56 protein-coding genes (1 of these 56 running past the window's edge) are annotated in these 57,671 nt (G+C 42.3%); 46 read left to right on the forward strand and 10 right to left on the reverse strand.

Annotated features, from left to right (window positions below):
- Nucleotides 1-42: 42 nt before the first annotated feature.
- Nucleotides 43-363 carry a cupin domain-containing protein gene (locus ACHAL6_RS08135; RefSeq protein ID WP_395269945.1) on the forward strand — a complete coding sequence of 107 codons (321 nt, stop codon included), beginning with the start codon at nt 43-45 and terminating at the stop codon, nt 361-363.
- A 77-nt stretch (nt 364-440) separates the two neighbouring features.
- On the opposite strand, the gene ACHAL6_RS08140 is transcribed toward ACHAL6_RS08135, so the two are convergent.
- Complete coding sequence (locus tag ACHAL6_RS08140) at nt 441-1,058, reverse strand: hypothetical protein (protein ID WP_395269947.1); 618 nt, start codon at nt 1,056-1,058, stop codon at nt 441-443.
- A 222-nt stretch (nt 1,059-1,280) separates the two neighbouring features.
- On the opposite strand from ACHAL6_RS08140, the gene trmB reads away from it, so the two are divergent.
- Together trmB and ACHAL6_RS08150 are read left to right on the forward strand one after the other, a co-directional pair.
- Entirely contained in the window at nt 1,281-1,934 is a 654-nt protein-coding gene (gene trmB, locus ACHAL6_RS08145) for a tRNA (guanosine(46)-N7)-methyltransferase TrmB (RefSeq protein ID WP_395269948.1), read from the forward strand.
- Nucleotides 1,934-2,323: a hypothetical protein gene (locus ACHAL6_RS08150; RefSeq protein WP_395269950.1), complete on the forward strand. Its 390-nt coding sequence runs from the start codon at nt 1,934-1,936 to the stop codon at nt 2,321-2,323. Before trmB ends, ACHAL6_RS08150 begins: the two co-directional genes overlap by 1 nt.
- A 66-nt stretch (nt 2,324-2,389) precedes the next feature.
- On the opposite strand, the gene tpx is transcribed toward ACHAL6_RS08150, so the two are convergent.
- The 3 genes from tpx to ACHAL6_RS08165 are packed head-to-tail and all read right to left on the reverse strand — an operon-like array spanning nt 2,390 to nt 5,359.
- Nucleotides 2,390-2,896 carry a thiol peroxidase gene (tpx, locus tag ACHAL6_RS08155; RefSeq protein ID WP_395269952.1) on the reverse strand — a complete coding sequence of 169 codons (507 nt, stop codon included), beginning with the start codon at nt 2,894-2,896 and terminating at the stop codon, nt 2,390-2,392.
- Nucleotides 2,897-2,921: 25 nt separating this feature from the next.
- On the reverse strand, nt 2,922-3,797 hold the full coding sequence (locus ACHAL6_RS08160; protein ID WP_395269954.1) for a DUF2156 domain-containing protein: 876 nt from the start codon (nt 3,795-3,797) through the stop codon (nt 2,922-2,924).
- A 41-nt stretch (nt 3,798-3,838) separates the two neighbouring features.
- Nucleotides 3,839-5,359 carry a hypothetical protein gene (locus ACHAL6_RS08165; protein WP_395269956.1) on the reverse strand — a complete coding sequence of 507 codons (1,521 nt, stop codon included), beginning with the start codon at nt 5,357-5,359 and terminating at the stop codon, nt 3,839-3,841.
- 188 nt (nt 5,360-5,547) lie between these two features.
- On the opposite strand from ACHAL6_RS08165, the gene argS reads away from it, so the two are divergent.
- From argS to ACHAL6_RS08215, 10 genes are all read left to right on the forward strand, one after another.
- Entirely contained in the window at nt 5,548-7,233 is a 1,686-nt protein-coding gene (argS, locus tag ACHAL6_RS08170) for an arginine--tRNA ligase (protein ID WP_395269957.1), read from the forward strand.
- A gap of 120 nt (nt 7,234-7,353) precedes the next feature.
- Nucleotides 7,354-8,955: a gamma-glutamyltransferase family protein gene (locus tag ACHAL6_RS08175; RefSeq protein WP_395270082.1), complete on the forward strand. Its 1,602-nt coding sequence runs from the start codon at nt 7,354-7,356 to the stop codon at nt 8,953-8,955.
- 121 nt (nt 8,956-9,076) lie between these two features.
- Nucleotides 9,077-10,072, forward strand: a complete 996-nt coding sequence (locus ACHAL6_RS08180; RefSeq protein ID WP_395269958.1) for an ATP-binding cassette domain-containing protein — start codon at nt 9,077-9,079, stop codon at nt 10,070-10,072.
- Between the two features lie 3 nt (nt 10,073-10,075).
- Nucleotides 10,076-10,885 (forward strand): ABC transporter permease, encoded by an 810-nt coding sequence (locus tag ACHAL6_RS08185; protein WP_395269960.1) that lies wholly within the window; start codon nt 10,076-10,078, stop codon nt 10,883-10,885.
- A 1-nt stretch (nt 10,886) separates the two neighbouring features.
- Nucleotides 10,887-11,678, forward strand: coding sequence for an ABC transporter permease (locus ACHAL6_RS08190; RefSeq protein ID WP_395269961.1), 792 nt, complete (start codon nt 10,887-10,889; stop codon nt 11,676-11,678).
- Nucleotides 11,679-12,118: 440 nt separating this feature from the next.
- On the forward strand, nt 12,119-14,014 hold the full coding sequence (locus ACHAL6_RS08195) for a glutamine synthetase (protein WP_395269962.1): 1,896 nt from the start codon (nt 12,119-12,121) through the stop codon (nt 14,012-14,014).
- Between the two features lie 120 nt (nt 14,015-14,134).
- Complete coding sequence (locus ACHAL6_RS08200) at nt 14,135-14,548, forward strand: arsenate reductase ArsC (protein ID WP_395269965.1); 414 nt, start codon at nt 14,135-14,137, stop codon at nt 14,546-14,548.
- 210 nt (nt 14,549-14,758) lie between these two features.
- The gene (locus ACHAL6_RS08205) at nt 14,759-15,490 is read left to right on the forward strand and encodes a hypothetical protein (protein WP_395269966.1); all 732 of its coding nucleotides are present in this window, start codon (nt 14,759-14,761) and stop codon (nt 15,488-15,490) included.
- 119 nt (nt 15,491-15,609) lie between these two features.
- On the forward strand, nt 15,610-15,972 hold the full coding sequence (locus tag ACHAL6_RS08210) for a DUF5412 domain-containing protein (RefSeq protein WP_395269968.1): 363 nt from the start codon (nt 15,610-15,612) through the stop codon (nt 15,970-15,972).
- Nucleotides 15,973-16,008: 36 nt separating this feature from the next.
- Complete coding sequence (locus ACHAL6_RS08215) at nt 16,009-17,958, forward strand: amylo-alpha-1,6-glucosidase (RefSeq protein WP_395269970.1); 1,950 nt, start codon at nt 16,009-16,011, stop codon at nt 17,956-17,958.
- A 537-nt stretch (nt 17,959-18,495) separates the two neighbouring features.
- Here the strand turns inward: ACHAL6_RS08215 and hpt are convergent.
- From hpt to ACHAL6_RS08240, 5 genes are all read right to left on the reverse strand, one after another.
- Nucleotides 18,496-19,014 carry a hypoxanthine phosphoribosyltransferase gene (hpt, locus tag ACHAL6_RS08220; RefSeq protein WP_395269972.1) on the reverse strand — a complete coding sequence of 173 codons (519 nt, stop codon included), beginning with the start codon at nt 19,012-19,014 and terminating at the stop codon, nt 18,496-18,498.
- The gene (locus ACHAL6_RS08225) at nt 19,007-19,933 is read right to left on the reverse strand and encodes a cytidylate kinase family protein (RefSeq protein WP_395269973.1); all 927 of its coding nucleotides are present in this window, start codon (nt 19,931-19,933) and stop codon (nt 19,007-19,009) included. The genes hpt and ACHAL6_RS08225 overlap by 8 nt, the downstream gene beginning before the upstream one ends.
- A 176-nt stretch (nt 19,934-20,109) precedes the next feature.
- Complete coding sequence (locus ACHAL6_RS08230; protein ID WP_395269975.1) at nt 20,110-20,304, reverse strand: FeoB-associated Cys-rich membrane protein; 195 nt, start codon at nt 20,302-20,304, stop codon at nt 20,110-20,112.
- Between the two features lie 9 nt (nt 20,305-20,313).
- Entirely contained in the window at nt 20,314-22,065 is a 1,752-nt protein-coding gene (gene feoB, locus ACHAL6_RS08235; protein WP_395269977.1) for a ferrous iron transport protein B, read from the reverse strand.
- Nucleotides 22,065-22,292, reverse strand: a complete 228-nt coding sequence (locus ACHAL6_RS08240; protein WP_395269978.1) for a ferrous iron transport protein A — start codon at nt 22,290-22,292, stop codon at nt 22,065-22,067. Before ACHAL6_RS08240 ends, feoB begins: the two co-directional genes overlap by 1 nt.
- A gap of 240 nt (nt 22,293-22,532) precedes the next feature.
- Here ACHAL6_RS08240 and pgmB point away from each other — a divergent pair, with 240 nt between their 5' ends.
- The 24 genes from pgmB to ppdK all read left to right on the forward strand — a co-directional run bounded on the left by pgmB (nt 22,533) and on the right by ppdK (nt 46,409).
- On the forward strand, nt 22,533-23,177 hold the full coding sequence (gene pgmB, locus ACHAL6_RS08245) for a beta-phosphoglucomutase (RefSeq protein ID WP_395269979.1): 645 nt from the start codon (nt 22,533-22,535) through the stop codon (nt 23,175-23,177).
- A gap of 20 nt (nt 23,178-23,197) precedes the next feature.
- Nucleotides 23,198-23,923: an HAD-IB family hydrolase gene (locus ACHAL6_RS08250; RefSeq protein ID WP_395269981.1), complete on the forward strand. Its 726-nt coding sequence runs from the start codon at nt 23,198-23,200 to the stop codon at nt 23,921-23,923.
- A gap of 20 nt (nt 23,924-23,943) precedes the next feature.
- Nucleotides 23,944-24,717 (forward strand): ribonuclease H-like domain-containing protein, encoded by a 774-nt coding sequence (locus ACHAL6_RS08255; RefSeq protein ID WP_395269982.1) that lies wholly within the window; start codon nt 23,944-23,946, stop codon nt 24,715-24,717.
- A 224-nt stretch (nt 24,718-24,941) separates the two neighbouring features.
- On the forward strand, nt 24,942-26,015 hold the full coding sequence (locus ACHAL6_RS08260; protein WP_395269984.1) for a DUF4236 domain-containing protein: 1,074 nt from the start codon (nt 24,942-24,944) through the stop codon (nt 26,013-26,015).
- 359 nt (nt 26,016-26,374) lie between these two features.
- Nucleotides 26,375-27,427 carry a heat-inducible transcriptional repressor HrcA gene (gene hrcA / locus ACHAL6_RS08265; RefSeq protein WP_395269986.1) on the forward strand — a complete coding sequence of 351 codons (1,053 nt, stop codon included), beginning with the start codon at nt 26,375-26,377 and terminating at the stop codon, nt 27,425-27,427.
- Nucleotides 27,414-28,073 carry a nucleotide exchange factor GrpE gene (grpE, locus tag ACHAL6_RS08270; protein ID WP_395269988.1) on the forward strand — a complete coding sequence of 220 codons (660 nt, stop codon included), beginning with the start codon at nt 27,414-27,416 and terminating at the stop codon, nt 28,071-28,073. Before hrcA ends, grpE begins: the two co-directional genes overlap by 14 nt.
- A gap of 12 nt (nt 28,074-28,085) precedes the next feature.
- Nucleotides 28,086-29,924 carry a molecular chaperone DnaK gene (gene dnaK / locus ACHAL6_RS08275; protein WP_395269990.1) on the forward strand — a complete coding sequence of 613 codons (1,839 nt, stop codon included), beginning with the start codon at nt 28,086-28,088 and terminating at the stop codon, nt 29,922-29,924.
- A 116-nt stretch (nt 29,925-30,040) separates the two neighbouring features.
- Entirely contained in the window at nt 30,041-31,183 is a 1,143-nt protein-coding gene (dnaJ, locus tag ACHAL6_RS08280) for a molecular chaperone DnaJ (protein WP_395269992.1), read from the forward strand.
- 275 nt (nt 31,184-31,458) lie between these two features.
- Nucleotides 31,459-32,403: a 50S ribosomal protein L11 methyltransferase gene (gene prmA, locus ACHAL6_RS08285; protein WP_395269994.1), complete on the forward strand. Its 945-nt coding sequence runs from the start codon at nt 31,459-31,461 to the stop codon at nt 32,401-32,403.
- A complete protein-coding gene (locus ACHAL6_RS08290; protein WP_395269996.1) occupies nt 32,396-33,133 on the forward strand; it encodes a 16S rRNA (uracil(1498)-N(3))-methyltransferase in 738 nt (245 codons plus the stop codon). The genes prmA and ACHAL6_RS08290 overlap by 8 nt, the downstream gene beginning before the upstream one ends.
- Entirely contained in the window at nt 33,134-34,432 is a 1,299-nt protein-coding gene (mtaB, locus tag ACHAL6_RS08295; protein WP_395269998.1) for a tRNA (N(6)-L-threonylcarbamoyladenosine(37)-C(2))-methylthiotransferase MtaB, read from the forward strand.
- A gap of 82 nt (nt 34,433-34,514) precedes the next feature.
- Nucleotides 34,515-34,856: a histidine triad nucleotide-binding protein gene (locus ACHAL6_RS08300; RefSeq protein WP_395270000.1), complete on the forward strand. Its 342-nt coding sequence runs from the start codon at nt 34,515-34,517 to the stop codon at nt 34,854-34,856.
- A gap of 100 nt (nt 34,857-34,956) precedes the next feature.
- A complete protein-coding gene (rpsU, locus tag ACHAL6_RS08305) occupies nt 34,957-35,133 on the forward strand; it encodes a 30S ribosomal protein S21 (RefSeq protein WP_031573182.1) in 177 nt (58 codons plus the stop codon).
- 23 nt (nt 35,134-35,156) lie between these two features.
- Nucleotides 35,157-35,603, forward strand: a complete 447-nt coding sequence (locus tag ACHAL6_RS08310) for a GatB/YqeY domain-containing protein (protein WP_395270001.1) — start codon at nt 35,157-35,159, stop codon at nt 35,601-35,603.
- 316 nt (nt 35,604-35,919) lie between these two features.
- Nucleotides 35,920-36,423, forward strand: coding sequence for a hypothetical protein (locus tag ACHAL6_RS08315; protein WP_395270003.1), 504 nt, complete (start codon nt 35,920-35,922; stop codon nt 36,421-36,423).
- 102 nt (nt 36,424-36,525) lie between these two features.
- Nucleotides 36,526-37,503, forward strand: a complete 978-nt coding sequence (locus tag ACHAL6_RS08320; RefSeq protein WP_395270004.1) for an acryloyl-CoA reductase — start codon at nt 36,526-36,528, stop codon at nt 37,501-37,503.
- A 129-nt stretch (nt 37,504-37,632) separates the two neighbouring features.
- The gene (locus tag ACHAL6_RS08325) at nt 37,633-39,690 is read left to right on the forward strand and encodes an HD family phosphohydrolase (RefSeq protein ID WP_395270006.1); all 2,058 of its coding nucleotides are present in this window, start codon (nt 37,633-37,635) and stop codon (nt 39,688-39,690) included.
- Between the two features lies 1 nt (nt 39,691).
- On the forward strand, nt 39,692-40,195 hold the full coding sequence (ybeY, locus tag ACHAL6_RS08330) for an rRNA maturation RNase YbeY (RefSeq protein WP_395270008.1): 504 nt from the start codon (nt 39,692-39,694) through the stop codon (nt 40,193-40,195).
- Nucleotides 40,196-40,207: 12 nt separating this feature from the next.
- Nucleotides 40,208-40,909 (forward strand): diacylglycerol kinase, encoded by a 702-nt coding sequence (locus tag ACHAL6_RS08335; protein ID WP_395270010.1) that lies wholly within the window; start codon nt 40,208-40,210, stop codon nt 40,907-40,909.
- Between the two features lie 45 nt (nt 40,910-40,954).
- Nucleotides 40,955-41,374: a cytidine deaminase gene (locus tag ACHAL6_RS08340; RefSeq protein WP_395270011.1), complete on the forward strand. Its 420-nt coding sequence runs from the start codon at nt 40,955-40,957 to the stop codon at nt 41,372-41,374.
- Nucleotides 41,367-42,254 (forward strand): GTPase Era, encoded by an 888-nt coding sequence (era, locus tag ACHAL6_RS08345; protein ID WP_395270012.1) that lies wholly within the window; start codon nt 41,367-41,369, stop codon nt 42,252-42,254. The genes ACHAL6_RS08340 and era overlap by 8 nt, the downstream gene beginning before the upstream one ends.
- Nucleotides 42,254-42,898, forward strand: coding sequence for a DNA repair protein RecO (gene recO / locus ACHAL6_RS08350; protein ID WP_395270014.1), 645 nt, complete (start codon nt 42,254-42,256; stop codon nt 42,896-42,898). Before era ends, recO begins: the two co-directional genes overlap by 1 nt.
- 36 nt (nt 42,899-42,934) lie before the next feature.
- Nucleotides 42,935-43,483: a hypothetical protein gene (locus ACHAL6_RS08355; protein WP_395270015.1), complete on the forward strand. Its 549-nt coding sequence runs from the start codon at nt 42,935-42,937 to the stop codon at nt 43,481-43,483.
- 292 nt (nt 43,484-43,775) lie between these two features.
- Nucleotides 43,776-46,409 carry a pyruvate, phosphate dikinase gene (gene ppdK, locus ACHAL6_RS08360; protein ID WP_395270016.1) on the forward strand — a complete coding sequence of 878 codons (2,634 nt, stop codon included), beginning with the start codon at nt 43,776-43,778 and terminating at the stop codon, nt 46,407-46,409.
- Nucleotides 46,410-46,913: 504 nt separating this feature from the next.
- On the opposite strand, the gene ACHAL6_RS08365 is transcribed toward ppdK, so the two are convergent.
- A complete protein-coding gene (locus ACHAL6_RS08365) occupies nt 46,914-47,195 on the reverse strand; it encodes a DUF1294 domain-containing protein (protein WP_395270018.1) in 282 nt (93 codons plus the stop codon).
- Between the two features lie 696 nt (nt 47,196-47,891).
- Here ACHAL6_RS08365 and ACHAL6_RS08370 point away from each other — a divergent pair.
- From ACHAL6_RS08370 to rpoD, 9 genes are all read left to right on the forward strand, one after another.
- The gene (locus tag ACHAL6_RS08370; protein WP_395270019.1) at nt 47,892-49,652 is read left to right on the forward strand and encodes an ABC transporter substrate-binding protein; all 1,761 of its coding nucleotides are present in this window, start codon (nt 47,892-47,894) and stop codon (nt 49,650-49,652) included.
- A gap of 90 nt (nt 49,653-49,742) precedes the next feature.
- On the forward strand, nt 49,743-50,720 hold the full coding sequence (locus ACHAL6_RS08375) for an ABC transporter permease (protein ID WP_395270020.1): 978 nt from the start codon (nt 49,743-49,745) through the stop codon (nt 50,718-50,720).
- 11 nt (nt 50,721-50,731) lie between these two features.
- Entirely contained in the window at nt 50,732-51,640 is a 909-nt protein-coding gene (gene opp4C, locus ACHAL6_RS08380) for an oligopeptide ABC transporter permease (RefSeq protein WP_395270022.1), read from the forward strand.
- An 8-nt stretch (nt 51,641-51,648) separates the two neighbouring features.
- Nucleotides 51,649-52,632, forward strand: coding sequence for an ABC transporter ATP-binding protein (locus ACHAL6_RS08385; RefSeq protein WP_395270023.1), 984 nt, complete (start codon nt 51,649-51,651; stop codon nt 52,630-52,632).
- A 9-nt stretch (nt 52,633-52,641) separates the two neighbouring features.
- Nucleotides 52,642-53,649 carry an ABC transporter ATP-binding protein gene (locus ACHAL6_RS08390; RefSeq protein WP_395270024.1) on the forward strand — a complete coding sequence of 336 codons (1,008 nt, stop codon included), beginning with the start codon at nt 52,642-52,644 and terminating at the stop codon, nt 53,647-53,649.
- A 40-nt stretch (nt 53,650-53,689) separates the two neighbouring features.
- The gene (locus ACHAL6_RS08395) at nt 53,690-53,869 is read left to right on the forward strand and encodes a hypothetical protein (RefSeq protein ID WP_395270026.1); all 180 of its coding nucleotides are present in this window, start codon (nt 53,690-53,692) and stop codon (nt 53,867-53,869) included.
- A 205-nt stretch (nt 53,870-54,074) separates the two neighbouring features.
- A complete protein-coding gene (locus ACHAL6_RS08400) occupies nt 54,075-55,100 on the forward strand; it encodes a deoxyguanosinetriphosphate triphosphohydrolase (RefSeq protein ID WP_395270027.1) in 1,026 nt (341 codons plus the stop codon).
- A gap of 51 nt (nt 55,101-55,151) precedes the next feature.
- Entirely contained in the window at nt 55,152-56,888 is a 1,737-nt protein-coding gene (gene dnaG / locus ACHAL6_RS08405) for a DNA primase (protein WP_395270028.1), read from the forward strand.
- Nucleotides 56,889-57,138: 250 nt separating this feature from the next.
- Nucleotides 57,139-57,671, forward strand: the start of a protein-coding gene (rpoD, locus tag ACHAL6_RS08410) for an RNA polymerase sigma factor RpoD (RefSeq protein ID WP_395270083.1). The gene runs 577 nt beyond the window's last position; only the first 533 of its 1,110 coding nucleotides appear in the window; its start codon is at nt 57,139-57,141; its stop codon lies beyond the right edge, outside the window.

The following is a 57,671-nucleotide window of genomic DNA, read 5'->3' on the forward strand; positions in this document are numbered from 1 at the left end:
AGATACGAAGTTAATTAATCTTAAGAATCTGGAGGAAAAGAGATGTTTGTATTTAATCAAGATAGTCAGAGCGTCAACTGCGATCCTGGGGTGCATCGTAAAGTACTGGCTCAGAACAAGGATATGATGATGTGTGAAATCAGGTTCAGTAAGGGTGCTGTAGGGGCAATGCATGCACATCCGCATCTTCAGACCACCTATGTGGTCAGTGGGTCCTTCGAGTTCACCATCGGTGAAGAAAAACAGGTTGTGAAAGCCGGAGACAGTTTACTCATGCCACCCGATGTTCCTCACGGAACAGTAGCGCTTGAAGATGGCGTTCTTGTAGATGTATTCAGCCCTATGAGGGAAGATTTTCTTTAACAATCAGAAAAGCAGAATAGAAGAGCCACTGCTATCCCTTTTTAGAGGAAGCAGTGGCTCTTTTCCTTTATATACGCCTAGAATTCAGCTTTGTAGAAGATGCCTTCCGGAGTTGCTGTCATGTCAAAGAATGAAATATCCAGAGCACCTAGGAAGCTGGATAGAAAGGATCTTCTGAGGTCCAGGTACAGGTTTTCAGGAAGATTCTGTTCTTCATAATAGCTGCTGTGGATATCCCTGCTGCTCTTCCAAACAAGATGATGATCGTCTGATTCAACCAGTTCGTTGATCTTATCACAGGGCATGCCATCTAACAGAATGGCGTTCAGATAGCCATAAAGTTCCTGCCCGTTTGTGAACCGGACCTTCTCTTTCAGAGAGTCGGCAAGTCTCTTGCCATATTCAGCATGAGCCAGGTGAAGTGCATTTTCATCGTTTCTGGCAACGATCTCCTTTGAAAGGATGCCCATTCTCTTTTCGTTTGCCACAAGATGGGATTCCAGCCATCCATGGATGTTATCATGGTCAATCTGGACTTCTAGTGCTTCATCACTCGTTCTTGGTCCATGTAAATCTAAGGCATGCTCGTCCACTGAATGAAGATTGAATAGATCAATCAGAAATGCTTCCAGATTCTCCTGGATTTTAATGCGGTTATGCTGCACAAAGTGTATGGGTGCCAGTTTTTCTTTCATAAAATTCCTCCATATGGTTGTATTCTTCTATAGCGTACACTGAATATGGAAGAAATTGTATGACTTAAATCAAATTTCAGCATATTTTCATGTTATTTTATCGTGCGCAACTGTATTTACCCGTGAATTAAGGATATCATCAGGAAAACATCGGAAGAAGATGAAAAAACATGAAAAATATTGTATACTTCTCTAAGTGATTAAATTGAAATAGGTGATGAAATGAGATTAAGAAAAAAGTGGTGGGCTAGACCCGAAATGGAAAAAGATACCAAGGCAATCATTGAACCTTGGGATATGAAAGGAAAGTGGAGCGAAAATTTCGGAAACGATCATCCCATCCACCTGGAGCTGGGATGTGGAAAAGGCCAGTTTATCAGTACTCTGGCAGCGATGAATCCGGATATCAACTATATTGCGATAGACCTGAAAGATGAGGTCCTTGTATTTGTACTTCGTAAAATAAATGAACTGGGCCTGACCAATGTAAGACTGATCCCCATGTTCATTGAGCGAGTGGATGAGATTTTTGATGAGAATGAAATTTCGAAAATCTACATCAATTTCTGCAATCCATGGCCGAAGGCATCACATAACAAAAGGAGACTGACCCATCCCAGATTCCTGACGAAGTACAAGGGGTTTATCAAGCCCGGTACGGAAGTCTGGTTTAAGACAGATGACGATGATCTCTTTGAAGCGTCCTTAGGATACTTCAAGGATGAGAATTTTGATGAAATCTACAGAACATGGGATTTAGAGGAAAGTGGATTTACGGATAACATCAAGACGGAATATGAAGAAAAGTTCAGTGCATTTGGAGTGAAAATCAAGTTCGGCATTTTCAGACTTGAAGAAGAGAAGGGTGAATCCTGATGGAGATGGTTGAGATCAGAAATGATCTGCTGAAATTTGTCAGAGTATACTACAAGGACTCTGAAATCAGTCACCTGGATGTACCAAAGGGTGAAATTGAGCTGAAGTTCAGCTTCACTCAGAAGGAACGGAAGAATGTGCTGAGATTTTTTGAAGACAACATCCATATCTTCACGGACTATACTGAGGACACCAGAAAAGATATTATGGAGATCAGTGAAATCTTCATTCGATTCGATGAAGACGGTCTTTATTTCGGGAAATCGGGTTTTGACTACACGGCATCTAATGCCGCGGCTTATTATGTGCTGAACCGATATCTGGATGAAATGGTGGATCAGCTGCCGAGTAAGATGAGTTATTACAAGGAAAATTATCTGTATCAGTGATAACGGGTCATACGAATCAGAGCAGTAAAAAAAGCGGTGTTACACCGCTTTTTTTCATGGGCTTTATCATGAGTCCATAGAAAAGACTTTTTTCGCTTCTTCCATGATCTTCTCGTAGTCCGGTTCATTGCCGATCTCAGGCAGATACTCTGCATAGGTTATTCTATTTTCCTTGTCCACGACAAAGGCGGCTCTAGCCAGGATGGCAAGCTCTTCCACATAGGTTCCTGTGACTTCTCCGAAGATCCTGAACTTGTGGTCGGAAAGCATGGTGACATAATCGCCCGCGTTTTCTTTCACCCATCTTTTCTGAGTGAAGGGAAGGTCCATGGAGACTCCGTAAACGAGGATCTCCGGGTAGGATTCCAGCTTGTCGTTGAAAGTGAGTAGTTCCAGTGAGCAGGCTGAAGTGTCAACTGACGGGAAGGTCAGAATGACTTTAGGTGTGGAAAGTTCATTGGATTCCACATCGTTTAATCCGGTATCCGTCAGCGTGAATTCCGGCATCGCGTCTCCGATTTTCAGCTGAGTTCCGTATAGATGAACTTCATTTCCGCCAAAGGTGATTTTCATAAGTACAACACTCCTTTGCTATGAATCAGTGAAAAGTTACAATGAATTTTTCTTCAAGAAACTCCGGCATATAAGATTCCTTTGATTTTCTGAGCCCGGGGATCCCCATATCCTGTTCTCTGTTCGTGTACCTGATGCCTGCTCCGAAATATTCCATGGAGGTTCTTGCAAGAAAGGCGTACAGTCCGCTGATGCGTCTGTCCGCTTTCTCGATGTGGTTTAAGATGACATCTTCATTCAGCACTTCCAGGAGAGAAAATCCCTGACAGATATCATCAACGAAAACAGATATACCGACGATGTTGAAAAATTCCTGATGCTCCAGAAGAGTTCTGATTCCTGTCAGTTCATGCCTCAAGGCATCGGACTGATTACTGTCTTCATACCACTTCAAGGCAAGGGCTAGACATTCTTCTTTAGACTCTTCTATATGCTTAATAGTATATTGGTTGTATCTTATAAAATTATTAAAATGATTTCTCTTGCTGTGCAGATCCTTTCCGCTGAAGCTGCTCATGCTTTCTACGGAATAGATGTATTCTGCTGAATCGCGGTCTGATTCATAGGAGAATTCATAGCCCAGCTGCCGGATTTCTTCAAGCTGGGATTTCGAGACGTCTCTCAGCACTTTTTCAAATCCCTTCGCATCCATAAAAGAAAGCAGTGAATCGTAGCATTCTTTACCCTTTGTCTTATCTTTACAGATCGGAGGGATGAAGTACGTATTCTCCTTTTCTTTCATAATATAAAGGGCATGGTCCGTGTGCGCATATTGTATGTTCTGCGCATTGCGCCAGATGAAGAGGTTGGTGAAATTATAGGTGGAAACAAGAAAGGGGTAGGGATTGAGGAACTGATCGAATAACTTTTTACTGTCCATATCCAGTGGTTTAAAATTCATTGCGTACTCCTTGTATCCTATATTTACTGATGCTGATCAGCTCATTCGTGCTCCTTCAGGTGGATCACTTCCAGTTCTTTTCCATACATGCCTGTCAGGGTCTTATTGAGCTTTCTGATTTCATGGATTTCAAAATCAAGCGTGTGTGCTGAATATACTTCAAGTAAGATTTTCTCGTCAAGAACCGAGACATTCTTGACCTGAATATCCATTTTATTTGCACTCAATAATTTTTCCGCGATGCTGATACAGATCCCGATATCGGAAATCATATCTATATCCAGACGATTGATGATCTGTCCAAACTGAAGAAGAGGGGCGTCTCTATGGATCCCATCTGTAAAGGTAGCAGCCATGGCGGATTGAATGATTTCTCTATGATCCATTCCGTTGATTTCCGAGTTGGAAATGATATAGAAGTTATGTTTGTGGTGATTGTAATATCTGACAGATAACCCTACGTCTCTCAGCATGGAACTGACTTTAATGATGTTCTCGGCATTTTTCCATTCCTTGCGGATTCCGGAAAATCCATCGTAGATGGATTTGGTCAGCACATAGAGAGATTTCGCTTTATCCACATCCACATTATGTATCCTAAGAATGTTCAGAATGGAACGGTCAAGCATATCGGGAAGGGTTCCATAATTCTTGTCGATGTAATCGAAAAGAAAGCCTTCTCTGATTCCTGTTCCGCTGACGCGGATGTTGATGATTCTGGTCTTTCCGATGAGAGCATTTAGTATGGCAAGGGCAGCAGGGAGAATATCCGCTCTTTCTCTGTCGATTCCTTCTATGGTATATCTCTGCTTCAGATTCTTTGTGATCAGGCTTCTGTACATGGATAAGATGTCCAGGTCCTGCATAGTGTATTCATGAATGATGTTGATGGGATAACGTCTTTTTTTACGGTCAATCTTACTAATGGCTCTTGAAGAACCACCTAGTATGATCATTTCATGAAAATTTCCATTGCTTAGCCAATCCACTGCATCCAGTTCTTCCTTGAGATATTTATCCAGTGCCGTATGATCTTCTTTCGTTACGTGGTCTTCCAGGTGGAATTTTTCTGTCAGAGATAATGTCCCGATTGGAAGGCGATAACTATCTATGAGTGTACCATCTTTCATCCAGCCCAGCTGAGTGGATGCACCGCTTATATCCACAAGCAGAGAGTTATTGAGATTCATGGAATTTTTGACTGCGAGATAATCCAGATGGATCTCCTGCCTGTTTGTGAGTTCTATTACGTTCAGTTTCAGTTCTGTCTCCAGTTTTTTTCTGATTTCATCCTTATTCGTTATATGCTCAAAAAATTCGGATAGAATCACGTGAGGATTTTCAGCGCCTGCTGAATCAGAAAAGTCTTTGAAATATGTCATTATTTTCACAAGAGAAGTCACGTTTTCTTCTGAAATGGAGAATTCTTCCTTTGTGTTTTTGCCCAACTTCAGATTTTCCTTATAGGACTCCAAGAGTCTGTAGCTTTTATCATCTTCAATTTTCCAGAGAGCATATCTGGTTGTATTTCCGCCAATATATATCAATGCAAGTTTTTCCATTTTTTTAACCTCTCCTCTATGAAATATCATTATTATACTACAAGACAAGAATGAGGAGTACAAGTTTCTTTATGGAGATGGGGATGGACTATGGACGGGAGGAATTCTCTGTAGTAAAATAGATAAGATATAAATGCGTTCGTGTAACATGGTGATGCATCTGAGAATCACTACAAGGAGGAAGTACATTGGATTATAAGAAATTGATAGCTGAAAGTATTAGTAGTGCATTGGGAATAGAGGCGGAAGACGTCTTAAGATCAATCGAGATCCCGCCGAAGCAGGATATGGGAGACTATGCATTTCCCTGTTTTCAGCTTGCGAAGACGTTAAGAAAAGCACCGAATATGATAGCGGCGGAGCTGAAAGAGAAGCTGGACATACCAGAAATTGAAAGAGTTGAGGTCATGGGACCTTACGTGAATTTCTTTCTGAACAAGAGCATCTATCTGGAAGGGGTTGTGAAGAAAGTCCTGGAAGATGGAAGTGAATACGGCAGCTCTGAATTCGGTGATGGAAAAACGGTCATTGTCGAGTATTCTTCTCCTAATATTGCAAAGCCCTTCCATGTTGGACATCTTTTCACTACAGTGATCGGGAACTCCCTCAGCAGAATTTTCAAGTTCCAGGGGTTCAGCACGGAAAGAATCAATCACCTGGGTGACTGGGGTACACAGTTCGGGAAGCTCATTTCAGGTTATGAAAGATGGGTGGATAAGGAAAAGCTTCAGGAATCTCCCATTGAAGAGCTGAACAGAATCTATGTGAAATTCCATGAAGAAGCGGAAAAAGATCCAAGTCTTGATGATGAAGCAAGACAGCATTTCAAGAACCTGGAAGACGGCAAGGAATACGAGTATAATCTCTGGAAAGAATTCAGAGAGCTTTCCCTTATGGTCTTTGAAAGAGTGTATGAAGAGCTGGGCGTTGAATTCGATTCCTATGCAGGTGAGAGCTTTTATGGGGACAAGATGGATGAGGTTGTGGATATTCTGGAAGAAAAGAAGATCCTTACAGAAAGCAACGGGGCAAAGGTCGTGATGCTGGATGAATACAACATGCCTCCTACCATCATCAAGAAGGCGGATGGCGCAACCATCTATGCAACAAGAGATCTGGCTGCGGCCATTTACAGAAAAAGAACCTATGACTTCCATAAGAACATCTATGTGGTAGGAACTCCCCAGGCACTTCACTTCAAGCAGGTCTTCAAGACCCTGAGTCTGGCAGGATTTGAATGGGCAGAGGACTGTGTCCATGTTGGCTTCGGTCTTGTGAAGTTCCCAGGAAAGATGATGTCCTCCAGAAAGGGCGATGTGGTTCTTCTGGATGATCTTCTGAAGGAAGCTGTGGTCACAGCGGAAAAGATCATTCATGACAAGAATCCGAACCTGGCGGACAAGGAAAATGTGGCAAGAAAAGTTGGGATCGGAGCCATCATCTTCACTTATCTCAAGAACTCCAGAGAGAAGGATATCATCTTCAACTGGGATGAAATTCTGTCCTTCGACGGTGAGACTGGGCCATATGTCCAATATACTTATGCCAGAGCCAAGAGTATTCTGAGAAAGAATGAAAAGCCGGATGAGGCGGACCTGACACTTCTTTCCACGCAGGAGGAATTTGAGCTTTCCAAGACACTGGAAGGATTCGGGAATGCGGTGAAAGTGGCCATGGAGAAGTATGAGCCTTCTGTCATCACAAGATACGTTCTTCAGGTGGCAAAAGACTTCAACAAGTTCTACAACAACTGTCAGATCAATTCGGCAGAGGAAGAGCTTAAGAAAGCGAGACTTCAGCTGGTGGAAGCGACGACCATCGTTATCCGAAATGCGCTGGAGCTTCTGGGTATTGAAACCGTAGAAGAGATGTAAAACAGAAACAGATAAAGAAGGATTGGCACAGTTCCATGTGGAACGACGCCAATCCTTTTCTTTTTTCCATTATACTTTATAGGAATGTGTTTATTATGCGAATGATTGGGAGGTATTATGATGAAATTTGATCCAATGAATATGCCCTATAGCAGCAGAAGGATTCCCCTGAGCGGTAGAAATGGTGTAGTAGCCACGTCTAATGCGCTGGCTTCGGATGCAGGTCTTGAGATTCTGAAAAAAGGAGGGAATGCTGTAGATGCGGCAATAGCAACAGCAGCCTGTCTTACGGTGGTGGAACCGACAGCCAACGGAATCGGGTCGGACAATTTCGCCCTGGTTTGGATGAAAGATAAGCTTTATGGTTTAAACAGCAATGGTCCTTCTCCTGAGCGGATTACTCTTGATGAAGTGAAGAAAAGTCATGAGACCATGCCGGTGCATGGATGGACCCCGGTTACGGTTCCAGGGACACCCAGAGGGTGGGCGGAGCTGAATAGGAAATTCGGCAACCTCTCGCTTCTTGAATGCCTGATGCCTGCAATCAGTCATGCGGAAAACGGCTTTCCGGTGGCGGCGAATGTGGCGCATATGTGGAAAAGAGCACTGAAGAAGTACAGAGAGATCTTCAAAGGGGAGGAATATGAAGAATGGTTCAGGACCTTCACTGTGAAGGGAGAAGCTCCGGAAGCCTTTGAAATCGTCACCCTTCCTGATCATGCAAGAACCTTGAGACTAATTGGAGAGACCAGCGCAGAAGCTTTCTATACAGGAGAACTGGCAGATAAAATGGAAGAGGATTCCATAAAACATGGCGGATACTTGAGAAAATGCGATCTGGCTTCTTTCTCGTCTGAGTGGGTGACACCGCTGACTGTTGCGTATCGAGGCTACGAAGTGGCGGAGCTTCCTCCAAGTGGGCAGGGCATGGTCGCGCTCATGGCGTTAAACACGCTTTCCCGATTTCCTGTAAAGAATCGCGATGCAGAGTATTATCACAGGGCTATGGAATCCATGAAGATGGCCTTTGCCGATGGAATGCATCATATAACGGATCCGAAGGACATGGGTTTCCGTCCATCTGATTTTCTTACGGAAGAGTTTGCGAAAAGAAGAGCGGGAATGATTACAGATGAGGCTCAGATCTTCACCTATGAGGATCCGTTTCAAAGCGGAACCGTATATCTAGCCACAGCAGACAAGGACGGGAACATGGTGTCCATGATCCAGTCCAACTACATGGGTTTTGGAAGCGGTATCGTGGTGGGTGGAACCGGGATTTCTCTGCAGAATCGCGGCGCAGACTTCAAGCTGGATGAAAATCATAGAAACGCTCTGGCGTCGAAGAAGAGGACCTATCATACCATCATTCCGGGGATGCTCCTGAAAGAGAGCAAGTGCATCGGCGTGTTCGGCGTCATGGGAGGCTATATGCAGCCGCAGGGGCACCTTCAGGTCATGAGCAGTCTTCTGGATTTCAATCTGAATCCTCAGGCGGCTCTGGACTGTCCGAGATGGCAGTGGATCCGGGAAAAAGAAATTCTTGTGGAAAACACCTTTGATGAGAAGATGGTGGAAGAGCTGAAAATGAAGGGACATGAAATCAACGTAACGGAGGACAACAGTCACTTCGGAAGAGGTCAGATGATCCTGAAAATGTCAAGCGGTGCGTATGTTGCCGGAACGGAGTCCCGGACCGATGGGAATATTTCGCTATACTGAGTAGGAGGGGTATAAGGAAGCAGAAATGCTTCCTTTTTTCATCAATAAAATAATATATTATTCACCTTTCAGGTGATATAATAACCATTGCAAGAATAATGAATCGAAGAGGTATTCGGCCATGATTGAAGTGAAGAATCTGACAAAAGAATTCAGAATGAATAAGAAATATCCAGGATTTACAGGTGCGCTGAAATCCTTTTTCACCAAGGAGTATACGGTGACAAAAGCTGTGGATGATGTAAGTTTTCATATTGACGAAGGTGAAGTCGTCGGCTATATCGGAGCCAATGGGGCAGGGAAATCCACAACCATCAAGATGATGACAGGTATTCTGACGCCGACTTCAGGAGAAGTGCTTGTCAATGGCATCATTCCCTACGAAAACAGACAGAAGAATGCCATGGACATCGGTGTGGTATTCGGGCAGAAAACACAGCTCTGGTGGGACCTTCCTTTGTCTGAAACATTCACCCTGCTGCGAGATATCTATGAAGTGGATCAGAAGAAGTTTGAGTTCCAGATGGATTTTCTCAATGAAGTGCTGGAGCTGAAGGAATTCATGCTGCAGCCGGTGAGAACTCTGTCTCTGGGACAGAGGATGCGCGGGGATCTTGCCGCGGCACTGATTCACAATCCGAAAGTGATTTATCTGGATGAACCGACCATCGGGCTGGATGTGGTGGTGAAGGAAAGTGTGCGTAAGGCTATCAGAAAGATCAATGAGACCTACGGAACCACAATTATTCTCACAACCCATGATCTCATGGATATTGAGGAACTCTCCAGCAGAATCATCATAATCGACAAGGGTAGAATGCTCTATGACGGTAATGTGAAGCATATCAAGGAAACCTACGGTTATATGGCAGATGTTGAAATTCAGACCACCAATGCCATCGAGCTTGAAAAAGTGCAGTTCATAAAAGAGCTGGACCAGGAGTTCATTCATCTGCATGCGGAGGAGAACCGCCTGAAGGTCCAGTTCAACAAAAATCGCATCACCACAACGGAAATCACAAAACGGCTCATGGGGAAGCTGGATATTACGGATTTCACCATTCATGAACCCTCCATCGAAGATATTGTAAAGAAAATCTACAGAAACGAGGTGTGATGGATGAAGCGCATCAAGGCATATCTGCCTTTCACCATAAACACCTTCCAGATGCTTCTCTCCTATAAAGCCAACGTGATCATCTTCATGCTGGGGGAATGGATGATGCTGACTGTATCTTTCTTCTTGTGGAAAGCGATTTTCTCCAGTTCTCCGGAAAGGGTCATCAAAGGATTCACACTGAATGAAATGATCCTCTACATCATCATTTCGTTTCTTACCACCCTGATCACATCAGTGGATATTTCCTTTGATATCTCAAGGGAGGTGAAAGACGGCACCATTGCCATCAATCTCATCAGACCTGTAAGCTATGAAAAGAGAATGCTGTTTCAGGCCTTTGGAGGTGTTCTCTATAATTTCATCATCATTTTTGTTGCTGCCTTCACAGTGATCAATCTCATTGTGTACAGTAGTCCGGGTTTTTCGGGGAACTACAATGTTCCTTTATACCTCGCAAGCATGACCATGGGGATCTTCATCAATTTCTATTTCAGTTACAGTTTCGGTCTCCTTTCCTTCAAACTGACGAACATGTGGGGGATGTCGCAGATCATGGGAGCCGTGATGCAGCTTTTATCCGGTGCACTGATCCCTGTGGTGTTTTTTCCGGCAGTGTTCAGAAATCTCATCACGCTGCTTCCTTTCAGCTCCATCGTCTACACCCCTACCATGATCTATCTCGGAAAGCTTCAGGGAATGGATGCCTACCAGGCTGTTGCGATGCAGCTTTTCTGGATCATCATGATGATGCTGATTTCGAAAGCCATATGGAAATCCATGGTCAGGCATCTGACCATACTGGGAGGTTGACATGAGACGATATATAAGACTATACAACCAGTTTCTGAAGCAGTATCTGAAGTCCTTGATGGAATACCGTGTGGACTTCGTGTTTGGGCTCATTGGGTTCATCTTTGTGCAGCTGACAGGCGTGATCTTCATTCAGCTGATCTTCAGCAGCATACCTTCACTGGATGGATGGAGTTACGATGAAGTGCTCTTCATCTACGGGCTGGCTCAGGTGCCAAGAGGCATCGATCATGTCTTCACAGATAATCTGTGGATTCTCAGCGGTCGAATCATTCTGCAGGGAGGATTTGACAAATATCTCCTGAGACCGCTGAACCCGCTTTTCCATCTTCTGGCGGAAAGATTTCAGCCAGATGGATTCGGAGAAATCATCATCGGCATGATGCTCATGTTCACATCCTGGAGAAGGCTGCAGCTTGAAATGACCCCTTTGAAGCTTCTGCTTCTCTTCTCAACCATTCTCTTTGCCACGTTGATTTATACGGCCATAAAACTTGCCGTAGCCAGTATTTCCTTCTGGATCAAATTCGCGCAGTCCTATCTCTATATGACTTATCAGCTCAGTACTTTCACTAAGTATCCTTTATCCATCTATCCCAAAGCAATCAAGTACATACTGACTTTTCTTATTCCCTTTGCATTCACCGGTTATTTTCCGGGTGCTTATTTTCTGGGGAGAGAAAACTTCTGGGACGGTATTTTCCTGACACATGTCGTTGGGATCATCAGCATATTCATTGCTTATGGAATCTGGATCCAGGGACTGAAAAAGTACGAAAGTGCAGGCTCATAGAAAATCAGCAGGTGAACTGTCATCTGCTGATTTTCTGCATGTGCTGCATGCTGCTGTGGAAAAAGAAAAGCGCTTATAAAGGATCTTTCAATGATGTGATGGGAATAAGTGGAACAATAAAGAGGAAAGTAGGAAAAACATTCGTGAAAGAAGTGTCCATCTTAAACTTTTTAAGTTTTGAAGGCAGTATAGGTATGATAATGTTGCAAAACAGTTTATTTAGTTAAAGAATCTTGAGGGATGCACACGGATTATCGTACGGTAAGGTTTTTAAGTCTTAATATTATTATTCTGAAATCGTTATGATTGAAGATTAATTAAGTGAAGTTCTGATAAATATTTTTATCCTGAGAAAGTGGCCTTTTACAATATACGCAGAGGTTTTATCTGTGGTAGTCTTTTCTTGTTGATTTAAAATTTTGATTACTGGAGGAATAACCATGAGAAAAGACCTTATCTATACTTTTCATAAAAATGATCTGGCGAAAGAGGTGCTGATAGGGAAACTGAAAGAACATCCGGAAATCCGATTTGTGTCTCTGGCTGCGGTGGATCTCATCGGTCATGAAACAGACACGAAAATACCGGTGAGCTTATTCATCGAAGACATTGACAACTATCTCTATGGGTATGCGGCGCAGACGGATGGTTCCTCTGTATTTCTTCCGAAAATCGCCACACTGAATAATGCGAAAGTGAATATGAAGGCGGATACAGAGGTCAAATGGTTCGTGGAATACAATGAATCTCTGACGGATGTGGATACAGGAAAACCTGTAGGCACCCTGAAGATACCGTGTTTCCTATACCATGACGGAATCCCCGTGGATTCCAGACATATTCTCACAGAAGCGGAGAAGAGCTTCAAGAAGCATATCATGCAAGCCTTCAGTGAAAGCGAGAATCTGAAAAAGGAATTCGGCTTCAGCAGTGAAGATATCGAAAAGGTGGATATCACTGCCGCCACGGAACTGGAATTCTGGGTGAAATCACCAGATACTTCCGGAGATATTGAAGCGCTGAGCACCTCTCAGGAGCTGAAAGAGCAGTACTGGAGCAAGACCAGGGGCGCTGTAAGAAGTGCTGTGGAAGAAACCCTTATTCTCATGGAGCTGTATGGCATCAAGCCGGAAATGGGACACAAGGAAGTAGGGGGCGTGAGAGCGAAGCTGAACAATGACGGAAGGTTTGAAGGGGTTCTGGAACAGCTTGAAATCGACTGGAAATATGCAAGTCCGAAGCAGACAGGAGACTATGAGCTCTTTGTGAGAAATCTGGTTCGAGAGGTGTTCATACGATATGGACTGGAAGTGACATTTCTGGCGAAGCCTCTGGACCGTATTGCAGGAAGTGGTGAACATACCCACATCAGTGCATCCGCGAAGCTGAAAAACGGGAAAAGGATCAATCTCTTCCATACGACAGCGAAGGATTTCATGAGTTCCATCGGATATGGTTCGCTCATGGGGATTCTGAAGAACTATGAAGTGATCAATCCTTTTGTGACTTCCTCCAACGAAGCCTTCAAGAGGCTCAAGAAGGGTTATGAGGCACCCATTTCCATCGTGTCTTCATTGGGGTATGAACCTCATATTCCTTCCAGAAACCGTACCATCCTCATTGGGCTCATCAGAGATGAGAACAGCCCGCTGGCAACGAGGTTTGAGCTTCGTTCTCCCAATCCTCATACCAACACGTTCCTTTGCATTTCGTCCATGCTCATGGCCATGACCGATGGAATCCTTTATGCAAAGGAAAAGACCTGTGAAGAGCTTCTGAAAGAACTGTCCAAGGAGCCTGGTGAATCTGCGGCGTATCTGGACAAGGAAAGAGCATACAGAACGGAAAAAGATGTGTTTGATGATTTTTCGGACGAAGACAGAGAAAAGTACTTTGGCGTGGCACCAGAGACGGTGTACGAGAATATCAAAGCATTCCATCTGTATCCTGGAAAAGTCGATGTGCTGAAAAGAGATGATGTGTTCAGTGAAAAAATCATCGACAGCTATGCTGCAGGTCTTCTGTATAAGTGGTATACGGAAATCGACCACAGAATGATTCCAAGCTTCATCAGTGAAATCAGAAGCTGCAGAAAATTCCATAAAGATGGTGTGTTCCTGGATGACAGAGCCAACTGGGATCGCGTGGAACGGCTGAAGATCTCCCTGATGAAAAATACAGATAAAAGCAAAGGAATCTTCAACTACATGAGAGAAGCGCTGGAGAAGGCAGATTATGATGTGCTGTCTGATACACAGAAGGTCATGTACGAGAAGATCAGTGAACTTCGACAGGCCTACAAGGAATACAAGGATAATCTGATGGACATCTGTTAAAATAAGATAGAAGAAGGTCGGCTGCGGATGGGATGCATCACTGCCGACCTTCTTAACATGATTTTAACCGGGGATTCAGACGAATTCTGATATACTGAAAAGAAAAAGGACTGATGCAATTTGAAACCGAAAGTCGCATTCGTGTGCGTTCACAACTCCTGTAGAAGCCAGATGGCGGAAGCGCTTGGAAAAACACTGGCAGGAGATGTGTTTGACTCCTTTTCCGCGGGAACGGAGACGAAACCTCAGATCAACCAGGACGCAGTACGAATCATGAAAAGTATATACGGAATTGATATGGAAGCTACGCAGCATTCAAAACTCATTGATGATCTGCCTGAAAATGTGGATGTGGTCATCACCATGGGGTGCAATGTGGAGTGTCCGTATCTTCCTTCCAGACACTGCGAGGACTGGGGCCTGGATGATCCTTCCGGCCAGTCCGATGATGCGTTCATTCTGACTGCACAGCTCATCGAGGAGAAAATAAAAGATCTGAGAAAGCGTATTGAAACAGGAGAAATTTCCTTATAGGTAAGAGATGATGCGGAGTGTTCCGCATCTTTTTTTCATCTGTGTTTACCTGAAAGAAATGAAGCATCACGCCGGCAGAGAATGAATGCTTCAGATAGGGAGCATGAAATGACATTGTTAAATTTTGACATATCTCGTGAGATTCACTATAATATTCTTATCGGACAAAAAGATTGTATACAATCAAATAAAATCAAAGGATGAGGCATTATGGTAAAATATAGATTAAAGATTACAGACATAGTGGAGGAAGCCTTCGGCACCCGTACCTATTTCATGGATATGCCGGAGGATTTTCTCTGGGATGAAGGTTCCCATGTACACATCGGCTTAGCCGGATATGATGCGGGAGAGAAACCTGTTTCAGCCTGGGTGAGACACATGTCCATCATGACACTTCCGACGGAGAAGAAGATCGGTTTTACCACACGGAAAAGGGAAAACTGCTCAGAATTCAAAGAGAGACTGTTTGATTCAAAGGTGGGAGATGAGATTGTTGTCTTCAAACCGGGTTCCAGAATGGGACTTCGACGAGAAAAAAGACCGGTGGTGCTGATTTCCATGGGTGTAGGGATAGCCACCATGAGGCCGCTGGTACTTGCGTACAATAAAGATGGTAAGGACATTTCTCAAGTGTTGAACATCAATGTGGATGCTTCAGGAGAATTTCTCTACAGAAACGATCTGGATCGTATTTCCTGCGACACCTACTGCAACTACTGGCTTGATGGAAGAGAGAAACTCTATGAACTGATGGACGGACCATTCATTCCTGAAAACGCAATCTATTATCTTGTGGGAAGTGATACTTTCCTCATCGACCTTATCCATAGACTGGGGAAAAACGGTATTCCCATAGAAGACATCATGATTGACAAGAAACCGGAATTCATGTCCAGATTTCTCATGATCAGTCCTGGTGAGTTCAACGTTCTGCTGTAAATAAATTAAGGAAAATATAAAAGAAATAGTGAGAAGCTATTTCTTTTTTTATGGGAAAATGAAACAAGGAATCAAATGGTACGGTATACTAATATTAGTTAAAGGGAAGGTGAAATAGGATGAGAAAAGTCATTACGGTCATGCTCCTAATCGTGCTCCTGCTTTTCATCGGAGTCTATTATTTTTTCTATGACATGAGTCATTTCTCTGGAGGGACCCTTATAGCGGAGGAAATCTCACCCGATGGAACCTATACGGTGAGAGCCTATCTGGGTGAACATGGCGCTACCGTGGCCAATACGGTCCGAGGAGAACTCGTCTTTAATGAAATGGGGAGAAAACCGAAGAACATCTACTGGAACTACAGGGAAGAGGAAGCGGTGGTTTACTGGATGGATGGAGATACCGTGGTGATCAACGGGAAGGAGCTTACAGTTCCATTCGAAATCTATGACTTCAGAAGAGACAAAGAACTGGAGTAAAACAGGCAGAAGACAGGAAAGATAGGGAGGAAATACATGAAATTCACTTATGGAAAAAGAGACTGGAATACACTGAGAAGAGGACAGGAGAACTGCTATCTTCTCGCAAACCGGAAGGGAGGCTATTCATCCCTCAGTATGGTAGGGTCCTCTTCAAGAAATGAGCATGTGCTCTTCATGGCTTCTGTGAAGGCACCCAATAACTGGGTGCAGTTTGTATCCAACCTTGAGGAAATCATCAGAATCGATGATCGTGAGACGACACTTAGATCCCAGGAGTATGTGGGCTATACAAAAAACAAGGAAGGATTCCGGTATCTGGACGGATTTTCGCTGGAACACTATCCCGCATGGAACTATCTGGTTCATGGCGTATCCATAGAGAAAAAGGTGGTCATGAAATATGAAGAAAATCTCGTGCTTGTTTCCTATGAAATGGAAAATCACAGCGGAAAAAATACAGAAGTCATATTGAAGCCCTGGATGAGATTCGTGCCGAAAGGAAGCATGCCTCAGAAGGGACAGAAAGCAGAGGTCAGTGCAGACAGAATCGTCAGCGGAGGATATACGCTGTTCTATAAAACCGATGCAATGGTAAGAAAGACGGATACCCTCTGGGAGGAGGACCTTTACTTTGAAGATGATGCGAAAGATGAGAGAGATGCGATTGGTACACAGTTTTCAGACCATGAGTACTACATCCGAATGAAGCCCATGGAGAAGAGATCCGCCTATATTCTTTACAGCCTGAATGAAATCAGTGATCATCCGGATGAAATCATCCTTGAGGAGCGGAAAAGGAAGGAAAGTCTTTCTGAAGCTTCAGGAATGAAATCAGATCTGGGCAGGCAGCTGGCCATAGCTGCCGATGCCTTTGTGGTGGACAGGGAATCCGTATCCGGCAGAACCATCATTGCGGGATATCCTTTTTTCGGAGACTGGGGCAGAGATACCATGATTGCCGTCATGGGATGCTGCATCGCATCAGGTAGAAAAAAGGACACGGAGAGTATCTTCCGAAGCTTTATGAAATACATGAAAAACGGGATCATGCCGAATATGTTCCCTGAAGGAGAACAGGAACCCATGTATAACACGGTGGATGCATCCCTGCTCTTCATTTATGCGGTGTATGAATATTATCAGGAATTCAGGGACCTGGAATTTGTCCGGGAAGCCATGCCGAAGATGATGGAGATCATAGACTGGTATCGAAAGGGAACCGATTTTCATATCCGGATGGAGGAAGACCATCTCCTATCAGCTGGAAGCGGGCTTGAGCAGGTTACCTGGATGGATATCCGAGTCTATGATTATCTTCCTACGCCACGCCATGGGAAACCTGTGGAAATCAATGCATACTGGTATAATGACCTGAAAGTCATGGAATACTTCTTGGAACTTATGGAAATGGGGAGCGGTCAGGAGTACCGTGCACTTGCAAAGAGGGTGAGAGATTCTTTTGTGCAGCAGTTCTGGAACCATGAGCAAGGGTGTCTGAAAGATGTAGTATCGGGAACAGAGTCGGACTACCAGGTGAGATGCAATCAGATCTGGGCTGTTTCGGTTCCTTTCGGCATGCTGGACAGAGAGAAGGAAAGAAAAGTTGTTGAAAAAGTGTATACGAAGCTTTATACCCCTTATGGTTTACGCTCACTGTCTCCGGACGATCCGGAGTATCGTCCTTCCTATGGAGGATCCTTATGGGACAGAGATACCGCCTATCATCAGGGTACAGTCTGGGCTTTTCCGCTGGGCGGATATTATCTGGCTTATCTAAAGGTCAACGACTATTCCAGAGGAGCTAAAGAGAAAGTGATGAAAGATATGGGGCTTCTGGAAGGCACTTTGAGAGAAGGGTGCATCGGCCAGATTGCTGAAATATTTGATGGAGAAAAGCCATCTGGATCGAAGGGATGTTTTGCCCAGGCGTGGAGCGTGGGAGAGCTCATGAGAGCGTTGAAGCAAGCTGAACAACAAGAATAATTATGCGAGTTATTGTCATGAATGCGTATAATTACTTACATATTTAAGAGAATGAGAGAGAAATGGAGATAATTATACATAGATGAAGCTAATGAAAGCCACTTCACTTTCTCCACCCTTTAAATTATCAGTAAATTCTGCTATCATATAAATAAGCTCCAAGGAATACCTAAGACGGAAAGCTTACGGAAGCTGTTTTCAGAAACAAAACTTAATAGGAAACTTAAATACCGTAGACCAAGAATCTGCTATACCTGAAAAGTGAAAGAGAAAAATCGACTTACCATATGTCCAGAAACATTGAAAAATATACACAGGAAAGTAAAAAATCTAGTATATCCAGAGATGGAAAAAGACTATAGTAAACAATTAGTACCAAGTATCTTAGCAGATGAAGTATTTAAGAAAATGACTATTTAAGTGGAAACGAAGAACATGGCAGAACTAAGAAGGAACTCGATGAAGGTTCGTTGGAGCTCCCTTATGCTCAAAAAAGAGGCAATCTCAAAGGAGAATGCCTCTTTTTTTGAGCATATTCTATTTTCTGTATTCCACGATTTCCTTCAGATTTCGATGTTTCTCGTTGTAGTCCAGTCCATAACCCACAACAAAAATATCAGGCATGGTGAAGCAGGTGTGATGAATATCGAAATTAAGCAGCCTTTTTGCCGGGTTATCAAGTAGAGTACACACACGAAGACTTCGCGGGTGGAAGGATTCCAGATGCTGAAGGACATAACCTATGGTCAGTCCCGTGCCGACGACGTCTTCCAGAAGGAGGACGTTTTTTCCTGTGATATCAAGATCAAGATCCTTGATATAGGTGACCACTCTTTGCTTCTCCTGATCTTTTTTGACGCCGATGGATAGAAAATCCAGCTCAATGGGCATGGTAAGATGCCTCGTGAGATCAGAAAGGAAATAGATCGAACCTTTCAGAATACTGATGATGATCAGCTCATCATTGTTATAGTAATCATTGATTTCCCCCGCGATTTTCTGGACGCTTTCTCTGATTTCCTCTTCTGTATAAATGATTTTACCAAGATTATTCATGTACATGATCCCCCCACTGCGCAAATCGCTCCACCAGACTGTGAAAGTCATTCTTGTATACGATGCTGATATTTGTTCCCGGATAGAGTTTCTTCAGAAGAGCCATTTTCTTTCTCTTGATGGATGTGTACTTCTGATTCATGATGGTCAGTTCAATATAGGTGTTGAACCGAGGAAGATAGAAATCAGGAGAGAAAGCCTGTGTGATATTACCTTCTGAATCCCATTTCAAAGGGAAGGTGCGCGGTTCATATTCCCACTCGAGATTGTAGAGATCGAGTACTTTGGCAAATTCCTCCTCGGACTCGTTCTTGAAGTGTATTTCTTCAGATTGAACAGCTTCTTCAACTGTTCCTGGATCCATTCTCTTTTTCCGATAGAGATCAAGGATCAAACTGATGGCTTCCTCGGCTTCTACTTTGTCGGTGTTTATGTTCACATGATAAAGCAGGGTATCCATCCAGTCCGTCTTGTAGAGGAGCTGAATATATCTTCTATGCCGCCTGTCGGTATGCTCCAGTATTTTCTCAGCGTCATCATGGGAAAGGTTGTTACGGCGGATCATCCTTTCGATGCGTGCCGCCTTGGAACCTGTGATTTTCACATGAAGAGCTTCCCTGTGACTCTGAAAGATCAGCTGAGAACCAAGACCACTTATGATCACAGACTCTCCTGCTACAGTTTCATGGAGCTTCTTCTCGAGAAAATCCTGAAAGACTATCCCGCTGGCAGAGGTCTTCATATAATATCCCGGGCTTTCAGAAAGCATATGCAGCTCATGTGCAGTGGCAATTTCAGGGAACCAGTTCTTCAGCACATAATCCCTGGTGATGTGAAGCACATTGAGATTCTCTGCCAAGCCTTTGGCAATCTCATCGCCTAAGCTTCCTGTATCTCTTGATAGGGTAACAAATTTCACTCTGATCACCGCCTTGATGTTTCATTGTTATTTCAATTCTATCATGAAAACGGTCTTTTTTGATAGACCAGCGCACTAAAGAAGAGCATGGACGCTGGAAATTCATTTCACCTTTTTTTCGGCGCGAATAAAAAGCCGAGAAACGAATCCATATGGATCATTTCTCGGCTCTATTTCTATTTATCCGCAGTTTTCTTTTCCGTGGAACTGTTAATGAACTCTATGCCCATGGCTCTTTCCGGAGTGTAGATGGAGCAGTCCGTATCACAGCTTCTGCATGTACTGCAGTCCGCATTTTTCGTCGCTCTGATCTTTCTTACAAGAAAGAAGAAGGCAGCGCCTACAATGGCTATGGTTATGATGATTTCCATTTTATCCTCCTATAAGATAAGTGAACCGATCTGGTAAACCAGAAAGGACATGATCCAGGCAACACAGAAGTAGAAGATAGAACTGAAGACTGCAAATCTGCCTCCATATTCTTTTCTGATGGTTGCTATGGTCGCCACACAAGGAGTATACAGTAGAACGAACACCAGGAAGCTGGCTGCCGTAAGCTGTGTAAACAGTGTGGGCAGAATCATGCTGAGATCACCGCCGTAGATCACGCCCATGGTGGACAATACCACTTCCTTTGCCATGATTCCTGTAACAAGAGATACGGCTGCTTCCCAGGTGCCGAATCCCAACGGAGCGAATATCGGTGCAAGAATGGAACCGAAACCGGCAAGGAAACTGTCTCCCATATCTGCCAGTCCACCCGTATTGAAGTTGGAGAGGAACCAGACAAACACCGAAAGGGAGAAGATGATAGTGGAAGCTTTTCTGATGAATCCCTTTCCTTTATCCCAGGTGCTGCTTGCAACGAGACTGAAGGAAGGAACCTTATACTCTGGCAGCTCTATGATAAAAGGTTCTTCATCTTTCTTGAAGATCGTGCTCTTCAGCAGCATTCCTAAAAGGACGGCCACTAGTCCTCCGAAGAGGTACAGCCCCATGACTGCAAATTCCGCATGATTCCTGAAGAAAATGGTTCCGAAGAGAATGTATACAGGAAGTTTTGCATTGCAGGACATGAATGGTGCAAGAAGAGCAGTGAGTTTTCTGTCCTTTTCACTTTCAAGGGTTCTGGCTGCCATGATTGCAGGTACTGTGCACCCGAATCCCATCAGGATGGGAATGAAGGCTTTTCCGGAAAGTCCGATCTTCCTCATGAGTTTATCCATGATGAAGGCACCTCTTGCCATATATCCGGAGTCTTCCAGAATGGATATGGCGGCAAACATCACCATGATGATGGGCAGAAACACCAGAATCGCACCGACACCACCAATGATCCCGTCTATGATCAGTGACTGGAACCAGGGGCTGCTGCCGGAAAGGATTCCTGTCATGAATTCAGAGATTCCTGTGAGCACATAGGCATCCAGGAAATCTGAAAGAGGAGCCCCCACCCAGGTGAAGGTGAGCTTGAACACCAGATAGATCATCAGAATGAATATGGGATAGGCTAGTATCGGATTCAGAACGATTCTGTCGATCTTTCTTGTGACCGACTGGGATTCTTTGACCATCTTTGACGCTTTTCCCAGAATTCTGTTGATTTCCTCATATGCTGTTTTCTCATCGGGATAATCACCCAGTTTAGGTCTGATGGAATGATCCTTTTCCGACAGAGCTTCTTTGAGTTTTTCGATCCCCTGACCTTTTGTGGCCATGATGGGGATCACTCTTATGCCAAGTTCTTCCTGGAGAATCTCAGGATTGATGTCCATGCCCTTCAGGTCTGCAATATCCAGCATATTCATAGCGATGATCACTGGAATATTGTATTTCAGAATCTGAGTTGTGAGGTACAGGTTTCTTTCCAGATTGGATGCATCCACGATATTGAGGATGAGATCCGGTTTTCCGTTTTCCAGAAAATCCTTGGAAACTTTCTCCTCATTAGAATAGGTATCTAATGCATAGATACCTGGTAAATCAGTTACTTTTATATCATTATGGTAACCCTCTTTCTTTTCCACTGTTACACCAGGCCAGTTCCCGACATATTGGTTGGAGCCTGTGAGCAGATTGAAAAGAGTGGTCTTTCCTACGTTAGGGTTACCGATTAACGCAATATTTTTCATTAAAAAGAAGCCTCCACTTGAATGTTACCGGCATCTTTTTTTCTGATTGCCATGTTGGAACCTCTGAGAGACAACACAATGGGATCTCCGAAAGGAGCTCTGTTTACTACCTCGATCTGACAACCTTCTGTACAGCCTAGGGCAGATAATCTCTTAACCAGCTTCTCGTCGCCAAAGACATTTCGCACAAACGCCTTTTCTCCGAGCTTTAAATCATTAACGCACATATTATACACCGTCCCTATTGAAAATCATTATCAATTACTAGAATATTATAGTACTTTGTTGCTTGCGAGTCAACAGGGTAATGAAATGTCATAAAATTAACAAGCGGAAATTCTATGGATACACCAAAAGATACGCTATAATGTAATAAACAAGAAGAAATATGGTATCATTTATTTTATACTATTCAATGTCATCATCAATTATTCAGAATAGGATTAGTTTATTTTTGGAGGTAATTTATGGGGATCAAGGCTGTCGTTTTTGACCTGGATGGAGTTTTGGTCAACACGGACAGATTTCATTATCTAGCGTGGAAGAGAATACTACAGGAACTTGGAAAAGACTTTTCCGTTGAGGACAACGAACAGATCAAGGGAGTTGCTCGTTCAAAGTCTCTGGAAATTCTCCTGCAGATGAAGAACATCACCATGAGTGAAGTGGAAAAGATGCGAATTCTTCGAAAGAAGAACAATCTGTATCTTGAATACATCACTGAAATAGATGAGGAATATCTGCTTAATGGTGTGGAGGAATTTCTGGAACTACTGAAGTTCAACGGGTTAAGAACGGCAATCGCATCGACCAGTGACAACACTTCCCTGGTACTGGAAATGACCGGACTGAAGAAGTATTTTGATGTGGTCATCGATGGGCATAAAGTGAAGGCACCTAAACCCAATCCGGAAGTCTACCTTGTCTGCGCCATGGAACTAAGGATCGAACCGGATGAATGTGCAGTCTTCGAGGACAGCAGAGCGGGTGTCCTGTCTGCGAAACGAGCGGGAATGAAAGTGATAGCGGTAAGTGATAGAATCATTGGCGAAGCGGATAAGTGCATAGCGAGCCTGAAAAATCTGGACATGAGTATTCTGGATTTTCAGTGAACCATGAGGAGGGAACTTTCATGAAAACAGCAGCTTTTTTCGATATAGATGGAACACTTTACAGAGAAGTGTTCATGAAGGAACTTTTCAAGAGAATGATCAGAAGTGAGATCATCAAGGAAGAGGACTGGTTTACGCAGGTGAAACCCTATTACGATAAATATGATCGAAGGGTAGGATCCTATGATGATTATCTCATCAAGATGGCCAACATCTATACGCTTGCGATCAAGGGATTCCATCACAGTTTCATCGAACACATCATTCATAATGTGGTGCGGGATATGGGACTTAGAAACTATCTCTTCACAAGAAACAGAATCAAGTGGCATAAGAACGAAGGGCATAAGGTCATTACCATATCCGGAAGTCCCATTGAGCTTGTTAGAGAGATGGCCAGTCTGCATGATTTTGATGACTACAGAGGATCCATTTATCCCATGGATGAGAAACAACGCTATACAGGTGAAGTCATACCCATGTGGGATGGAAATTCGAAGCAGAATGCCATCTTCGAGTTAAGGGATCTGTATGACATCGATCTGGAAGCTTCTTATGCCTATGGGGATACAGCGGGGGATTTCACCATGTTCAAACTGGTTGGACATCCAGTGCTGGTGAACCCTACACGAGAGCTGGTGAATCTGGTGCTTCAGGATCCGGAAGTGAGAAAGAAAGCGGAAGTTGCAGTGGAAAGAAAAGATATCATCTATCATGTGAAGATAGAGGATCTGGATATAGAGTAGAAAGAAAAGAGGGATGAAGAATGCTGGTGCAAAAGGAAAGAATTCCTGTTGCCGTCAACTCTTCTGACTGCACATTGAAATATCGTGGCGAAGAGATCATTAAGGATTCGATCTTCTTTGATTTAGAACATTATCTCTACAAAGAGCCCATAGCCATTGGTGTTTTCGGTGCAGCAGTCTATCAGGAAGAGAAGCAGGCCATAGTGACGACACAGTATATGATCGAAAACAAGAAGGATGCCAGAGCGATTCTGAAGATGACCAAAGATTACTTCGAAGCCATGAAGACAGATGGGAAAAAGTATCTTGTGACGTTCTCAGGAAACAATGATTTTCTGGTGATCAATCATCTGTTCAGAAAATATGAAATTGAGTATGATTTTGCGGAAGAATTTGAGCTTGTGGATATTCAGAAGGAGTATGAAGCGAAGTACAAGAAGAACATCGGACTCAAGAATCTGGAAAGACTTCATCAGATTGAAAGAGACGGCGAGCTCATTTCAGGAATGACCCTGGCAAAAACATTTTCGAAAATCATAAAGGATCATGGATACATACACAGAATGCCGGAAGAGAAAATCGTGAAAATCATGAAATACAATGAGCAGGATGTGGTGAATCTCTTCAACATCATGAATCGATGGGAAGAAGTCACACTTGAGGATGTGCTCACACTGGAAGAAAAGCTTCTGGAAGAAAAACTCAGGAAGCTGGAAATGAAAAGGCTGCTTGAGGAAGAAAAAGAGAAAGAGATTTCCTTACCGATGGATGACATGGCCAATGAAATGGGATGAACATGAATGCCGTTTCTGAAAAAGGAAGGCATTATAAAACCTGCATGAAATCATGCAGGTTTTATAATGTGCCGCAATAATTGCAGAACCACCATGGAAGCATTGATAATTTACGGAACATTCGATAGAATTGAAGATAAGAGGAAGAACTGATGATCGTTATACGTAGTCAGAAGCAAGGAATTGGAAGGATAAATGGATGGATGATCCATAGGTGAAGCAAAATGGGATTTAATTTCAGAAAAAGAATAAGACTAGGAAAACTCTTCAGCCTGAATATCGGGAAATCAGGAGCCAGTATTTCCTTCGGTGCAAAGGGATTCAGACAGAGTTTCAGTACCAGAGGAAGCTCCAGAACAACCTTCAGTCTTCCGGGAACAGGCCTTTCCTACAGTAAGACACTTAGTGCGAAGTCCATACTGAAGAAGTTCGGCAACAGGGAAGTGTTCAGAAAGGAATCCGGGTTTTCTGATCCGGAAGCAGAGGTCAATGCGTACCGTGAAGATATCGCACTGATCACGACCCTTCATCACTATGAGGATTATCCCAGTGGAATCGACTGGGAAGAGGTCAAGGTGGAAGCAGAGCCTTTCGAGAAAGGAAAAACGGGTCCTCATACAGAAGAAGCCATGAAGCTGGTTGAAGAGAACAGACCGGGGTTATTTGCAAGAGTCTTCAAGAAAGGCGATTTCGAAGACAAATCAAAGGAAGTGCTTGAGGAAGCCAGAAAAATGGATGAGGAACTCTATACTGCCTGGCAGAACAACAGAATCATTGCAGATAAGATGCTGCATGATGACAAGGAAAGTTATCTGGAGGTACTGGAAGACCTGAAATTAAGTGAGGAGCTTGGTCATTATGTCAGGAACATGGACTTCAGCTACACGGACCATGACTCTCTGAAGGTGGATATGACACTCAGTATTGATGATTTCATCCCAGAGGAGTATAAAGCCCTGACGCCCACCGGGAAGCTATCCATCAAAAAATACACGAAAACGGACTATTACGACATCGCCAATCAGTTCGTATCAGGGCTAGTATTTCGAACAGCGCGTAATCTGCTCAATATACTGCCAGTGGAAGATGTGCTGGTCAATGTGTGGGAAACGGAAAAAAACAAGTACAGTGGCGTCGACGAAAGCAAGAGAATTCTATCCATACTCATTGACAGGAATACATTCAGAAAGCTGAATCTTGAGAAAGTGAATCCATTTGATGCTCTGACCAATTTCAGACATGAAGTGGAATTTGTGAAAACCAGAGGCTTCAAAGAGGTCGATGAACTGAAAATATGACAGAAAAGCTCCAGAATATGGAGCTTTTTTCAGTCCGACTTCATGGGGGAAACAGCTTCAGGACTAGATTGGGCAGAGAATAAAGGAGCTGGATAGTATTTAACTTTGTTTTAATATTCATTTGGTACAATCTGATTGTTCCTGAAATGCAGCGGTTTTCAGAATATCCTGTTGATAACGGGAGAAAAAGCGAACATTTTGAAGCAAAAGGCCAATATATTCATTTAAAGCGGAAAAATAATATCGAATCCCTGATTTCAACTATTCAGGGGTATTTACAAATAACATCTGAGATGTTATTTTATTATCGTAGCTGTTAGCACTCATTGAGTGCGAGTGCTAGTAAAGGGGTGAGAAAGATGTCAAATCAGATGGACAGCAGAAAACTGGAAATATTGAAGGCGATCGTCACAGACTATATCATGACTGGTGAACCTGTGGGCTCGAGAACTTTAGAAAAGAAATACCAGCTTGGTATCAGTTCTGCCACCATCAGAAATGAGATGTCTGACCTGGAAGAACTGGGGTATCTCGATCAGCTTCATTCATCTTCCGGAAGAATACCATCGGCAAAAGGATACAGAATGTATATAGATAAACTGATGACACTGGAATCTCTAAGTCCGGAAGAAGTTTCGTTTATCGAAGAAAAGATCATCACCATGGCCGCTTTCGAGATCGATAAGATCATGAAGCAGACAGCCATGATGCTGTCGGAACTGACGAATCTGGCTGTTGTGGCCAAGAAGCCCAGTATATCGAAAGCCCATGTGAAGAACATCCAGCTGATCAGCATGGAGAAAAATACCATCCTTGCAGTGATTATGGTAGACCATGGAGCCATTACGCATAAACTGATCAGACTGAACCATTCACCGGAACCGGAAGTGCTGATGAACATCTGTAATCTTCTCAATCTGAAGCTGAAAGACATGAACATTGAAGACATCAATCTTCATATCGTCAACAGCCTTAAGAATGACCTGGAAGGGTATGATGAACTGTTTCTTTCCATTCTTTCAGCAGTATATGAAAGTCTTAATGAAGAAGCCCAGGAGAACAGATACTTTGTAGACGGCACATCCAAGATCCTGAACTATCCTGAGTTTTCCGATGTGAACAAAATGAAGGATTTTCTGGGGCTGCTGGAACAGCCGGATCTTCTGTTCCACGATGTGGATGATGCCAATGAAGATATGCTCATCACACTGGGAGAAGAACTGAGTCTGCCGGAAGCGAAAGATTTCACGATCATCACTACCAGTTACAAGATCAACGATGAAAATGTAGGAACAATCAATCTCATCGGACCGAAGAGACTGGATTATTCCAAGGTAGTGTCAATCATAAATAATGTAAAGAAAGAGCTTGGTAAAAGGCTCAATGAGGAGGATGTAAATGACGGAGGATAAGAACAAAGATCTCCAGGATGTCGCGAAGGAAGAGAAGCGACAGGACTCAGCTCAGGAAGTGACAGATATGAAGGATGAGGTTTTTGTAGAAGAATCTGAAGATGTGGAAACATCTGAACAGGAAGTGACAGCAGAAGAAAAAACGGAAGAGCAGGTAGAAAGTACGATTGATATGAAAGAACTATTCAGGAAGAAGAAAGAAATGCTCGAAGGGATCAGGAAGCTGGAAAATGAAAATCAGGCTCTGAAAGACAGACTTACAAGACTGAATGCCGAATATGAAAACTACAGAAAAAGAACCCAGAAGGAAAAGGACGGCATCTATACAGACAGTATTGCTGAAGTGGTGAAGGAGCTGCTACCTGTACTGGATAATCTGGAAGCTTCACTGAAGGTGGAGTCAGGTGATGTGGATTCCCTGAGAAAGGGTGTAGACATGACGCTGACCCAGTTCAAGGATTCCTTGAAGAAGCTGAAAGTGTCTGAAATAGATACAGAAGCCCTTTTTGATCCGAACTTCCACGAGGCGGTCATGCATGTGGATGACCCATCTCTGGGAGAAAAGGAAATCGTTCAGGTGTTTCTCAAGGGATATCAGAGAGATGAAAAAATAATAAGATATAGCGTAGTAAAAGTCGCAAATTAGGAGGAAGAATAAATGTCAAAAGTAATAGGTATTGATTTAGGAACAACAAACTCAGTAGTCGCAGTTATGGAAGGTGGAGACCCGGTCATCATCACAAGCTCTGAAGGTGGAAGAACAACACCATCTGTGGTTTCCTTCCAGGCCAATGGAGAAAGACTGGTCGGACAGGTAGCCAAGAGACAGGCCATCACAAATCCCGACAAAACCATCGCTTCTGCAAAGAGATATATGGGTACAGACAAGAAATTCAGCATTGAAGGAAAAGAGTATACACCTCAGGAAATATCAGCTATGGTGCTTGGGAAGCTTAAAGCGGATGCTGAATCCTACCTTGGAGAAAAGGTGACACAGGCTGTCATCACAGTTCCAGCGTACTTCAATGACTCCCAGAGACAGGCAACCAAGGATGCAGGTAAGATTGCAGGACTTGAAGTGCTGAGAATCATCAATGAACCAACAGCAGCCTCCCTTGCCTATGGACTGGACAAGGGTGACGAAGCACATAAGATCCTTGTATTCGACTTAGGTGGCGGTACTTTCGACGTTTCCATTCTCGATCTAGGAGATGGCGTATTTGAAGTGCTTTCCACAAACGGTAATACAAAGCTTGGTGGAGATGACTTTGACGACAGAGTCATGAACTACATTGCTGACGAGTTCAAGAAGAACAACGGTATTGATCTGAGATCAGACAAGATGGCACTTCAGAGACTGAAGGAAGCAGCTGAAAAGGCGAAGGTGGAGCTATCTTCCTCCACATCCACAACCATCAACCTGCCATTCATCACAGCAGATGCTACAGGTCCAAAGCATATTGACATGACCCTTACAAGAGCAAAATTCAATGAGCTTACAGGAGACCTTGTGAAGGCGACCATCGAGCCAATGAAGAAATCACTCAGTGATGCAGGTCTGACCATGAATGACATCGACAAGGTGATCCTTGTAGGTGGTTCCACAAGAATTCCAGCTGTCATTGATGCCATCAAGGACTTCACAGGAAAGGAACCTTCCAAGGGTGTCAATGCCGATGAAGTGGTTGCACTGGGTGCAGCAATTCAGGCTGGTGTACTGACAGGTGAAGTGAAGGATATTCTTCTGCTTGACGTAACACCACTTACCCTTGGACTGGAAACCTATGGTGGAGTATCTACTCCGATCATTGAAAGAAATACAACCATCCCAACAAAGAAGAGCCAGATCTTCACAACTGCAGCAGATGGACAGACATCTGTAGAAGTTCATGTTGTACAGGGTGAAAGACAGATGGCAGCGGATAACAAGACCCTTGGAAGATTCACACTATCAGGAATCGCAGCTGCAAGAAGAGGCGTACCTCAGATTGAAGTCACCTTCGATATCGATGCCAATGGTATCGTAAAGGTCACTGCAGTGGACAAGGCGACAAACAAGGAAGCGAACATCACCATCACAGCTTCTACAAACCTGTCCGATGATGAAATCGATAAGGCAGTAAAAGAAGCGGAAAGATTCGCTGAAGAAGACAAGAAGAAGAAAGAAGAAGTAGAGACCAAGAACAATGCGGACCAGGCCATCTATCAGACAGAAAAGTCTCTGGAAGAGCTGAAGGACAAAGTAAGCGACGAGGATAAGGCAAAGCTCGAAGAAAAAATGGAAGTGCTGAAGAACATCAAGGACAGCAACGACATGGAAGCGATCAAGAAGGCTACAGAAGAGCTGACCAACGAGTTCTACGGCGTATCTTCAAAGATCTATGAAGCGGAAGCTGCAAAGAATCAGGGAGCAGAAGCTACTGAAGCAGGCGCACAAGGCCCACAGGATGATAATGTTGTCGATGCGGATTTCAAGGTTGAGGATGACAACGAATAAGGTTATAATACTAAAGGTGTTCAATAGGGATGGGCAGGATTGCCCTTCCCTACTTGAAATTAATCCGTATTCTATGCCTTGACTGAAGGCAGTGCGAAATAATAGGTGGTGTAAGAATGGCAAAAAGAGACTTATATGAGATTTTAGGACTTCAGAAGGGTGCCGATGAAAAACAGATTAAGAGTGCTTTCAGAAAGCTTGCGATAAAATATCATCCAGATAAGAATCCAGGTGACAAGGAAGCTGAAGAAAAGTTCAAGGAAATCAATGAAGCCTATCAGGTGCTCTCGGATCCTCAGAAGAAAGCCCAGTATGATCAGTTCGGAACAACGGACTTCAATGCGGGTGGAGCAGGAGCAGGCTACAGTGCGCAGGACTTCGGTGATTTCGGAGATATCTTCGAATCCTTCTTTGGTGGCGGATTCGGTGGAGGATCCAGAAGAAGAACAGGCCCAAGAAGAGGTGCTGATCTGGAATACAGACTGGATCTTACTTTTGAAGAAGCGGTGTTTGGTGTAGATAAGGATGTTACAATCACAAGAACCGAGGACTGCGATGTCTGTAATGGTTCAGGAGCCAAGAAAGGCTCCACACCAGAAACCTGTAAGACCTGTCATGGGTCAGGGACGGTAAGAGTCCAGAGACAGACTCTGTTTGGCAATATGGTGCAGGAATCGGTTTGTCCGACCTGTGGCGGTAATGGAGAAATGATTTCAGATCCATGTGATAACTGTAAAGGAAAAGGCCAGGTCAGACAGAGAAGAAAGATCAGTGTCAAGGTTCCTGCCGGTGTTGATTCAGGCAATGTGATGCCGCTGAGAGGTCAGGGAGACAAGGGAGCGAAAGGGGGTCCTTCAGGGGATCTTCATATCGTGATCAATGTGAAGCCACACAAGTTCTTTATCCGAAAGGGCAATGACATTTATGTGGATACACATATCAATATCGCGGAGGCTGCACTAGGCAAAGAAGTGAAGGTGCCTACCATCGATGGCGATGTGTCTTATGAAATTCCATCTGGAACACAGTCCGGAACACTATTCAGATTAAAAGGAAAAGGTGTTACCATGGTCAATTCCAGAAGCGGAGCAAGAGGAGACCAGTATGTCAATGTGATCGTGGATGTGCCGAAGAAGCTGAACGATGCGCAGAAAGAAGCGCTGTATCAGTTTATGGAAGCTTCCGGTCAGATCATCGATCGCGGTGAAAAAGAGGACAGGAAAGACAAGAAGGAAAAGAAAAAGTTCGGGATCTTCTAGGATGCTGAAATAAAGATCAGAAGAAGGGTAGCCTCAGCTGTTCCATGATGGAACGGCTGGGGCTAATCCTATGTAAAGTTCGCGGATTTACTACAATAGGAAATAAGTGTATGATAATAAGGACAATGAAGACAAGAACCGTAATCAGAAACGGAAGAATAAAAGTTCAGCATTGCTGTAGTCAAGACAAAGCAGCAACTGATGCTGATGCAAGGAAAGCTTCAGTGTGTCGTATAGGAAATAAGCAGTGATTACAGATGTAGGAGATGAAATATATGAGTACATGGAATGAAATAAAAATTATCCTGAAGGAAGAAGACTTAGAGTACATTCAAGGTATACTATATTCTATGGATGTCAAGGGTATTTCCATTGAAGATCCAAGTGATCTTCTTGATCGGGAACAGGGCCCCCTGACATGGGACTTTGCCGATATCAATATCTTTGAATACGGAGAAGATAAAGCAGTGGTGAGAGCCTACTTCAACATGGATGAAGATGTGAAGGAAGTCATCCGTGAAATCCGGACCAGAATCGAAAACGCCAAGGAATTCGGTGTGGTCATAGAAGGTTATGAAATCTTCTCGGAAGAGGTCAACGAAAATGACTGGGCCAATGAATGGAAAAAGTATTACAAGCCCACAAGAGTCGGGCATAAGTTTGTCATCAAACCTTTATGGGAAGACTATGAGGCGGAGGGGGATGAAATCATCCTCAATATGGATCCGGGTATGGCTTTCGGTACAGGGACCCATGAAACCACGAGGCTTTGCCTTGAGGCCATTGAGGATCATATGAGAAACGATACAAGAGTATTTGACATCGGTACCGGGTCTGGAATTCTGGCCATAGGGGCTTCAAAGCTTGGAGCCGGAGAAGTGGTAGGGGTGGACCTTGATATTGTTGCGGTGGATTCAGCCAGAGAAAATGTAGCGTATAACCATCTCAGAAATGTTGAAATTCTCCATGGGAATCTCATGGATGTGGTGGAGGGTACAGCGGATATCATCGTGGCCAATATCATTGCGGAAGTCATACTTGTTCTCATTGATGATGTGAAGAAGAAAATCAATGTGGATGGTGTGTTCATTGCTTCAGGCATCATCAGAGAGAAAGAGAAAATGGTGACTGATGCACTGCATGAAAAAGGTTTTTCCATCAAAGAAGTGAGAAGAGAGGGAGAATGGGTCTGTATTGTATCGGAGGTGTCTCATGCATAAGTTTTTCACAGATGAGATCGAGGATTCTTTAGCGATCATTTCAGGGGATGATCATAAACATCTCTCACGTGTACTGCGACTGAAAGAAGGAGACTCCGTCATGATCAATGACCTGAACGGAGTTGATTATCTTGCACAGATCGAAGTCATCGAAAAACAGGTCACAAGAGTCGAACTGAGAGAGAAAATAGAAGAAAGCAACGAAAGCTGTCTTGGCGTCACACTATATCAGGGCCTTCCCAAAGCCGGCAAGATGGATCTCATCGTTCAGAAGGCCACTGAGCTGGGGGTCAATCGCATCGTACCGGTCATTACGGAAAGAGTGGTGGTGAAAAGCAGTTCGGAATTCAAAAAACTGGATCGCCTGAAACGAATCACTCTGGAAGCTGCGAAACAGTCCAAGAGAAGCAGAATTCCTGTGATTGAACTTCCTATGGATTTTCACGAAGTTCTTCAGGATATGAAAAAAAATGAGATTCTCATCGTACCTTATGAAAACGTCGAGAACTACGGATTCAGTGCGCTCAAGAAAGAACTCTGCGAACTGAAATCCTGTGGGATTCTCATTGGTCCTGAAGGTGGATTCACGGAGGATGAAATCAGGTCACTCCGTGAGAAGGGTGCGAAAATCGTAACGTTAGGAAACAGAATACTACGCACTGAGACGGCAGGATTCACTGCAATCACCATGGCTCAGCTGCTTTATGGAGATATGGGAGGAAAGATATAGATGAAAGTTGCATTTCAGACCCTTGGCTGCCGAGTGAATGTCTACGATTCGGAAGCCATGATCGAAATGTTCAAGAAGGACGGATACGAACTGGTGGATTTCACTGAATCCGCGGATGTGTATGTGATCAACACCTGTACTGTCACCAATATGGGAGACAAGAAATCCAGACAGTACATCAGCCGTGCCAAAAGAACGAACAAGGATGCTGTGGTGGCGGTGGTCGGATGCTATTCGCAGGTGAGCAAAGAAGATGTCATGGAGATTCCTGGTGTGGACGTGATCCTAGGTTCAAGGAACAAAAGCGATATCGTATTTCATGTGAACCGCTCAAGATCGGAAAAAAAGCAGATTGTGGAAGTCACAGACAAGCTTCTGCTGAATTCAAAATTCGAGGATCTGGGGGTCACGGGCTATGAAGGAAAGACGAGAGCCTTTCTCAAGATACAGGATGGCTGCAACCGCTTCTGTTCCTACTGCATCATTCCTTACGCAAGAGGGGGCTTGTCCAGTAAAAATCCGGACAGTGTACTGAAGGAGATCCGGAAACTGGCCGAGGAAGGTTTTTCGGAGGTCATTCTTTCCGGAATCCATATTGCATCCTATGGACATGATTTACCTGAGAAGATGGATTTACTGGACCTTCTGGAAGATATCGAGTCCATCGAAGGTATCAAGAGAGTCAGAATCGGCTCTATTGAACCTATGTTTTTCAGGGATGGCAGAATGGATCGTATCGTGAAACTGAAGAAGCTCTGTCCTCATTTTCATCTGTCTCTACAGTCCGGGTCTTCGGAAACCTTAGTGAGAATGAACAGAAGATATACGCCGGAGGATTTCAGAGATGTTGTGGAAGAAATCAGAAGCAGACTTCCTGGAGCCTCCATCACGACCGATGTCATTGTGGGATTCCCAGGCGAAACGGAAGAGGAATTCAATGAAACCCTTTCTTTTCTCGATCAGGTCAAGCTCACAAAGGTCCATACATTCAAATACAGCCCAAGAAAGGGAACACCGGCATATAACATGAAAGATCAGGTGGATGGCAATGAAAAAGACCGTCGAAGCAAGCTGATCATGGCGCAGAGCGATGCGCATGAAGATGACTTTCTGAAGGGTTATGCAGGAAAAACGTGCGAAGTTCTTTTTGAAGAAGGAAAAGATGGCATACACATGGGATTTACCGCAAACTATATGAAAGTGAGCGTGCGATCCGACGAAAATATTCAGGGCAGATATCTTTCGACGAAAATCCTGAGCGTGGAGAATCAGATGCTCATCGGTGAAATCGCGGAATAAATTATTCATGATAAATATTCACATTTCTTCCTTTTAACGTGTATAATGATTATAAATATAAATGGTAAAGGGGGGATCATTCATGGATTGTCTGTTCTGCAGGATCATTGCCGGAGAAATCCCATCTGAGAAGGTGTATGAAGACGAAGATCTTTTTGCCTTCAGGGATATAGATCCGAAAGCGCCTACCCATATCCTCGTAATTCCAAAAAAACATATTCAGTCTGTGAACCAGATTGATGAAAATAATGTAGGTCTGATTTCGAAAGCCTATCTGGTATTGAAAAAGCTGGCTGAAGAAGAAGGAATTGAACAATCCGGGTATCGGATTGTAGTTAATACCAATGAGGATGGCGGTCAGTCTGTCGGACATTTGCATTTCCATTTATTGGGTGGAAGAAGTTTATCATGGCCTCCAGGCTAAAACATTGACTGATGATTGTTTTTATACTATAATTATCAGTGTGTTATTTTGCACTAAGGCTGATATTTATATTTTTAACTAGCGGAGGGAGGGATAATGAATGTCAGAAATCAAAGTTGGAGAAAATGAATCTTTAGAGAATGCTCTTAGAAGATTTAAGAAGAAATGTGCCAGATCAGGAATTCTTGGTGAAGTAAGAAAGAGAGAACATTATGAAAAGCCAAGCGTGAAGAAGAAGCTTAAATCAGAAGCTGCGAGAAAGAGAAAGTTCAAATAGTAGCTGTTGAAGAAGGTGTGATCATGACGATCAAGGAACAGATTCAGACTGACTGGAAGAATGCACTGAAAAGTAAAGACAAAGAGAAAGCCAGTGTATTAAGCATGGCTAAATCTGCTATACTTTATGCAGAAAAAGAATCAAAATCCGAGTTGTCTGAAGACAGAATCATAGAGATAATAGCCAGAGAAGTGAAAATGAGAAGAGATGCTGTAGCGGAGTTTGAAAAGGGAAACAGAAGTGACCTGGTTGAGCAAAGCAGATTTGAAATAGAAACTTTATTGAGTTATCTACCAAAGCAGTTAAAAGAAGAAGAAATAATTGAATTGGTTGAGAATACAGCTGAAGAAATAGGCGCAAATAACATAAAAGACATGGGGAAACTCATGGCAGCACTCAAGCCGCTTACTACAGGTAAAGCAGACGGTAAACTTGTGAGCACTCTGGTGAAAAATTATTTAACTAAGTAGAATGAACTCATCCTGAATCCGAAAGGAACAGGATGAGTTTTTTTCAGTATTCATTCATGAAATATGACTTCAATTGCAGAAAATCCTACAGGTGAAACAGAAATCGCATGTGCGTGAACCAGTCCGATTCATATATGATAAAGGATAAGGCCAGGTGGTTCATTCTCTATCTGAAATCAGCCGATCCTAAGAAGCGTTGTGCTGCTTTTGGAAAGAATTCTTCATCTTCTGTCATAAGAGCTGAAGCCGTTCAGATTTCTATTGATATAAATAATACGATAAAGTAAGATGAAGGTACGGATAAAGGGGGATTCTTATGTGGAGAAAGTATGGATTGAATATAGCCGCTCTGATCATTATGATGATCGTTAGAATGATTATTGTTCCCGCTGTATTGCCGAAAGAATATGGAGCCTATCCAAGAATCATGTCCTATCAGATTCGAAGGGACTATCCTATGTATGATCTTGTCAACCTGAGAAATCTGGAAAGTGCATCGGTTCGATCCGGTTATTCCATGGAAACATTGATTGCCATTGATTTACTCATGAAAAATCAGATGGATCCCTTGAAAGCGCAGAACAGCATTGAAGAGGAGTTCGAAGAAATACCCATGCCTGAAACCTTCAAAATGGAACTGCTGCCTGATAAAATATCAGAAGTCCATCAAACCTATGACAGACCGGTAAGGCTCATTGCCATACTGTTTGAAATCACCATGGTGATCATACTGGCTACAATCCTCTACTATGTGCTGTTCTACTTTGATCATAAAAGAAGGATTCAGCAGGAGAAGCGTTTTAATGAGAGAATTGTCTGATATGGTTCATAAAGAAAAAAGAGTGTAGAATAGGAAATCGGGTTATAATAAGATAATGATTATAACTCGATTTTTTTCGAGCCGGTTCGAATGGAGGAAAGTATGAAAAACAAAGCATTGATATTAAATCTGAAGGATGAGAAAATCATCGCAGAATACGAGAATATGGCGTGGAAGCCACTGGAAAAGGGAGAGGTCAGAGTGAAAACCGCTTTCTCAGGAATCAATTTCAAAGACAGGCTGGCGCTGATTCCGGAAAGCAGGGTGATCAGGAAATATCCCATGGTTCCGGGGATTGATTTTTCAGGTTATGTGGAGGAAAGCAATTCATCACAGTTCAACCAGGGAGATCAGGTCTTTGTTACGGGGCTGGGTTACGGCACCGATCGATTCGGCGGATTCTCGGAGTATGTGACGGTGAAGGAGAATGATCTCTGCACAGTTCCAGATGGACTGACTCTAAAAGAAGTGATGCAGATCGGAACTGCCGGTTTCACAGCTGCACTGTCCGTGGATGCCGTCGCTTCAGATGAGTCATTAAAGGGTAAGGAAATTCTTGTGACTGGAGGGACCGGAGGGGTCTCATCTCATGCCGTGATGCTTCTCAGTAAGCTTGGAGCATCTGTTACTGCGGCAACAAGAACGCTTGAACATGCAGCCTATCTGAAGTCCATCGGGGCAGATGAAGTGATTCTGTTCGAAACACTTCTGGAGAAAAGAAAGCCCTTATCGAAAGAGAGATGGGATGGGGTGGTTGATGCCACAGGCGGAGAGGCTACAGGTAATCTGCTGACTGAAATCAGATACGGGAAGACTGTAGCTGTCAGTGGAAATCTCTCAGGCGCGAAATTCAGTGCAACGGTATTTCCGTTTATACTGCGAGGAATCCGTCTGCAGGGAATCGATTCCGTCTATGCGACGAAAGAGAAGAAGATGAGTCTATTTAACAGGATGGCAAGAGAATGGAAGCTTAGCAATCTGGACAGTGTCATCTGTAAAGAAGTTGAATTTGAGAACCTGAAAGAGGAACTGCTACATGAAACCCAAGGAAATGGAAGGGTTCTGGTGATTTTCAGGTAAGGTTCATGGCAAATTGTAGCAATTAGTCCGGGAGTTTGATAAACTGATTATATTAAGTCAACATTCTATAGCAGATTGTCTGATTCAACAGGTTCTATCTGGAATGACTCTTTATGGTAAGGAGAATGTATGAAAAGCGAAAGAATGAAGTGGTGGAGACGAGGCGTTTTTGCGCTGTCCATACTGGTCACTTTTGGAATACTGGTTACCAGTATTGTAAACAAGAAATATGATTTGAAAGTGGGAGATATTGCTCCGGTGGATTTCAGAGCATCGGTGGATCTGGTGGATGAAATGACTACTGAAGCATTGATCAACGATGCGGTGGATTCTGTGCAGAATCAGTACAGACAGGAGCTGGAAGTTAGAAGAAGCGCTTTAAAAGAGAACAATGATTTCTTCAACGGCATCATCAATGCACGAAATCCGCTGGTGGAGACAGAGGAGATTGCGGATCTTCTGGCCAACAGAGGAACTTACGGCCTATCCGCTGAAGAGTATCTTGTGCTGCTCAATATCGACAACAGCGATCTGAGGTATGCGCTGAACACCATCAACAACAGCATCAATAAGATTTACGAGACTCCACTGGAAGAAGATGATGAAAGCAAGATGGAGCGGTCCAGGGCGGAACTGACCGATGTTGTTGACAGCTTCAGTTTTAATGATACTGCAAAAGGAGCAATCAAACGGTTTGTGACGACGCTTGTAAAACCGAATTACTTCTTTGATCAGGATGCTACTGAGGCCATGAAAGAGGAAGCAAGGGAAAGTGTGACTCCGGTTGTCATCAAAAAGAACCAGACGATCGTCAAAGAAGGGGATCCGGTTAATGCGAATCAGCTGGCGATCCTGTCTGAACTTGGTTATCTCAATGAAAGCGGATTCAATGCGCTGCCCTTTGCCGGGCTTCTTGCTGCCGTGCTTGTTATTCACGGGATCATCATCTACTATCTGAAGCGTTTCTATAAGGCGATTTATGATGATCTTAAGAGAATCACGCTGATTTTTCTTCTCATGGGGCTGGTGCTGGCACTGACAAGATTCATGGTCATCATCAATCCGTTTCTGGTGCCGTACACATTTCTGCCGATGCTTCTGACGATCCTGGTGAAAAAGAGAATCGGTCAGACTCTGGCTTTGTATAGTGCGATTTTCATCAGTATCATAACCGGATTCAATGTTCAGGTGCTCATTATCCTGATGCTGACTTCAGTGCTGAGTGTAATATTCATCAATAAAGTGGAAGAGAGAAATGACATCATAAAATCCAGTTTTTACATTGGAGTGGTTGCGTTTCTGCTTTCTCTTGCCATGGGGTTCCTGCTGTCAAATGCGATAACGGATACTTTCAGGAATTCTCTGCTGGTAGCCAGCGGGGTTCTGCTATCCGGAATTCTTGTAATCGGATTTCTTCCACTTATAGAAAATACGTTCAATGTGGTTACGGAAATCAAACTTCTGGAACTGGCAAATCCGAATAATCGGCTTCTAAAGAGGCTTCAGATGGAAGCGCCTGGCACATATCATCACAGTATAATGGTGGGCAACCTGGCAGAAGCAGCAGCAGAGGAGCTTCATGCCAATAGTATTCTATTGAGAGTGGCTGCGTATTATCATGATATCGGAAAACTTTCCAGACCTCAGTTCTTCAAGGAAAATCAGATCGGCTCCAAAAATCCTCATGATGAGATCACGCCGAACCTTTCCACGCTGATCATCACCAATCATGTGAAAATCGGTCTTGAAATGGCGGAAAAGGCGAAGCTCCCTGAAGAAATCAAAGACCTCATCGCCCAGCATCACGGGACTACACTGGTCAAATACTTTTATCTGACTATGAAAAACAATGCGGAAGATCCTGATTCCATCAAGGAAGAGGATTTCAGATATCCAGGACCAAAACCCAAGACCAGAGAAGCAGGAATCATGATGCTGGCTGACAGTGTGGAAGCAGCGGTCCGAAGCATTCCTGATCCGACTTCAGGCAAGGTGGAAGCAATGGTGTATAAGATATTCAAAGACAAGCTTGACGATGGTCAGCTGGATGAATGCGACATCACTTTCAGTGATGTATCTAGAATCAGAAAGAACTTTTTGAAGACATTTGGCTCGATTTATCACGAAAGAATAGAGTATCCTGAGGATAAAAGAAAGAAAACGAATGACAAGAAGACGGGTGAGTAAAATGATCAACATTGAAAATGAGCAGAATCTGGTTGAAGTGGATGAAATGCTGCTTGAAGCCATCAGCGATACAATAAAATACACACTGGATGATCAGGGCGTTTCCTATGAAGGTGAAGTAAGTGTGCTGCTGGTGGATAATGAGACAATCAGAGAAATCAACAGAGATAACAGAGATATGGACAAAGAAACGGATGTGCTGTCATTTCCCATGATCGACTATGCGGAAGGGAAGACGTACAGGGAGCTATATGCCGATCACGCCTTCGGTGTCGAGTATTTCGATGGAGAAGCTCTTGTTCTGGGCGATGTGGTCCTGTCCATGGAAAAAGCAGTGGAACAGGCAGAGGAGTATGGACATTCAGTAAAGCGTGAAGTATGCTATCTTGTGGTTCATTCAGTTCTTCATTTACTGGGATATGACCATATGAATGAATCAGACAAGATCAGGATGCGGGCGGAAGAAGAGAAAATACTGAATGTGCTGGATATAACAAGAGAGTAGGAAGGTGAACTTATGGATTTAAAGGGTCTGCTTGATAGTTTCAACTATGCCATATCTGGGTTCATCTATGCTGTACGAACACAGCGAAACATGAAGATCCATATGGTGGCTGCCATGGTGGTGATCATTTTTTCGCTGTTTACGAACATCACCAGAGTGGAGCTTTTGCTGTTGTGCATAGCCATCACCATGGTCATGTCGGCAGAACTCCTCAATACAGCCATAGAAAGTGCCATTGATGCAACAACGAACCATTACCATCCATTGGCGAAGATTGCAAAGAATGCTTCCGCTGCTGCCGTACTTCTGACTGCAGTCAATGCGGTTATCGTGGGGTATTTCATCTTCTGGGAGCAGATTACGACTTTTACATTCAGAGGAGTACAGCTGATAAAACATTCCAGTCCATATCTGGTGATTGTTGTACTGATCATCGTGTCGCTGTCTGTTATTCTGACGAAAGCTGTAGTAGGAGAAGGAACACCATTGAAAGGCGGAATGCCTTCCGGACATGCAGCAGTTGCATTCAGTCTGGCTACAGTGATCAGTTATCTTTCCGATTCAACCATCGCGATCACACTGAGTTTTCTGATGGCGATTATAGTGGCTCAATCTCGCGTGGATTCAAAGGTTCATTCTTTGAAAGAGGTATTCGTAGGTGGGCTCATCGGGTTTTTAGTAACCATACTGTTGTTCAGATTTTTCGGTTACTGAATTTAATGAATCTGAAGCAGAATAAATTATAAAAGAGGGTAAAAAATGTATAAAGAACTAATTGAAGCTGCTCTTGAAGCAAGAGAAAATGCATATGTGCCATATTCGAATTTCAAAGTCGGATCTGCTGTACTCATGGAAGACGGTTCCATTTTCAGTGGATGCAATATAGAGAACGCGTCATATGGAGCAACAAACTGTGCAGAGAGAACTGCAATATTCAATGCGGTATCTCATGGACATACGAAGATAAAAGCGCTTGCTGTTGTGGGAGATCCACATAACTTCACTTTCCCCTGCGGAATATGCAGGCAGGTCATGGTGGAATTTGCAGAAAATAAAAATATTCCGATCATCATCATAAAGAATAAGGACGAATATCTGGTGGAAACCATGGAAGATATTCTGCCAGGCGCTTTTACGAAGATTGATCTGGATGCAGTAAAGGATGTTAAACATGTTTAAATCAGGATTTATCACGGTGGTCGGAAGACCGAATGTAGGAAAGTCAACGCTAATCAATCACCTTATGGGGGCAAAGCTGTCCATTGTTTCAAATAAACCACAGACAACCAGAAAAAATCTGAATGCCATCTATACAGATGAGGATGCTCAGATCATTTTTGTGGATACGCCAGGTATTCATAAAGCAAAGAATAAACTGGGTGAGTATATGGTGCATGTGGCAAGAGAGAGTCTGAATCAGGTTGATCTGGTGATTTTCATCACCACAGCAACAGCTGGTGGAATTCACCCTGGTGATGCCAAAATAATGGAAGAACTGAAGGGACTCAAGACACCTGTATTTCTGCTGGTGAATAAGATTGATGAGTTTGATCAGGATAAAGTAGCCAAGACCTTGGAAGCTTATGCTAAGGAAGTGGATTTTGCGGAAATCATTCCGATATCCGCATTAAAAGGAAAGAATACAGAGAACATTCTTGAATTAGTGAAGCAGCATATGCCAGAAGGCCCAATGTATTATCCGGAAGATATGGTAGCAGATGTTCATTTACGGTTCATGGCTGCTGAAACCATTCGAGAAAAGGCGCTGAAGCTGCTTCAGCAGGAAATTCCTCACGGGATTGCGGTGGAGATTACTTCCATGAAGGAAAAAGAAAACGGCAACTGGGACATTGAAGCGGATATCATCTGCGAGAAGGATTCACATAAGGGAATCATCATCGGAAAGGGCGGTCAGACACTGAAGAAAATCGGCACCTGGTCCAGAGAGGATATGGAAGTCTACCTAGAAGGAAAAGTGAACCTTAAGACGTTTGTAAAAGTAAGAAAAGAGTGGAGAGATAACGATACTTTACTAAAGGAACTGGGTTATAAGGAATAATGCAGGTCAAAGTGAAGGGCGTTATTCTTAAGACCATGGATTACAAAGAGAAGGATAAACTGATGTGGGTATTCACAGAAGAGTTCGGTAAGATTTCCGTTCTCTGCAAAGGTGTGAGATCTCAGAAAAGCAGGTTTCAGTCTCTGGTGCGTCCAATGCTCTTTGGAGATTTTCTGGTTTTCAAAGGGAAATCACTTTACAGTCTGAATGAAGGAAATATCATCAATTCCTTTTCAAAACTCTCTACCTCGCTGGAACTTCTAACTTACGGATCCTATTATGTGGAGCTTGTAGATATTGTGAGTGTAGATGGAGATCCGCAGGAGCTGGTTTACAGAAATCTTGTGACAGCGCTATATCTTCTTGAGACGGAAGCGCTGGATATGGAAATACTCACTTTAGCCTATGAAATCAAACTGATCGGCCTTACAGGATTCAATGTGGGCAAGGAAATGGTTCCTTTTGAAATAAGCCAGGGAGCAATAAGGACCGCAGAATTTCTTCAGAGGACTGACTTTTCGAAAATTCATATTCTGAAAGTGGACGATCACGTCAAGAAAGAATTACAATCTGTTACTTCCTATATCATCAAAGAAAGCTATCAGAGACGACCTAAGAGCTTGGATATGTTAAAATATATGTAATGAGCATTGCATTTATGAAACAAGGAGGAAAAGCCCATGGAATCAAACAATGAGTTACTCGCAAAAGTAGACGAAGTCAGAACACGCAAAAAGGTGTCTTATGAAGTAGCGAAAAAGGCGTTGGAGGCCACGGATTATGATACGCTGGAAGCGGTGATCTATCTTGAAAACATGAAGGGCGAGAAGTACGAGGATTTAAAGGAATACAAAGAGAAAACTTTTGACAGTATCAAGAGAACGAGTTCTGAAACAGTTGAATTCTCTTATCAGGATAAGAAGTTTGATGCCCCATTGCCTGTGGCGGTGATCGGAACTTTGCTTCTGGCCAGAAAACCCAAGATACTAGCTGCTGTAGCTGCAGGAGTATTGGCATTCGGGATTGATGTGACACTGATACGAGGTGATAAGGAAACCAATCTCACAAAGCCAGTGAGAGAAAAAGTGAAACTCACAGCCAATGCTTTCGGGCTGGAAAAAACGAAACTTTCCAGAAAGATTGATGATCTTACAGAAAAGATTCATTTCAAAAAAGACCCGGAAGAGGAAGATGACTTGAAGGGATATTTTTCGCCGGATATCTATTAAGTTTTCATATTATTAATATTCCTATAAGACTTCTCTGTTATGATAGAGAAGTCTTATATTTTATGTTTCGAGAAATGGAACCAAACAGGTGTAATCGTATTCAGGATTTGTACTAGTAAAAAATAGTTAACAAAGTAAAAACCATGAAGAAAGGTTGTACAATTAAATTAGTTCCTGTGATATAATATATGAGGATTTTGAAAAGAAAATCCATTTACTATGTGAACTCCCGGTTTTACCGGATTCAAAATATATGTGCCAAAGCATGAATTATTGAAAGTGAGGGAAATCTATGTCAAAGAAGTATGTATACCTTTTTAGTGAAGGTGACGCTACAATGAGAAACCTCCTCGGAGGAAAAGGTGCCAATCTGGCAGAAATGACAAACATCGGAATTCCAATACCAAAGGGATTCGTTGTTACAACAGAAGCTTGTAATAAATATTACGATGATTACAAAGTGATCACACAGGATGTTATCGACGAAATCCATTCCACAATGGACAAGCTTGAAGAAGTCACAGGAAAGTCTTTCGGTGGAAATGAAAACCCACTGCTTGTTTCAGTGCGTTCAGGAGCGAGAGCTTCCATGCCTGGAATGATGGATACTGTTCTGAATCTTGGACTTACAGATAAGACTGTTGAGGTTCTTGCTAAAGAGACAGGAAACGAAAGATTCGCATATGATTCTTACAGAAGATTCATCATGATGTTTGCGGACGTGGTTATCGAAATTCCAAAGCATGAGTTTGAAGAAGTTCTTCATGCAATGAAGGAAGAAAAGGGTGTTGAACTGGACACTCAGCTTACTGCTGATGATCTGAAGGAACTTGTTGTAAAATTCAAGGAACTTTATAAGAGCAAACACGGTGAAGATTTCCCACAGGATGCTAGAGAGCAGCTGATTGAAGCTGTAACAGCTGTATTCAGAAGCTGGGACAACCCAAGAGCCAATGTTTACAGAAGAATGAACGATATCCCTTCAAGATGGGGAACTGCTGTTAACGTTCAGGAAATGGTATTTGGTAACAAGGGTGAAACATCAGGATCTGGCGTTGCCTTCTCAAGAAACCCTGCTACAGGAGAAAAGAAGATTTTTGCTGAGTATCTGATGAATGCACAGGGTGAAGACGTTGTTGCTGGTATCAGAACACCACAGCCAATTGAAGAGCTGGATAAGCAGATGCCAGAAACATACAAAGAGTTTGTTGACATTGTAAATAAGCTTGAGAATCATTACCATGATATGCAGGATATGGAGTTCACCATCGAAGAAGGTAAGCTTTATTTCCTACAGACAAGAAATGGTAAGAGAACAGCCCAGGCTGCTCTTAGAATCGCTGTAGAAATGGAACAGGAAGGTCTTGTTTCAAAAGAACAGGCAATCCTTATGATGGATCCAAAGCAGCTTGATACACTTCTTCACCCAGCATTTGATGTCGAAGAAATGAAGAAGCACGAAGTGGTTGCAACAGGTCTTCCAGCTTCACCAGGAGCTGCTACAGGTAAGATCGCTTTCTCAGCTCTTGAAGCGAAGGAAAGAAATGAAGCTGGCGAGAAGGTTATTCTTGTAAGACAGGAAACTTCACCAGAAGATATCGAAGGAATGATCGCTGCAGAAGGTATCCTTACTGTAAGAGGTGGTATGACTTCTCATGCAGCTGTTGTTGCTAGAGGTATGGGAGCTTGCTGCGTAGCTGGAGCAGGTTCAATCAAGGTTGATGAAAAGAAGAAAACCATGACTGTTAACGGAAAAGTATACTCATCAGATGACTATATTTCCCTTGATGGTTCAACCGGTAATGTATATGAAGGAAAGATCGAAACTGTAGAGCCAGAAATTTCTGGACATTTCGGTACATTCATGTCATGGGCTGATGAAATCAGATCCCTTAAGGTTAGAACAAACGCTGATACACCACACGATGCTGCACAGGCAGTTAAGTTTGGTGCAGAAGGAATCGGTCTGACAAGAACAGAGCATATGTTCTTTGATGAAGATAGAATCTTCCCAATGAGACAGATGATCGTTGCTAGAACTGAAGAAGCCAGAAGAACTGCACTTGATAAGCTGCTGCCTATGCAGAAGAGCGATTTCAAGGGTATCTACAAGGCTATGGAAGGTCATGCGGTTACAATCAGATTCCTGGATCCACCACTACATGAATTCCTTCCAACTCAGGCAAAAGAAATCGAGGAACTGGCAACAGAGCTGAAGATTTCCGTTGATGAGTTAAATGGAGTGATTACAGATCTTCATGAGTTCAACCCAATGATGGGACATAGAGGTTGCAGACTTGCGATTTCTTATCCTGAAATTGCAGAAATGCAGACAAGAGCTGTAATTGAAGCTGCTATCGAAGTCAATGAGGAAATGGGATGGAATATTGTTCCTGAAATCATGATTCCACTTGTTGGTGAAGTCAATGAGCTTAAGTTTGTGAAGAGTATTGTGAAGAAGACAGCAGATGCGATCATCGCTGAAAGAGGATCAGACCTTACATACTTAGTTGGTACAATGATCGAAATTCCAAGAGCCTGTGTAACAGCAGACGAAATCGCCAAGGAAGCAGATTTCTTCTCCTTTGGTACAAACGACCTTACACAGATGTCCTTCGGATTCTCAAGAGATGATGCTGGAACATTCCTGAAGCATTATTATGAAAAGAAGATCTACGACTTCGATCCTTTTGCAAAGCTTGACCAGACTGGTGTAGGCGAATTTGTTAAGATCGCAGTTGAAAAGGGTAGAGGAGTGAAGAACGCACTCAAGCTTGGTGTCTGTGGAGAGCATGGTGGAGACCCATCATCAGTTAACTTCTTCCATGACAACGGTCTTGATTATGTATCCTGCTCACCATTCAGAGTACCGGTTGCCAGATTAGCGGCTGCTCAGGCTGAAGTGAGAAACCCAAGAAAGAAATAGTAAACCAATCATAGATAGAGCATAGGACGCTATGCTTTATAATGAAAAATGAAGGGCATCATCTTTGCTGTAAAGATGATGCCCTTTTCCTTTTGACGATATAGTAGACAACAGAGAGCTGTCCATAGGTTCTAAAATCTATTAAGTCTTCCTGACCGACTGAAATTTAGAATGAGTACTGTATTTGAAGATGAAAAGGTGTGGTCTTCACATTCAGATTTCAAGGGGTTGAAGGATGGTTGAGATTGACTCACTTGTCAAGGGTTCCGGTATATGGGGAGAAGAATAGCAAAAGGTAGAAGTGAAAGAGTGTCAGGATACGAATAGAAGTAGAAGCGTACCAGCACGCTCAGATTCTCTCATGATTTCTGAAAATGCATAGATTCAGTATAAGTAAACATTTACATTTACGGGATTGTCATTACTTCTGTAACCTTTACAACAGATGTTGCTGATTTTGTCTGTTATCTATGAGTCATAGTACTGGTGAAATCGCTTGAGTTTCTACATTAATATAGTCGTGGTGATCAAAACATAAAGAAGTAGATTGAAGAGTAGGATCACAGGTATGCCTAGAGTGAACTTCAGATGTCTTGTCTTATGCCTGAATAGGTACATTCCTATGAGCAAACCAATGGAGCCTCCCAAAAAACCCAAGGCTAATAAAGCTGCTTCAGATACGCGCCGTTTTTGTCTCTTTGAATTATTTTTATCAATATACATTGTTATTAGAGAAAATATATTCATTATCATCAGATATTCTAACAGGAAATTCATTTTCATCATCCTCCGAAAAACATTTTAGAGAAAATGTTTTTGCATATTTATATCAGTTTAGTGAATAATAGTCTAAATATAAAGAATAGTAGTGGTTTTCCAGCTCTTAAAATCATTTCAAAAAAGTATTTTATTGAATTTGATAGAATTAATTGCAGTAATTTATCAATTGATGCTGTATTGCTTCATAAAAACCAATAAAGTTGCAATTATGTACTCTTTGAAAGAAGTTAATAATACCACGTTTGTGAATATAGTATAAACAAAAAGTTTCTGTTTTTCATATGTTGTGGTAAAATAAGTGTAACCTTAATTGTTTAATTAAATTGGGCCTGATTTATTACATTATTGGAAATGACAACTTCCGCGCAAAGTAGTAATAGTGGCCGATCGCTATTTGAAAAGTTAATAATTATGCCTGCAAAATTGAATTCGAGTTTGATGAAATTGAGCACAAGTTATTTCCTCATCAGTATTTGGATGGGATATATAGATGTGCTAATTATGAAATCAATGATGAAAACGATGTTATTTTAGTGCAAAATGAGGACATTATGAACTAAATTTAAAAATTAGTTGATAAATATGTCTATTTATAATAAAATGAATAATATCTTCAATAACTATTAACAAATCACAACATTCGGTTTTCAGTTATTGGTGACAATAACTTTAAATAAAAGATTATTCAAGGAGGAAGAAAGAATGACAAAAAAGAGAATAGGCTTAATGCTTGCACTTACACTTGCAATGTCAGTTGTATTTACAGCATGTAGTCCTAAAGCAGAGGATCCTGCAGAGACACCTGCAGAAACTCCATCACAAGAAGAACCTGCTGAAGGCGAAGAACCAGCTGAAGAACCTGCTGCTGAACCATCAGGTACACTAAAAGTTGGTATCACTGAAGCATCAGGTAACTTCAACCCATTATATTATTCATCATCTTATGATGGATATGTAGTAGACCTAGTTTTTGAAGGACTATCTACACTAAACTTTGAAGGTGACGAATACGAACCAGTTGTTGCTAAGGATTGGGACATCTCTGAAGATGGTAAGACAATCACATTCAACCTTAGAGATGACGTGGTATTCTCAGATGGTACACCACTTACTGCTAATGACGTAGTATTCACATATAAGGTTTTAGCTGACCCATCCTACTCAGGTAGATACGGATCAGTTGTAAAAGACCTTGAAGGATACGAAGCATTCTCAGCTGGTGAAACAGAAGAGTTTACTGGTGTGGTTGCTGAAGATGACTACACTGTAACTTTCAACTTTGTTGATGGTAAGAGAACAAACTTCGCTAATACCACAATGTCAATCATGCCTGAGGCTTATTATGGCGCTGGATACACCGTTGGTGACACAGCTTCAATCGAAGCTTTATCAGCAGAACCTGTAGGCTCAGGACCATATGTAGTTGATACATATTCAGAAGCACAGTTCATTTTCTTAACAAGAAATGACAACTACAACGGCGAAGGCTACATGATCAAGGAAATCCTTCTTCAGTTCGTAGACCAGTCCACAGATATCGTTCAGCTTATGAACGGTGAAGTTGACTTACTTGCCGGTGTTATCGAACCTGCTAAGATCAAGGAAGCTAGAGATGGTGGATACTCCATCAACGAATATCCAAGATCAGGTTATGGATACATCAACTTCAACACAGAAGCAGGACCAACTGCTGAAGTTCCAGTTAGACAGGCTCTTACATATGCATTCGACACAGAATCATTTGTAAATAGCTACTACAAAGACCCTGACACAGGAATGGTTCTTGCAACTACACAGAACCACCCATTCTCACAGGTTTCATGGGTAATGAGTGATGCACTGGTTGACTCACTGATTGATTACTCCTATGATATCGAAAAAGCTAAATCACTTCTTGATGAAGCTGGTTGGGTAGTAAATGGCGATTTCAGAGAAAAAGATGGACAGGTTCTAGAACTTAACATCGCTGCAATGCCAGAGCATGACATTCTTGCAACTCTTATCCCAATGTGGGAAAAATCATGGGGCGAAGAACTTAACATTAAGCTTAACGTTTCATACCTAGAGTTCAACACAATTCTTGACTATGTAATCTACGATTCAGATGCTAATGTTGACAAGTGGAGTGTATTCTTCCTGGCAACATCCATCACATCTGCTGACCCAGACTCCATCTACACTGAGTTCCACTCAAATGATGTAGGTACTGGTAAGGACAATACATCAAGATACAGCAATCCAGAAGTTGACAGACTTCTTGATGAAGCTAGAGCTATAATGGATCCAGAAGAAGCTAAGCCACTATATGCTGAAGTTGTTAAGATTCTGAACGAAGAAATGCCTAAGGTTGTAGTTTATGCTAACACATACTTCGATCTTTACAATTCAAAAGTTAAGGAATTCAAAACAAGCTCACTATACAACTGGGTAAAAGCTGTCAAGGATGCTTATATCGAAGAATAACAAGTGAATTTAATTTCATAAAAATTAAGGCAGTCTGATGAGGACTGCCTTTCTACTACTAAATATATAGGAGCTATGGGGAGTGAAATAATGTTAAAATATATAGCAAGGAGAATGCTGCATTTGATTCCTGTAATGATCGTTATATCCATAGCGATATACGGTATTATGGAACTCATGCCAGGGGACGCAGTTCAAGCCTACTTAGGGGTTGGATCAGGAGTTTCCGTTGAGCAGCAACAACAGATAAAAGAACAGCTTGGATTAAATGGTAATATTGTTGAAAGATATATCAATTGGTTAGGCAGGACACTTCAGGGAGACTTTGGTAGATCAATACTAAAAAGAGCGCCTGTATCTGAGATTATTGGAGAAAGTGTATGGAATACGTTCCTGATTAATTTCTTCGGAATGATTTTTGCATTTGGTATCTCTATACCAGTTGGTATTAAATCTGCGGTAAATAAATACAGCAAATTCGATAACTTCTGGACGGTATTTTCACTGCTTGGTGTTTCCATGCCATCCTTCTTCTTTGCGATGATTCTTATATTCTTTGTAGGTATACCTCTTGGACTACCGTTGACACTTATGCGTGACCCGATGAGTGTAGTTAGAGGATATCCAAGTCTGTGGGCTGAAATAGTAGACGTTGGTAGACATATGATTATGCCGCTTACCGTTCTTACGATTTCATCACTCGCAAGCTTAACAAGATATGTAAGAAATGCAACATTAGAAGTAATCAATCAGGATTACATCAGAACTGCAAGATCCAAGGGTCTTTCAGAGAAAGTTGTTATTTACAAGCATGCATTTAGAAATGCTCTTTTACCTATTGTTACATTACTTGGAAGCTGGATTCCTTCATTGTTCGGAGGATCGCTTATTCTGGAAACCATCTTTAAATGGCCTGGAATAGGAAATACTCTGCATGAAGCTATTTTCAAACAGGATACTTCGCTGGTTATGGCAATCAATATATTCTACGCAATGCTTATGCTCGCTGGTAACTTACTGGCAGACATCAGTTATGCGCTTGTTGACCCTAGAGTTAAGGTTAGTTAGGAGGTTTTAATATGGAAGATAAGAAAAAGGCCTATGAGAAAACCCAAGCTACCAATATTGTAGGGCCATGGAGAATAGCTTGGGACAGATTCAGAAGAAATAAAACTGCTATGTTTGGTGCAATTTTATTCATAACGATTGTACTGCTGACTCTTTTAGTTCCTGTTTTTTCAAGATTCAGTATCAATGACTTTATACTTGATCAGAAGAAACTGCCACCTTCATCTGAATACTGGTTGGGAACAGATGAACAGGGGAGAGATGTATTCTTAAGACTTTTCCTTGGTGGAAGAACATCACTTATGGTTGGAGCAATTGCAGCAGGATTTACTGTGGTTATTGGTGCTACCGTTGGTGGTATAGCAGGTTATTATGGTGGTTGGGTTGACAACCTACTCATGAGATTTGCAGAAATCGTCTATTCCATTCCATTCACACCTACAGTTATTACAATTTCCGGTGCATTGATGTGGGTAGATTCAAAATATAAGATGTACCTCGTTATGTTCCTTATTGGTATACTCAGCTGGCCAGGACTTGCGAGAATGGTCAGAGGGCAGATATTGTCACTGAGAGAACAGGAATTCATGCAAGCTGCAGAAATTCTAGGTCTTTCAACTAGATCAAGAATCGCAAGACATCTATTACCAAATACCTTTGCTTACATCATTGTAAGTGCAACACTGGGTATGGCTGGCGCAATTCTAACTGAAGCGAGCTTATCCTACCTGGGCCTTGGTGTAACACCACCAACACCTACTTGGGGTAATATGATTGAAAGAGCCAGAAATTCTGACGTGTTTAGAAATATGCAGTGGCTCTGGGTACCGCCCGGTATCATGATCATGCTGACTGTTTTAAGTATAAATCTGCTTGGGGAAGGGCTGAGAGATGCCGTAGATCCAAAGGAAATTAGGTAGGGTTGATTATGAAAAAAGTATTAGAAGTAAAAAACCTTAAGACGCACTTTAACACAGATAAAGGTGTGGTTAAGGCTGTAGATGGTGTAACCTTCGACCTTATAGAAGGTAAGACACTCGGCGTTGTTGGTGAGTCAGGCTGTGGTAAGAGCATCACGGCAATGAGTGTAATGAGACTTATAGATAGAAATGGTGATATCGTGGATGGTTCTATCATGTACGAAGGTCGCGATCTTGCTAAAATTAAAATGGATGAAATGAGAAAAATAAGGGGAAATGATATATCTATCATCTTCCAGGAGCCTATGACATCATTGAATCCAGTATTTAGAATTGGAGATCAGATTGTTGAAGCAATTAAGCTGCACCAGGATTTATCAAAAGAAGAAGCTCATGACAAAGCTGTCAGCATGCTGAAGCTTGTCGGAATCCCAAGAGCGGAGAGAGTAGTTTATGACTATCCTCATCAGCTTTCCGGTGGTATGAGACAGAGAGCCATGATTGCTATGGCGCTTGCCTGCGATCCTAAGATACTGATCGCTGATGAACCTACAACAGCTCTGGATGTAACCATTCAGGCTCAGATTCTCGCGCTGATGAATGATCTTAAGGAAAAAATGAACACAGCTATTATGCTGATCACGCACGACCTTGGTGTTGTTGCGCAGATGGCAGATGATGTAATTGTCATGTATTCCGGAAAAGTTGTAGAATCAGCTGAAGTCAAGGAGCTTTACGGAAATCCGAAACATCCATACACACAGGGCCTGCTGGATTCAATTCCTGATGTTAAATCTGAAAAGAAGAGACTGAACAGTATTGAAGGTGTAGTACCGAATCCAATGGAACTTCCAAAAGGATGCTATTTTGCACCAAGATGTAAGTTTGCAATGGACAAATGCTGGGAACAGGAACCCGGAGTGTATTTCATAGACAAGGAAAGAAACGGCGAAAACCATAAGGTCAAGTGTTTCTTATATGAAGGGAATTAGGAGGGAAGTATGAACGAGAATAATAGAATTTTGCTTGAAGTTAACGATGTAAAGAAATATTTCCCTGTTAAAGGTGGCCTCTTCACAAAGAAAACATATGTCAAAGCGGTTGACGGAGTCTCCTTTAAACTGAAAGAAGGGGAAACCATCGGACTGGTTGGTGAATCAGGCTGTGGTAAATCTACACTGGGAAGAACAATTGTAAGACTATATGAGCCAACAGCAGGTGATATTATATATCATGGTAAAGAGATTGATGGTGACATATCCACTTTAAAGGGAGATAAGCTGAAAGCGCTGAGACGTGAGATGCAGCTGATTTTCCAGGATCCATACAGTTCACTGAATCCAAGAATGAATGTAAGTAATATCGTGGGTGAATCACTGCTCTCACATAATCTGGTTAAACCAGGTGCTGAGTATAAAGACAGAGTAATGGAAATCATAGAGATGTGCGGACTTTCTCCATATCATATCTATAGATATCCACATCAGTTCTCAGGTGGACAGAGACAGAGAATAGGAATAGCAAGAGCACTTGCTTTAAACCCTGATTTTGTTGTCGCTGATGAACCTGTATCTGCTCTGGATGTATCCATTCAGTCACAGATCCTTAACCTCATGATGGATCTCCAGGAAAAGATGGGATTATCTTATCTCTTCATTTCTCATGATTTAAGTGTTGTTAAGCATATCAGTAATAGAATCGGTGTAATGTATCTTGGTTCCCTTGTTGAACTGGCTGGTAAACATGAGCTTTACGATACACCAACTCACCCATATACAAGAGCTTTACTGGCAGCTATTCCAGTGCCAGATCCTACTCATTTAAGAAAAATGGAGCCAATCATAGGTGAATTGCCAAGTAATATCATCACCCCACCTGGATGTAAGTTCCATACAAGATGTCCTTATGCCAAGGATATCTGTAAGGAAGATATTCCTATATTAAGAGAGTATGATCCAGCAGCACACCCAGAACATTTTGTAGCATGTCATTTTGCTGGTGAAATATAAATAAAATTAAGTGATCATATTCAAAGAAGGAGGGATTATAATGAATATTTTTGGAAGCAAACATCGTTATGACGATGTTAAACCAGATATGGATGCTGATGTTGAAATGGAAAAGTTTGATGCTATGGCTCTAGCTATGGCGATGGCTTCATATGTATTTCCAATCGTAATTGGAATCTTCGCATTCTTTGCCCTTCTGACTTGGATAGTATTCCATTAATTACTGATAAAGCACTTGTTATAGCTTGCTATGACAAGTGCTTTTTTCTTGTCAAAAACAATGGAGCGTATAATTTCAATAATGGAGCAGCGTTGGAATAATAAAATAAAACATCAATATAATATAATCATGATATACTACAGGATTTATTCAATTAAAGGATTCAGGAAAGATTTGTAGAATAATATAATTAGGAGGTGCCACCTTGACGATAAGAGAAAGAATTGAAAGAAATGAAGAGCTTACTTTAATTGAGGAAGCATGCTTTTCCAGTAATTCCCGTGGGAGGGAAGTTTTTGAAGAGCTGGATTCTTACAGAACATGTTTTATGCATGATCGTGACAGAATCATACATTCCAAATCATTCAGGAGACTTAAACATAAGACCCAAGTCTATATTAAAACAACAGGAGATCATTATCGAACAAGGCTTACGCATACTCTAGAGGTTTCTCAGATTGCACGAACCATAGCGAGAGGCATTGCTGTCAATGAAGACCTGGTGGAAGCGATAACTTTAGGGCATGATATCGGTCATGTGGCATTTGCACATAATGGTGAAGAAGTGTTGAATGAAAGGTTACCTGGAGGATTCAGGCATAATGAACAGTCCATTCGAGTGCTGAAGAAGCTGGAAAAAGAAGGTAGAGGGTTAAACATCACCTATGAAGTGTTGGATGGCATCTTGCATCACAGCGGCCTGAAGAGTGGAGAGAATTCAAGTACACTGGAAGGTCAGATTGCCCGCTTTGCGGATAAAATAGCTTATGTCAATCATGATATTGATGATTCAATTCGTGCAGGTCTTTTAAAGACGGAAGATCTCCCATCGGAATATGTTGAAGTACTAGGAAGAACTCATAGCAAGAGGATTGATACCTTGGTGAGAAATCTTGTCGATAAAACAAATGGCAATATCATGAGTGGTCAACAGCTGGTGGAGCTCACTGAAGATATTTTTGAAGCATTGTATGGGTTAAGAGCTTTTCTGTTTAAAAACATCTACAATGGTGAACATCTCAGAGAAGAAAGAAACAAGGCCAAATTCGTTCTTGGAAAATTATTTGATTATTACTTGGAGCATGTTTCTGAAATGCCGGAATTATTCAAGAAGATCGCAGAGGACGAAGGGACAGAGAGAGCTGTGGCAGATTATATTGCAGGAATGACTGATGATTATGCAATCATTCTTTTTAATCAGATTTATGTTCCGAAAATTGTTATCTACTGATCTTAATGGTATAATAAATGTTTGTACAATGAGAAAAAGGTGTGAAAAAATTTGTATGTTGCAGAAGAGATAATTGAGAAAATCAAAGAAAGTAATGACATTGTTGATATTATCTCTGAGAGCGTTCCGCTGAAAAGAGTTGGACGAAATTATTGGGGACTATGTCCATTCCATAATGAGAAGACTCCTTCCTTCAGTGTGACCAGAGAGAAACAGCTTTTTAAATGTTTCGGTTGTGGTGAAGGTGGAAATGTCATTACGTTTGTCATGAAAAGTAAGAATCTCGAATTCAACGAGGCCTTGAGATTATTAGCAGATAAAGCTAATATCACGCTGGAAGAAAGCGCAGAAAACAGAAAGAATAATGAAAAGCTTGAAGTGTACTTCAAGATGCACGTTGACGCTGCTAGATTTTTCTTCAAGAATCTTAAAGACCATAATGAAATCAGAGATTACTTTTATAAAAGAGGAATCACAGATCAGACCATAAGATCATTTGGTCTGGGCTTTGCGCTTAATTCATGGGATAGTCTTCTGAGGTATCTCAAAGCCATGAATTATAAAGAAGATGACATCGTAAGATGTGGATTAGCAACAAAAAATGAAAAGGGAAAAGTATATGACCGGTTTCGCAACAGAATCATCTTCCCCGTTTTTGATGTCAGAGGACGTGTAATTGCATTTGGCGCTCGAGTAATGGATGATTCCAAACCTAAATATCTCAACTCTCCAGAAACACCGATCTACAATAAAGGAACCCATCTTTATGGATTGAACTTTGCCAGAAAAAACAGCAAGGAAAAAAGCCTTATCATTGTGGAAGGTTATATGGATTGTATCAGTCTCAATCAGGCTGGAGTGAAGAATGTGGTCGCATCTTTGGGTACTGCTTTGACTAAAATGCAGGCGCGACTTCTTAAGAGAAACTCAGAAGAGGTCTTCATCTCCTATGATGCAGACAATGCTGGTCAGGCCGCGACTGTCAGAGGATTAGATATTCTCAGCTCTGAAGGTATCGATGTGAAAGTTGTTCAGATTCCAAAAGGAAAAGATCCTGATGATTACATACGTGCTGAAGGTGTGGAAAAGTTCCATGAACTTGTAAATCAGGCACTGCCATTGATTGACTATAAGATCTTAAAGGCCAAGGATGGACTAAATACAGCGGAGGATCAGGGCCGCATCGCATATGCAAAAAGAGTTGTATCAATTCTGAACAATCTGGATCCCATTGAAAAAGATGTTTATGTTCAGAAAGTCAGTGAAGATACAGGTATTTCAGAAAGTGCTCTTATGAGTCTTATGAAAGGTGACGAAGAAGGTATTCGGGTCATGGATACTTCTTCCATCGGAAAAGCGGTTCATATTGAATCCGCACACGTCAAAGCGGAAAGAGCATTACTGAAGCTCTTGAGCGAAGGCCCGTTTTTAGTGGAGAGGATCCACATTGATGATTTCATTCTGCCTAGTCACAGGAAGATTTACGATATCATCACTAGATACGATGGACCCAAAGAACATATCAGATCCTTTGTGGAAAGCCACTGTGATGACATTGAAACATCAAAAGAATGGACAATCATCACAGAACTTGTGGAGATCCCTGATATTGATGTGGATATCCTGATTGATGATTTCATGAAGACAATTAAACATTATAAAGGGATTTTAACTCAAAAGAAGCTTATGCTAGAAATCAGAACATTGGAGAAACAGGGCAGAACAGAAGAATCCCTTGAAATTGCCAAGAAATTGATTGAGCTTCAAAAGACTTTAGGGAGGTATTGAGATGGCGGCGAAAAAGAAAACAGTAAATGAAGATCTTAACGTAACAGAAGAGATACTAGAAGAGGAGCATAAATCAGAAGTGAAAGAAAAAGAAGTCAAGTCAACCAAAACAAGAAAGAAACCGAAAGCGGATAAGGATATCATCGAAAGCGCCGAAGTGCTGGAAGAGACAGCAAAAGAAATCAAGGCACCAAAGACAAGAAAAAAGAAGAGTGTAGTTTCAAAAGAATCCATCAATGATGAAGAGAACATGGATAACGAAGAAATCCTGGATGATGCAGATGACGAAAACGGCAAAAAAGTTCACGACAAAGATTTCCAGATGTCTGTAGTCAAGAAATTAATCGAAAAGGGAAAGAAGACAGGGAGCATCGCAGAAAAAGAAATTCTTGATGAGCTTCAGGAAATTGATCTTTCTCCAGAACAGATCGATAAGATTTATGAGACGCTGGAAGCTTTAAACATTGAAATCATCGGTGACGTTGAAGAAGAAGAGGAAGAGGAAGTGGATCTTTCTGTTCCAGAAGGTGTTGCAATCGATGACCCGGTAAGGATGTACTTGAAGGAAATCGGTAAAGTGCCTCTTCTTACGTCAGAACAGGAAGTTGCGCTTGCAAAGAGAATTGAAGCAGGAGATGAACATGCAGCGAAGGAACTTGCTGAAGCAAACCTGAGACTGGTTGTATCCATTGCCAAGAGATATGTTGGTAGAGGAATGCTTTTTCTTGATCTGATTCAGGAAGGTAATCTAGGTCTGATCAAGGCGGTGGAGAAATTTGACTT

The sequence above is a fragment of the Proteiniclasticum sp. C24MP genome, assembly GCF_043951855.1.
Taxonomy (GTDB): domain Bacteria; phylum Bacillota; class Clostridia; order Clostridiales; family Clostridiaceae; genus Proteiniclasticum.

Coding starts and splice junctions, on each gene's coding strand:
- ACHAL6_RS08135 (WP_395269945.1), top strand. CDS start 43: ATGTTTGTATTTAATCAAGATAGTCAGAGCGTCAACTGCGATCCTGGG.
- ACHAL6_RS08140 (WP_395269947.1), bottom strand. CDS start 1,058: ATGAAAGAAAAACTGGCACCCATACACTTTGTGCAGCATAACCGCATT.
- trmB (WP_395269948.1), top strand. CDS start 1,281: ATGAGATTAAGAAAAAAGTGGTGGGCTAGACCCGAAATGGAAAAAGAT.
- ACHAL6_RS08150 (WP_395269950.1), top strand. CDS start 1,934: ATGGAGATGGTTGAGATCAGAAATGATCTGCTGAAATTTGTCAGAGTA.
- tpx (WP_395269952.1), bottom strand. CDS start 2,896: ATGAAAATCACCTTTGGCGGAAATGAAGTTCATCTATACGGAACTCAG.
- ACHAL6_RS08160 (WP_395269954.1), bottom strand. CDS start 3,797: ATGAATTTTAAACCACTGGATATGGACAGTAAAAAGTTATTCGATCAG.
- ACHAL6_RS08165 (WP_395269956.1), bottom strand. CDS start 5,359: ATGGAAAAACTTGCATTGATATATATTGGCGGAAATACAACCAGATAT.
- ACHAL6_RS08175 (WP_395270082.1), top strand. CDS start 7,354: ATGAAATTTGATCCAATGAATATGCCCTATAGCAGCAGAAGGATTCCC.
- ACHAL6_RS08180 (WP_395269958.1), top strand. CDS start 9,077: ATGATTGAAGTGAAGAATCTGACAAAAGAATTCAGAATGAATAAGAAA.
- ACHAL6_RS08185 (WP_395269960.1), top strand. CDS start 10,076: ATGAAGCGCATCAAGGCATATCTGCCTTTCACCATAAACACCTTCCAG.
- ACHAL6_RS08190 (WP_395269961.1), top strand. CDS start 10,887: ATGAGACGATATATAAGACTATACAACCAGTTTCTGAAGCAGTATCTG.
- ACHAL6_RS08195 (WP_395269962.1), top strand. CDS start 12,119: ATGAGAAAAGACCTTATCTATACTTTTCATAAAAATGATCTGGCGAAA.
- ACHAL6_RS08205 (WP_395269966.1), top strand. CDS start 14,759: ATGGTAAAATATAGATTAAAGATTACAGACATAGTGGAGGAAGCCTTC.
- ACHAL6_RS08210 (WP_395269968.1), top strand. CDS start 15,610: ATGAGAAAAGTCATTACGGTCATGCTCCTAATCGTGCTCCTGCTTTTC.
- ACHAL6_RS08215 (WP_395269970.1), top strand. CDS start 16,009: ATGAAATTCACTTATGGAAAAAGAGACTGGAATACACTGAGAAGAGGA.
- hpt (WP_395269972.1), bottom strand. CDS start 19,014: ATGAATAATCTTGGTAAAATCATTTATACAGAAGAGGAAATCAGAGAA.
- ACHAL6_RS08230 (WP_395269975.1), bottom strand. CDS start 20,304: ATGGAAATCATCATAACCATAGCCATTGTAGGCGCTGCCTTCTTCTTT.
- feoB (WP_395269977.1), bottom strand. CDS start 22,065: ATGAAAAATATTGCGTTAATCGGTAACCCTAACGTAGGAAAGACCACT.
- ACHAL6_RS08240 (WP_395269978.1), bottom strand. CDS start 22,292: ATGTGCGTTAATGATTTAAAGCTCGGAGAAAAGGCGTTTGTGCGAAAT.
- pgmB (WP_395269979.1), top strand. CDS start 22,533: ATGGGGATCAAGGCTGTCGTTTTTGACCTGGATGGAGTTTTGGTCAAC.
- ACHAL6_RS08250 (WP_395269981.1), top strand. CDS start 23,198: ATGAAAACAGCAGCTTTTTTCGATATAGATGGAACACTTTACAGAGAA.
- ACHAL6_RS08255 (WP_395269982.1), top strand. CDS start 23,944: ATGCTGGTGCAAAAGGAAAGAATTCCTGTTGCCGTCAACTCTTCTGAC.
- ACHAL6_RS08260 (WP_395269984.1), top strand. CDS start 24,942: ATGGGATTTAATTTCAGAAAAAGAATAAGACTAGGAAAACTCTTCAGC.
- hrcA (WP_395269986.1), top strand. CDS start 26,375: ATGTCAAATCAGATGGACAGCAGAAAACTGGAAATATTGAAGGCGATC.
- grpE (WP_395269988.1), top strand. CDS start 27,414: ATGACGGAGGATAAGAACAAAGATCTCCAGGATGTCGCGAAGGAAGAG.
- dnaK (WP_395269990.1), top strand. CDS start 28,086: ATGTCAAAAGTAATAGGTATTGATTTAGGAACAACAAACTCAGTAGTC.
- dnaJ (WP_395269992.1), top strand. CDS start 30,041: ATGGCAAAAAGAGACTTATATGAGATTTTAGGACTTCAGAAGGGTGCC.
- prmA (WP_395269994.1), top strand. CDS start 31,459: ATGAGTACATGGAATGAAATAAAAATTATCCTGAAGGAAGAAGACTTA.
- ACHAL6_RS08290 (WP_395269996.1), top strand. CDS start 32,396: ATGCATAAGTTTTTCACAGATGAGATCGAGGATTCTTTAGCGATCATT.
- mtaB (WP_395269998.1), top strand. CDS start 33,134: ATGAAAGTTGCATTTCAGACCCTTGGCTGCCGAGTGAATGTCTACGAT.
- ACHAL6_RS08300 (WP_395270000.1), top strand. CDS start 34,515: ATGGATTGTCTGTTCTGCAGGATCATTGCCGGAGAAATCCCATCTGAG.
- rpsU (WP_031573182.1), top strand. CDS start 34,957: ATGTCAGAAATCAAAGTTGGAGAAAATGAATCTTTAGAGAATGCTCTT.
- ACHAL6_RS08310 (WP_395270001.1), top strand. CDS start 35,157: ATGACGATCAAGGAACAGATTCAGACTGACTGGAAGAATGCACTGAAA.
- ACHAL6_RS08315 (WP_395270003.1), top strand. CDS start 35,920: ATGTGGAGAAAGTATGGATTGAATATAGCCGCTCTGATCATTATGATG.
- ACHAL6_RS08320 (WP_395270004.1), top strand. CDS start 36,526: ATGAAAAACAAAGCATTGATATTAAATCTGAAGGATGAGAAAATCATC.
- ACHAL6_RS08325 (WP_395270006.1), top strand. CDS start 37,633: ATGAAAAGCGAAAGAATGAAGTGGTGGAGACGAGGCGTTTTTGCGCTG.
- ybeY (WP_395270008.1), top strand. CDS start 39,692: ATGATCAACATTGAAAATGAGCAGAATCTGGTTGAAGTGGATGAAATG.
- ACHAL6_RS08335 (WP_395270010.1), top strand. CDS start 40,208: ATGGATTTAAAGGGTCTGCTTGATAGTTTCAACTATGCCATATCTGGG.
- ACHAL6_RS08340 (WP_395270011.1), top strand. CDS start 40,955: ATGTATAAAGAACTAATTGAAGCTGCTCTTGAAGCAAGAGAAAATGCA.
- era (WP_395270012.1), top strand. CDS start 41,367: ATGTTTAAATCAGGATTTATCACGGTGGTCGGAAGACCGAATGTAGGA.
- recO (WP_395270014.1), top strand. CDS start 42,254: ATGCAGGTCAAAGTGAAGGGCGTTATTCTTAAGACCATGGATTACAAA.
- ACHAL6_RS08355 (WP_395270015.1), top strand. CDS start 42,935: ATGGAATCAAACAATGAGTTACTCGCAAAAGTAGACGAAGTCAGAACA.
- ppdK (WP_395270016.1), top strand. CDS start 43,776: ATGTCAAAGAAGTATGTATACCTTTTTAGTGAAGGTGACGCTACAATG.
- ACHAL6_RS08365 (WP_395270018.1), bottom strand. CDS start 47,195: ATGATGAAAATGAATTTCCTGTTAGAATATCTGATGATAATGAATATA.
- ACHAL6_RS08370 (WP_395270019.1), top strand. CDS start 47,892: ATGACAAAAAAGAGAATAGGCTTAATGCTTGCACTTACACTTGCAATG.
- ACHAL6_RS08375 (WP_395270020.1), top strand. CDS start 49,743: ATGTTAAAATATATAGCAAGGAGAATGCTGCATTTGATTCCTGTAATG.
- opp4C (WP_395270022.1), top strand. CDS start 50,732: ATGGAAGATAAGAAAAAGGCCTATGAGAAAACCCAAGCTACCAATATT.
- ACHAL6_RS08385 (WP_395270023.1), top strand. CDS start 51,649: ATGAAAAAAGTATTAGAAGTAAAAAACCTTAAGACGCACTTTAACACA.
- ACHAL6_RS08390 (WP_395270024.1), top strand. CDS start 52,642: ATGAACGAGAATAATAGAATTTTGCTTGAAGTTAACGATGTAAAGAAA.
- ACHAL6_RS08395 (WP_395270026.1), top strand. CDS start 53,690: ATGAATATTTTTGGAAGCAAACATCGTTATGACGATGTTAAACCAGAT.